The sequence below is a fragment of the Pseudomonas sp. GW458-11-26-14-LB4 genome (genome assembly GCF_059423925.1).
The window spans coordinates 223165-279874 of sequence record NZ_JBWKYU010000008.1; the positions used below are offsets into that span (position 1 = coordinate 223165).

Here is a 56710-nt window from a genome sequence, read left to right on the forward strand (position 1 = left end):
CCGACGTACGCACCACTCCACCAGACGCCGTACCCGCTGGTAGAACGGCGTTCCGTAAGGATCCGTCTGGCCGTCAGCCGTACCGTGTTTGGCTGCGTGAATCTTCGCCAGATCCGGCAGGAGCTTTTCCCCCAGATACGGCACAAACACCACGGCCGCTACCCAGGATGCGAGCAAGGCGATGGTCACCACCTGGAAGATCGAGCGGGTGTATTCGCCTGTGCCCGACTGCGCCGTGGCAATCGGCAGGAAGCCTGCCGCGGTGATCAGCGTACCGGTGAGCATCGGGAACGCGGTGCTGGTCCAGGCATAACTGGCAGCCTTGATCCGGTCGAAACCCTGCTCCATTTTGATCGCCATCATTTCTACGGCGATTATCGCGTCGTCCACCAGCAAACCCAGCGCCAGTACCAGCGCACCGAGGGAAATCTTGTGCAGGCCGATGCCGAGGTAATACATGCAGGCGAACGTCATCGCCAGCACCAGCGGAATGGTCAGCGCCACCACCATGCCGGTGCGCACGCCGAGCGAAAAGAAGCTCACCAGCAACACGATGGCCAGCGCTTCGACCAGCACCTGGACGAACTCGCCGACGCCGGTTTTCACAGCTGCGGGCTGATCGGAGACCTTGCGCAACTGCATGCCGGCCGGGAGGTTTTTCTGGATCCGGGCGAATTCGATTTCCAGGGCCTTGCCCAGCACCAGAATGTCGCCGCCGTCCTTCATCGCCACCGCAAGGCCGATGGCGTCTTCGCCCATGAAGCGCATGCGCGGTGCCGGAGGATCGTTGAAACCACGCCGCACGTCAGCGACATCGGAGATGCGGAACGTACGATCCCCGACCCGGATCGGGAAGTTCTTGATCTCGTCGACTGTCTGAAAATTCCCCGACACCCGCAGCTGCAAACGCTCGCTACCGGTTTCGAAAAACCCTGCGGTGGACACAGCGTTCTGTTCCTCCAGCGCCTGCTGCACGGCTGCCAGCGGCAAGCCGAGTGTGGCGAGTTTGACGTTGGACAATTCGACCCAGACCTTCTCGTCCTGCAAACCGAGCAGATCAACCTTGCCCACGTCCTTGACCCGTTGCAGCTGGATCTGGATGCGGTCGGCGTAATCCTTGAGCACCGCGTAGTCGAAACCGTCGCCGGTCAGCGCATAGATATTGCCGAAGGTGGTGCCGAACTCATCGTTGAAAAACGGCCCCTGAATGCCCGGCGGCAGGGTCTGGCGAATGTCGCTGACTTTCTTGCGCACCTGATACCAGAGATCCGGGATCTCCACCGAATGCATCGAGTCGCGGGCAATGAACGTGACCTGGGATTCACCGGGGCGGGAGAACGAAACGATGCGCTCGTACTCGCCGGTTTCCATCAGTTTCTTTTCGATGCGTTCGGTAACCTGACGCGAGACTTCCTGAGCCGTGGCGCCGGGCCAACGGGTCTGAATAACCATCGCCTTGAAGGTGAACGGCGGGTCTTCACTCTGGCCGAGCTTGGTGTAGGACAAGGCGCCGACGATCGCCAGCAAAAGCATCAGGAACAGTACGATCTGGCGATTGCGCAGCGCCCAGGCGGAAAGATTGAAACCCATCGGGGATTACTCCTTGTCCGCCAGATTGACCACGCGATTGGAGCGATCCACCGGACGCACCTGCTGCCCTTCCAGCAGCACATGCACGCCAGCGGCGACCACCCAGTCGCTGGCGTTCAGGCCTTCGAGCACCGGCACGGTTTTCTCACCGAAAGGGCCGGTGCGCACCGGGGTCTTTTTCAGGGTGTTGTTGGCGCTGACGACCCAGACGTAGGTCGCGCCGTTTTCGGCCGTCAGCGCCGAGAGCGGCACCGACAGCGGGATGACATCTGCGGTCTGCACGAAGACCCGCGCGCTCTGGCCCAGTTCTGCCGGAACCTTGCCGGAGGTGAACGAAATGCGTGCAGCGAAGGTGCGGGATTTCGGATCGGCGGCCGGCGACAGCTCGCGGATCTGCCCGGCGAAGCGCTGATTCTGTTGCGTCCACAGCTCCACCGAGACAGGCTGGCCGACCTTGAAGCGGCCGAAGCTCTGCTCCGGCAGGCTGATCAGCACTTCCCGCTCGCCATCAGTGGCGAGGGTAAAAACGGTCTGCCCGGCGGCGACCACTTGCCCGACTTCCACCGAACGCTTGGCCACCACGCCATCCTGGGGCGCACGCAGCACGGCGTAACTGGCCTGATTGGTCGAGACGTTGAATTCGGCTTTGATCTGTTTGAGGCGGGCTTCGCCGGAGCGGTAGAGGTTCTCGGCATTGTCGTAGGCCGAGCGGCTGACCATCTGCCGTTCCATCAAGGTCTTGTAGCGGTCACGCTCGGCGCGCACCAGGTTCAGGTTGGCTTCGGCGGCCGCGACCTGAGCCCGGGTGGCTTCCAGTTGCAGGCGTACATCCTGCGGATCGAGTTCGGCGAGTGGTTGGTCGGCCTTCACGCGCTGGCCTTCCTCGACCAGTCGTCGGCTGACTTTGCCGCCGATGCGGAACGCCAGATCGGGTTCGTAGCGGGCGCGAACCTCGCCCGGATAACTTTCCATCGCCTGCGCCGAAGGCTCTGGCTGCACCACCATGGCCGGTCGCACGCTGACTTGCGTCACCTCTTCCTTGCCACATGCCGACAATAAAAACGCCAGACTGACTGGCACCGCAAAGGACAACGCATGGCGGAACATGGTGAAGGACCTTTCGCTAAGGAGGCTTGGAATAATTATACTGGCCGGTATGTTATTAATAGCAAACTCACCAGTCCAGTATTAAAAGCGAAGAATGTCGAACAATCTTTCAGCTCCAAACGGCCCCGGCCGCCCGAAGGATCCGGCCAAGCGCCAGGCGATTCTCGAGGCGGCGAAAATCCTGTTTCTGAGTCATGGCTATGCCAACACCAGCATGGACGCGGTGGCCGCCGAGGCTGGCGTGTCGAAGCTGACGGTCTACAGCCATTTCAACGACAAGGAGACGCTGTTCTCCGCCGCCGTGGTGGCCAAATGCGAGGAGCAATTGCCGCCACTGTTTTTCGAATTGCCGGACGGCATCGCGGTGGAAAATGTGTTGCTGAACATTGCGCGAGGCTTTCACCACCTGATCAACAGCGATGAATCGGTGAACCTGCATCGTCTGATCATGGCCTTGGGCAGTCAGGATCCCAACCTGTCACTGATCTTCTTCGAGGCCGGCCCTCAGCGCATGGTGCAGGGCATGGAACGTTTGCTGCGGCGGATTCACGAAACCGGCGTGCTGAGCATCGACAACCCGCACAACGCCGCCGAGCACTTCTTTTGCCTGATCAAGGGCGCCGGGAATTTCCGTCTGTTGTACGGCTGCGGTGAGCCACTGACCGGCGAGGCGGCAGAAAGTCATGTGCAGGAAGTGGTCGGGCTGTTCATGCGGGCCTATCGACCCTGAAAACAAAAATCCCACGCCATGCGTGGGATTTTCTTATGCGACAGCTCAGGCCTTGAGCGCTTTCTTCGGGTAGATGTCGTAACGGCTGGATTTGCCATCCAGCGCATGGCTCGGCTTCGGCCCTTCGATGCAAGGTGCCTTGCGCGGGCGCTTGACCACCACACGGTGTGTGGCCAGCGCCAACGCCGCTTCCAGCAAGGCCGGTGCATCCGGATCATCGCCTACCAGCGGGCGGAACAGGCGCATTTCCTTCTTCACCAGCGCGGTTTTCTCACGGTGCGGGAACATCGGGTCGAGGTAGATCACCTGCGGCGGCTCGCCCTCCCAATTGCGCATCACCTCGATGGAGTTGCCCTTGAGCAGCTTCATCCGCGCCACGATCGGCGCCACCTCGAAGTCTTCCGCCGCACGGGCCAGACCATCCTCCAGCAAGGCGCCGATCAATGGCTGGCGCTCGATCAGGCTCATCTCGCAACCGAGACTGGCCAGCACGAACGCATCCTTGCCCAACCCTGCCGTGGCATCCAGTACCCGAGGGCGTACGCCCTGGGCGATGCCTACCGCCTTGGCGATCATCTGTCCGCTGCCACCGCCGTACAACCGGCGATGGGCCGCGCCACCCTCGACGAAGTCGACCCGTACCGGGCCCGGCGCATCCGGTCCCAGTTGTTGCAGCTGCAAACCCTGCTCGCCGACCTGCAGGGCAAACTCACCGTCAGCCACCTGCAACGGCAGATCCAGGCGCTGCGCCCACTGTTCGGCCTGCGCTTCGAACGTCGGGCCGAGGGCCTCGACATGGATGCGGCAGGCCGCGGGTTGCTCAATCATGGAAAACACGCTCAAAAAAGTTAAGGATCGGCAAAAACCGCCGATAACCCAATCAACGCGCATTTTGCCAGAGCTGAGCGTCAACCGAAAAAAATGTCAGGCATTCTTCCCACATCGATTGGCTACCTTTCGCCCACAGGCGACTTCAGCCGTCATAACACTCAAGCATTGGGCGGCGTCAGCCACCTGTGGCAGGATTTCTTTGCCCAGGCACTGGCCGAACAATCGAGTGATGTGGTGCCGGCCTGCGGCACTTTCCCGCCGGTTGATCTGGAAAGCCCTGAAGAACCGACCGTCGGCAGCGAACTGCACGCGCACATCGTCAGCCAGCGTGAATGCGATGTGGTTGAAACCGAGGTGCGTCCGCCGGAGCCGCTGTTCCTGCCGATCGCCGAAATCGACATGACACTGGCCGAGCCGTACCCTCCGTTCCCGCCAGAAGAAATCAAGACTCAGCAAAAGCAGCAGGATTTCGACAGCAGCTGGGTTCGTCCGGTCGTGATCAACAACGGTCAGCCGATTCCGGAGCCGGGCCCTGCCCCGCAGAAAAAACCGCTGTACCTGCCGATTGCCGAATTCGATCTGGATCTGCTGCAGCCGTACCCGCCGTTCCCGCCGGAAGAAATCGTCGAGCAGCAGAAAGCCCTGGACTTCGATAACGGCTGGGTGCGCCCGATCGTTCAGCAGAACCTGCGCATCGCCGCCTGATCCCTCAGCGACACACGCTCCAGCGCCCGACATCGACATGAAAGTGATTGCGATGGGCGGCGTTGTAATCCGGACTCAACACCACACTGAACGCCTCGCAGGCACCGTCGCGCACCTGCCGTAGAAACTGCGCGTCCTGATTTTGCTTCGGCCAGTCCTTGAGCACGCTGATCGCGCGACCATCCGCAAGACGGAAGCCAGCGATGTCCAGCGCATCGGCGCTGGCATGGCGACTCAGGGCGCCGTTCTCGCGGTTGTAGACGTTGCGGCAGGCGAAACTGCCGAGGTGATCGACCCGAGCCACCGATTGACCGTAGACCTGCTGCGCCGCCGGTTGCAGCGTATGGCGCTCGAACATCGCAAACGCCACGGCCAACGGGCAACTGGCGAGAAAGCTGCTGCTGAGCCCCACCCCGCCGCCCTGCACGCGCAAGGCGCCGATCAGCGGGCATTTGGCATCGGGGCTGTCGGCCTGTGGCGAAACCCGCAGGCCGGAGCTACCCAATGCCTGCTCGCACAAGGCCGGATCGCTGCGCAGGCGCATCAACTTGTAGCCCGTGAGCCAGTTGGGCATCGCCTGCACGTCCAGCGGCGCCCACGGGTTCCACTGCGGCGGCACATCGAGCCAGCCGCGCCAGACGCCAATCAGGCTGCCACCGATGATCAGCAGCCCTGCCAACAGCAGCCAGCGCCCCATGCTCATCCCTTGAAGAATTGATTGGCCTTGGCGTACGGCATCGAACGGGAGGTGAAGGTGAACGTGCCGGACTGCTGGATCTCTTCCGCCGCGCGGAAAGACTCACCCAATGCCGCCAGTGCCAGCGCCGAACCGGTGCTGATGCGCTTCACGCCCATTTCTTCCAGCTGCTGCACGGTCAGTTTCAAGCCGCCGGACATCAACACATTGACCGGTTTCGGCGCCACCGCGCGCACAACCGCCAGAATTTCTTCGGCGGTGTGCAGGCCCGGCGCGTACAGCACGTCGGCGCCGGCTTCGGCAAAGGCCTGCAAACGGCGGATGGTGTCGTTGATATCGGGATTGCCGTGCAGGTAGTTTTCCGCACGGGCCGTCAGGGTGAAGGGAAACGGCAAGGTGCGCACCGCAGCGACGGCGGCTTCGATCCGCGCCACCGCGTGTTCGAAGCAGTAGATTGGCGAGTCTTCCCGGCCGGTGGCATCTTCGATCGAACCACCCACGGCGCCTGCCTCGGCTGCGCGGATCAGACTTTGCGCCGATTCGGCCGGGGCGTCGGCGAAGCCGTTTTCCAGATCCACCGCCACCGGCAAATCCGTGGCCGCGACAATCGCCCGGACATTGGCCAGCGTATCGTCGAGACTCAGGCCGCCATCGGGCTTGCCCTGGGAGAACGCATAACCGGCGCTGGTGGTCGCCAGCGCCTGATAGCCGAGACTGGCGAGCATCTTCGCGGAACCGGCATCCCACGGATTGGGAATCACGAATATCCCGGGGCGCTCGTGCAGGGCTTTGAAGGCTTCGGCTTTACGGGCTTGTTGTTGACGGGCTTGAGCGTCCATCGGCAGGCTCCTGGGCAGGAAAAGAATCCGCCTCAGAGCAGGCCAAGTTGCTCGGCGGCGGGTTCTCTGTATAGCTCAGGCAAAGGTCGCAGGCCAGGCAAACGTTGCATCAGTTGTGCGTGAAAACGTTGCGCCAGCTTCGCCGCGAGGAGGTTGTCGGCGGTGTGCAGGAAGATGTACGGCGTGCGGCCTTCTTCGATCCACTCGGCGATCTTCGCCACCCACGGCACCAGGAACGAGTCGTTGGCCTCAAGCTCCGGATGGCCGATGAAGCGCACCTGCGGGAACTGGGTGAACGCCGCCGGCCGCGTGGGTACGCGGGGCTTTTTCGATTGGGCGTGGATCACCGACGACTCGGTGGACAGGCAACTGAACAAGGCACGGGGATCGAGGCAGATGCGCTCCACACCGCGATCCAGTAACAGTCGATTGAGCAATCGCTCACTCTCACCCTTGGCGAAGAACTGTTCGTGGCGCACTTCCACCGCCAGCGGACAATCCAGCGCATCGATGAACGCGGCGAGCTCCGGCAAGCGATGCGGTGTGAAGCTTTTCGACAGTTGCAGCCACATTGGCGAAACGCGCTCGCCGAGCGGCTTGAGTAGCTGGAGGAAGGTTTCAGCGGCGGTCAGTTGATCGCGCAAGTCGCCGCTGTGGCTGATGTCACCGGGAAACTTGGCAGTGAAGCGAAAGTGCTCCGGCATCACCTCGGCCCAGCGCTGCACGGTGGCGGGCGACGGGCTGGCGTAGAAGGTCGTATTGCCTTCAACAGCGTTGAACACTTGCGAATAGAGTCCGAGGAAATCGGAGGTCTTGGCGTCTACCGGATACAGGTACTCGCGCCAGGCGTTTTCGCTCCAGGACGGGCAACCGAGGTAGTAAGGCAGATCCATCAGATGTACAGATCGAGGCCCAGCACGTCTGCATCCCAATCGACAAAACCGGCGGTGCTCAGGTAGCTGGCCAGGGCCATGGCCACGCTTTTCTTCATCGCGCGGTGATAAATCATGTCTTGTTGACGGGCGGGCAGATTGCTCAGGCGTTGGGCGGTGGCTTTGGCGGCACGGGCAGCCAGTTGCTCTTCGGTCGGGAATTCCAGCTCGCCGTCGATATCGTCGACGGACTCATCCAGCGCCGGATTGCCTTTGCGAGGCTTGCGCTTGATGGGGTAGGAATGAGTGGAAACGCCGTCTATACGCATAAATTCATGCTCGGTATCGATGATGGCAATTTAGCGGCACCTGACCGACTTAGCAAATCGCCGAGTGATAACTAGAACACATAAAAGACAAAAGGTTTAAAGCGCGGGGTTAGAAACGGACGATTGGCAGGAACGGGAGAACCCTGTGGCGAATGCCACAGGGTGAATGGCCTCAGCGGGCTTTCGGGGTGGCCACTTTGTCGCGCAGGTAAACCGGCTGGGCGTCGTCTGCCGGAATCGCTTCGCCGCGCTCCCAGGCAAATCGTGCCAGGGTCAGCAGGTCTTCGGCGTGGGGCAGCATGCCAGCGTCGGACCCGCTCAGGTTTACAGCGATGCGTTCGCCATAACCCCAGCCAGTCCCGGCACCGAACCAGTCACCCGAAGCATCGTCCGGCAGCGCGGCGACTTCCGGCGGCAGCACCGCCTCGGTGCCGACCAGACGCATCTCCCCGGCCGTCTCGCGGTAGCAGCCCCAATACACCTCATCCATGCGCGCATCGATGGCGGCCGCGACCTGGCTCACGCCGTGCTCGCGATAAGCCCGTTGCGCCAGCACGGCCAGGTTCGACACCGGCAACACCGGGCGATCCAGCGCGAACGCCAGGCCCTGCACCACACCGATGGCAATCCGCACGCCGGTGAAAGCGCCCGGGCCACGGCCGAAGGCGATGGCGTCCACCGCTTGCAGGGTGGTGCCGGCGTCGGCCAGCAGTTGCTGGATCATCGGCAGCAGTTTCTGCGCATGCAGGCGCGGGATCACCTCGTAATGGCTCGTGACCTTGCCGTCATGCAGCAAGGCAACGGAGCAAGCTTCAGTCGCGGTGTCCAGGGCCAGCAAGGTGCTCATCGATGTGTCCGTAAATCAGGTGGGGAAAAAGTGCGCCAGTATAAACAACTACGGCCCGCAAGCGGGCCGTGGATGATGCAGCGGATCAGGTTTTTCAGCTCAGCGCTTCAAGCACCTTGGCGGTGATCGCTTCAACCGAACCGACGCCAGGGATGTGGCTGTACTTCGGCTTGCCACCGTTCCTGGCGGACAGGTTCTGGTAGAACTCCACCAGCGGCTTGGTCTGCGAGTGGTAGACCGACAGGCGATGACGCACGGTTTCTTCGGTGTCGTCCTTGCGCTGTACCAGCTCTTCGCCGGTGATGTCGTCTTTGCCGGCCAGTTTCGGCGGGTTGTAGACGATGTGGTAAACGCGGCCGCTGGCCTCGTGAACGCGACGACCGGCGATACGCTGAACGATTTCTTCGTCTTCAACGGCGATTTCGACCACGGCGTCCAGCTCGACACCGGCAGTCACCAGCGCTTCAGCCTGAGGAATGGTGCGCGGGAAGCCATCGAACAGGAAACCCTTGGCGCAATCGGCTTGAGCGATACGGTCCTTGACCAGCGCGATGATCAGGTCATCCGACACCAGGCCGCCGGCATCCATGATGCTCTTGGCCTTGATGCCCAGCTCGGTGCCGGCCTTGACCGCAGCACGCAGCATGTCGCCGGTGGAGATTTGCGGAATGCCGAATTTCTCGGTGATGAACTTAGCCTGAGTACCTTTACCGGCCCCGGGAGCTCCCAGCAGAATGACGCGCATCGATGTGCTCCTCAATTTTTTATATAAAAAACAACGGATTCGCCTCGTGGGGCCAATCTCATAAAACGGGTCGTGGCCGCCCAAACGGCCAAAGGCTGATCAAGATACACAGCAGGCTGCGCCCACACAAGACGCCAAAAGTCGGAGAAACCGGCGCCCGCCGCGACCTTGCGACGCGGTTCCCCAAGTCGCAACCCCATCATTAACTGTCGCCTGACCGCATTTTTCCCACGGCCAATAAACGGCACCCGAGGTTCGCCCCGGGTGCCCCGCCCCACGCAGAAAACCTTAGCCGGTATTTCGCAAACCGGCGGCAATCCCCGCCACAGACACCAGCAACGCCTGTTCCACCGGGCTGCCCTGCTCGACATTCTGCTGCCGAGAGCGCGCCAGCAACTCGGCCTGCAATAGATGCAGCGGGTCGAGGTAGGTGTTGCGCAGACGGATGAATTCCAGGGTGTCCGGGCTATGTGCCAGTAGCTGCGACTGACCGGTCAGGCCGAGGACGACGGAACACGCCTGCGACAATAGGTCGCGTAAGTGCACACCCAAAGGCAGCAAGTCCGACTCCACCAGACGCTCGTCGTAGGACTGCGCAATGTCGGCGTCGGCCTTGGCCAGCACCATCTCCAGCATGTCGATGCGAGTGCGGAAGAACGGCCACTGCTCGCGCATCTGCCCGAGCAATTCGCCTTCGCCGCGCTCCAGCGCCTTGCTCAATGCGGTTTCCCAGCCGAGCCAGGCCGGCAGCATCAGGCGGGTCTGGGTCCAGCCGAAGATCCACGGAATCGCCCGCAGACTTTCGATCCCGCCGGCGCGGCGCTTGGCCGGACGGCTGCCCAATGGCAAGCGCCCCAACTCCTGCTCCGGGGTCGACTGGCGGAAATACTCGACGAACTGTGGATTCTCCCGCACCACTGCGCGGTAGGCGGCGACACCGTCAGCGGCCAGTTCGTCCATCAAATGCCGCCATTCAGGCGTCGGTGGTGGCGGTGGCAAAAGGGTCGCTTCGAGCACCGCCGCCAGATAGAGATTGAGGTTTTGCTCGGCGATGTCCGGCAGGCCGAATTTGAATCTAATCATTTCCCCCTGCTCGGTGGTGCGGAAACGTCCGGCCACCGAACCCGGCGGCTGCGACAGAATCGCCGCGTGCGCCGGGCCGCCGCCACGTCCCACGGTACCACCGCGACCGTGAAACAGCAGCAGTTCGACTTGCTGCTCACGGCAGATTTCCACCAGCCGTTCCTGCGCCCGGTATTGCGCCCACGCTGCCGCAGTCGTGCCGGCGTCCTTGGCCGAGTCGGAATAGCCGATCATCACTTCCTGCGGGCCTTGCAGCCGCGCGCGGTAACCCGGCAGCAGCAACAGACGTTCGATCACAGGGCCGGCGTTGTCGAGGTCGGCGAGGGTTTCGAACAGCGGCACCACGCGCATCGGCCGCAGTACGCCGGACTCCTTGAGCAGCAGTTGCACCGCCAGCACATCGGAAGCGGCGCCGGCCATGGAGATCACGTAGGAGCCCAGCGAAGCCCCCGGCGCGGCGGCGATTTCCTTGCAGGTGGCGAGCACTTCGGCGGTATCGGCCGAGGGTTTGAAATGCGACGGCAGCAACGGCCGACGGTTTTGCAGTTCGCGAGTCAGGAAGCTGATGCGCTGTTCTTCGTCCCACTCCTCGTATTTGCCGAGGCCGAGGTAATCGGTGATTTCGGTCATGGCCGCGCTGTGGCGGGACGAATCCTGACGCACATCGAGGCGCACCAGGAACAGGCCGAAAGTCACGGCCCGACGCAGGCAATCGAGCAACGGCCCGTCGGCGATCACGCCCATGCCGCATTCGTGCAGCGAGTTGAAACACAGCTCCAGCGGATCGAGCAGGTCGCGATTGTTGTGCAGCACATCCGCCGGGGCCGGCGTGGTTGCGGTCAGCGATGCATGAGCCCAGTTGCGCGTGGCGCGCAGCCGTTCACGCAATTGCTTGAGCACCGCCCGATACGGCTCGGCACTGTCGCCGGCCCGGGCCTTGAGCGCTTCGCTGGCTTGCTGCATCGACAGTTCGGCCGCCAGGTGATCGACGTCGCGCAGGTACAGATCAGCCGCCATCCAGCGCGCCAGCAACAACACTTCGCGGGTCACGGCAGCGGTCACGTTCGGGTTACCGTCACGGTCGCCGCCCATCCACGAAGCGAAGCGGATCGGCGCGGCTTCCAGTGGCAAACGCAAACCGGTGGCCGCAAACAGCGCCTGGTCGGCCTTGCGCATATGGTGGGGAATCGCCTGCCACAGCGAATGTTCGATCACCGCAAAGCCCCACTTGGCTTCGTCCACCGGAGTCGGGCGGGTGCGGCGGATTTCTTCGGTGTGCCATGCCTCGGCGATCAGGCGTTGCAGGGTGTTGTGGATCTGCTCGCGTTCGGCGGTGGTCAGGTCACGGTGATCCTGAGCCGCCAGTTGCGCGGCAATCGCGTCGTACTTCTGGATCAGCGTGCGGCGGGCCACTTCGGTCGGGTGCGCGGTGAGCACCAGTTCGATTTCCAGCCGCGCCAGTTGCCGGGCCAGTGATTCGGCGCTGTGCCCTTCGTTGCGCAGGCGGGCGAGCAGTTCCGGCAACACGCGGGATTCGAACGGCGCGGCCTGGGTCTCTTCGCGGCGATGGATAAGCTGGTACTGCTCGGCGATGTTCGCCAGGTTGAGAAACTGGTTGAAGGCCCGCGCCACTGGCAATAGTTCGTCTTCGCTCAATTGATTGAGGCTGGCGCTGAGTTCGGCGTCCATCGAGCCGCGCCGGTCGGCCTTGGCGCCCTTGCGAATCTGCTCGATCTTGTCGAGAAACGCCTCGCCGTACTGGTCCCGAATGGTGTTGCCCAACAGCTCACCGAGCAGGTGAACGTCTTCGCGCAAGCGTGCATCAATATCGGTCATCAGCATCTCTCCAGCAGTAATCGGTGACGGATCGCAAGTGAGTGGATGAACAGAGAGTGCCGCTCTGGAACGCTTCTTACAAGCAGACGACGAAGGGACTTTAAACCTTGAGGGTTGAAGCTAGTCTCAACAGTAAGCCGCACAACGGCTTGCCGCCGGCTGACGCCGGACACTCACCAAGACCTGCCATGAGCAGGTGCGACATGAGGTTTTTATGAAAATCCGTGAACTCGCCCAGCATTGGGAAGAAACCGCCAAGGGTCGCCTGACCGATACCGGCTACACGATTCATCTGGATGTGGAAGCTGCCGCACGCCTGGCGGCAATCGCCGAGATGTACCCCAAACGCCACGCCGAAGAACTGCTCGGCGAGCTGATCGGCGCCGCCCTCGAAGAGTTCGAAGCGAGCCTGCCGTATGTGAAAGGTTCGACCGTGGTCGCCACTGACGAGGAAGGCGATCCGCTGTATGAAGATGTCGGCCCGACCCCGCGTTTTCTCGCGTTGTCGCGGCGTCATCTGCACGACTTGTCGGCGGCTGCCGGCAAGCAAAAACACTGATCCCTGACCCTTCAAAACGGTGGGAATGGTTTGCCCTCGATGGCGTCAGTTCAGCCGCAAACGGGTTGAATTTGATGGCCTCATCGCTGGCAAGCCAGCTCCCACAGGGACTGTATTTCCCCTCCGCTTTTACGCCATTTTTCGCCCGCGCGTACCATTCTCCCCCGCCAAAGTTCCCGGTTTAGAGCCCTGTCCGTTTGGTCAAAGTTTTTTTTGGCGATGGGCCATCTTTTCTGAACTTTTGAAAAATGCCTTCGGTCGGAACAGGTAACCACGCCTGGAACGAGCGTTTCAAAACGCACTTGCACATGAAGGTTGCGGCTCCGCTACCAGGATGGATTTCGAAGCTTTCAAGGAGTTAACCAATGGAGTTGAAGACCATGAAGACCCAAACCTCGTTTTCCCACCTGCGCGGTCTGAAACTGGCCGCTCTCGCCATCGGCACCAGCTTCGTGCTGGCCGGTTGCGCTGGCAATCCACCGACCGAGCAGTACGCCGTGACTCAATCGGCGGTCAACAGCGCGGTCAGCGCCGGCGGTACCGAGTTCGCCGCCGTGGAGATGAAGCAAGCTCAGGACAAGCTGAAGCAAGCCGAAATCGCCATGCACGACAAGAAATATGATGAGGCCCGCACCCTCGCCGAACAGGCCGAGTGGGACGCCCGCGTCGCTGAACGCAAGGCTCAGGCGATGAAAGCCGAACAAGCTGTGAAGGATTCCCAGAAAGGTGTTCAGGAACTGCGTCAGGAAAGTCAGCGCACCGTGCAGTAAGCGCGCATCCCGACCGCAAGGCTGAAACTCTTATCGATAGAAAGGACGAACGATTATGCGTAAACAACTGATGATCCCCGCTCTCCTGGCCGCAAGCGTTGCCCTGGCTGCCTGCTCGACGCCGCCGAACCCGAACCTGGAACAGGCGCGCACCAACTACGCCGGGCTGCAGGCCAACCCGCAGGCCAGCAAAGTCGCGGCGCTGGAAACCAAGGATGCCAGTGATTACCTGGACAAGGCCGACAAGGCTTATCTGGACAAGGAAGACCAGCACAAGGTCGACCAACTGGCCTATCTGACCAACCAGCGCGTGGAAGTGGCCAAGCAGACCATCGCTCTGCGTACCGCTGAAGCCAATTTGAAGAACGCCGCCGCCCAACGTGCCCAGGCCCGCCTGGACGCTCGCGATCAGCAGATCAAACAGCTGCAGGACAGCCTCAACGCCAAGCAGACCGATCGCGGTACTTTGGTGACCTTCGGTGACGTGCTGTTTGCCACCAACAAGGCCGACCTGAAATCCAGCGGTCTGGTGAACATCAACAAACTGGCGCAATTCCTTCAGGAAAACCCTGATCGCAAAGTGATCGTCGAGGGCTACACCGACAGCACCGGTACTGCGAGCTACAACCAGTCGCTGTCCGAGCGTCGCGCGACTTCGGTGCAGGTTGCGCTGATCAAGATGGGTGTAGACCCTTCGCGTATCGTCGTACAGGGTTATGGCAAGGAATACCCGGTGGCGGACAACACCTCGGTCTCGGGCCGTGCGATGAACCGTCGCGTGGAAGTGACCATTTCCAACGACAACCAGCCAGTGATGCCGCGTTCGGCCGTGAGCTCGACCGCGCACTGATTCGCTGAGCGGTAAATGAAAAGCCCCGCCTGATTTGATCAGGCGGGGCTTTTTTGTCCGTCGCACATTTACTCTTCGAGCTTCTGCGGCGTCTCTTGGCCCATGCAGCGCACAGCCTTTTTCTGACTGTTGACCAGCACCCCGGTCAGGCCTTTCTGTTCGGTGTCGAACAGCACCAGCACGCCATCGATGCACTGCGCCACTTGCGGCGCCGGGGTCAGGGAAACTTTGTAGTCTTCGCCGGGAACGGTCTTGAGCATGGTGAATTCGTTGAGCAGCAACGCATCCTCGGGTTTGGCGAAGTGCAGGTAGCCGTAGTACCACAGGGCACCGACGGTGCCGAGGATGCTGCAGATGCCGGTGATGATCAGCGGGATGGCGTTACGTTCTTCACTCATTGCGGACTCTCTGGTGGTTCGTCTTCAGAATTCGGGGGTGTCGGATAATTCGGGATCTCGCCGAGGCGGCGCAGGCCGTTGAAGTGTTCGGGGTCGTCAAGGTAACGCAGCATCACCTGACGCCAGACCGGATCGCCGAAGGTCTGCACATGGCCGCCACGAGTCAGTTGCAGCACGCGCGGTGGCGGCGCAGCTTGATACAGACGGATGCCGTTGGAAAGGGGCACCAGCGGATCGTCGAGGCTGTGGAAGATCAGTTTCGGCACGCCGTTGAGCTGCGGCATCGCGTTGATCGCACTGTCGCCGTCCGGCACCAGCCACGACAACGGCACCTGAAACGGCCACGTCAGCCATGAGGTGCTGAGGGCGTATTGGCCGACGCTGCGGTAACTGGCGGGCACGCCGTCGAGCACCAGCGCCTTGAGCTGTTTTTGTCTTTCCGGATGTTGCACCAGCCAATGCACCGCCATCGCGCCGCCGAGACTCTGGCCCAGCAGCACCAGCGGTTTGCCTTTGACCTCAGGCGCCTTGTCCAGCCAGGCGAAGGCGGCATCGATGTCCTGATAGATCGCCGGCAGGCTCGGTTCGCCCTCGGACAAGCCGTAACCGCGATAGTCCACCAGCAGCACTTGATAGCCGTTTTTCGGCAACCACCAGCTTCCGCCCAGGTGCATCGGCAGATTCCCGCCGTTGCCGTGCAGGTGCAGGACCGTACCCTTGACCTCGACCCCGGGTTTGGCCGGCAGCCACCAGGCATTCAGCTTGAGGCCGTCGGCGGTGGTCAGGGTGACGGTGCGGTATTCGAGTTTGGCCTTTTCCGGGGTGAAGATCTGCCCCGGTTCGGGGTAGAACAGCAAGGAGCTGCAACCGCCGAGGGTCAGGAGCAGGCAAAGGATGCCGAGGATTCTCATCCGGTGAAACCTCGCAGGGTTCGGATTCCCGCGCGCAGCGCGGGAATGATCAATGGGCCTACAGGATGTTGGAGTAATCGGCCTCGATCCGGTCCAGGCTCAAGTGGTTGAGGAAGTTGGAGAAGCACATCCACGCCGACAACGCGTTCATGTCGCGGAACTGGTCCGGCAGGTACTTGGGCGGCACCACCAGGCCTTCGTCCACCAGCTGACGCAGGGTTCGCATGTCCTCAAGCGTGGTCTTGCCGCAGAACAGCAACGGGATCTGCTCGAGCTTGCCCTTGCGCACGGCCAACTGAATGTAGTTGTAAACCATGATGAAGCCCTTGAGGTAGGACAAGTCTTTGGTGAATGGCAGACCGGTCGGCGTCGATCCACGGAAAACCCGACTGGCGTTGCCGTAGCTTTCCGCCATCTCGAAGCCCTGCTCGCGGAAGAACTCGAAAATCTGCAGGAAGTCTGCGCCCTCCTCGACCATGTGAATGGCGCGGGTGCGGTTGGTCAGTTTGCGCAGGCGGCTCGGGTAGGAGGCGAAGGTGATGATTTCCATCAGGATCGCCAGGCCTTCCTGGGTCACCGTCGACGAGGGCGGGCCCTTGGACAGGAAGGTGCAGATCGGCTGGTTCAAGCCGTTGAGCGTGGTGCCGACGTGCACCAGGCCTTCGTGGACTTCCAGCGCACGCACGTCGCGGTCGTTGAACATCGCGTCGGTGCGGATCTTGATGTAGTCGGCACCCGCCGCCGCGTCGGCGACGATACCGTCGGACTCAAACACGCGGATGGTTTCTTCAGCCTCGCCGAACACCTTGTTCAGGCGGGTTTGCAACAGGTGAACGGCGTCCTTGGCGGTAAGGGTCTTCGGTTCGTCCTTCAGATCGCCACGACCGTCGATGTTGTTCAGATAGTCCGACATCATCAGGCCAAGGTCGGCCAGGGTCGGGTCACCGGCGTGGAACGCATCGGACGCGGCGCCGTACAGTTCCTGGGAAATCAGGCCGAAATCCTCGGTGCCGCGCGCTTCGAGCATGCGCACCACCATCCGGTATTCCTTGCACATGCGACGCATGATCTGGCCGACCGGGTTGAACTGGCCGAGCTGGCGGGTGATGTCCCGCTCGATGTTCTGGAATTCCAGCTTGACCTTGCTCGAATCAAAGGACAGCGGCCGGTTGAGGTAGTAGTCACGATCCACCGCCGGCAATTCCTTGCCCTTGGCCTTGAGGAAGCCCTTGCGGATGTTCTCGTCCCACTTGACCGCGTCGAGCACGCGGATCGGCGTCTGCGCCAGCACTATGCGATCGGACAGAATGCGTATCGTCTGCTGGTAATCGTCCACCCGAAACTCCTGTAGAAAACGTGACGAACTGAATTATTTGGCTTTGGCCTGATGCTGATAGCGCGCCGCTTCGACGAAAACGTCGGAATTGGCCGGGTCGTCGAGGTAAGCAAAGACCTTTTCAAGCGGGCTGTCGACCTGCACGCCCTCGCCGTCATCGGTCTGGAAGCCCTGGCCGTCGAGGGCTTTCTGGGCGATGGCCTGGTTGATCTGTTCGAGGTCGAGGTTGTAGATCACCAGCTCGCGCTTGTCGGTGATCTCGAAGCCGGCGATGGTGAAGTGCCCGCCGTATTGCGCCGGCACCTTCGCCGACAGGTACCAGCGGTTGCCGTGGCGCGACACCGTGAACGGATAGGCTTCACGCTCCCGGGGTTTGGCTTTGAAATACGCAACAGCCTGATAGCGGTCGTTGCCCAGGCGCGTCAGCTCCAGATTCATCGGCTCGCCCCACGCATTGGTGCTCGACCATTTGCCGAGCAGGCCCTTGGGCGCCGGTTCACTGGCGGGCAGCGGCTCCTTAAAGGTCACCAGACATCCGCTGAGCAGCAGGAACGACAAGGCGATCAGCACGCCACGCCAGGCTTTCATTCGACACTCCCTAGAACACCCGTTTCTTCTGATCGTTCCTACGCTCCGCGTGGGAATGCATACAGTGACGCTCTGCGTCACAGTGGACGCTTTGCGTCCATGGCGGCATTCCCACGCAGAGCGAGGGAACGATCAGGGTCGAGAATTACACCGACGCGAGTACCAGGTGCATATAGCGCGTCAGAATGCCGAGCATGTCCTCTTCAGCCAAAGGCTCGGCGTCGTTGAGCAGGCCCTGATATTCCATCCGTCCGATAATCGCCGTCAACACCTTGGCATCCTGCTGCGGCTCGCGCGAGCCCAATACCTGGAACAACTGGCAGGTGCCCTGCAACAGAATCTGCTGATGGGAACGCACCAATTCCGCCAGACGCGGGTTGAGCAGCGCCTCCTGACGGAACGCCTGCTCGGCCATCAAATGCTCGCGACGGTTGACCAGTTGCCGATGCACGTAATCAGCCATCAACCGCGCGATATCGTCGGCCAGTTGTGAGCGCGACTCCGGGCTGCCGTCACCGCTGACCACCATTTCGCGCAGCAGGCCTTCGTTGTTGATCCACAGCTTGGCCATGTAGGCCGCACTGCGTTCGACGTACTGGGCGAAGGTATCGGTGAGCAGGTCATCGATGTCCTTGAAGTAATACGTGGTGGCCGACAGCGGCACACCGGCCTCGGCCGCCACCGCCCGGTGACGCACGGCGCGTACGCCGTCGCGTACGACAATGCGCATCGCCGCATCGAGAATGTCCTGTCGACGCTGTTCACTGCCCTGCCGGCTGGCCTTGCGGCCCTGGTACTGAACACTTTCAGCGACCGCAGTGGCGATTCCCGCTGCACCCTCTTGAGCCATTGCACCGATCACGACAGGCATACCTCTGTTGTTTTCTTCAAAATTAACCATTTGATACGTTTGTACCAGACAGGCAATAAAAAGCCGCCCATTTCAGGCGGCTTTTTTATTGAAACACTTACGCTTGTGGCCGCATGTGCGGGAACAGGATCACGTCGCGGATCGACGGGGAGTTGGTCAGCAGCATCACCAGACGGTCGATGCCGATACCTTCGCCGGCCGTTGGCGGCATGCCGTACTCCAGCGCACGAACGAAGTCGGCGTCGTAGTGCATGGCTTCGTCGTCGCCGGCGTCCTTGTCGGCCACCTGCGCCATGAAGCGCTCGGCCTGGTCTTCCGCGTCGTTCAGCTCGGAGTAGGCGTTGGCGATTTCACGGCCGCCGATGAACAGCTCGAAGCGGTCGGTGACGTTCGGGTTGTCGTCGTTGCGACGGGCCAGCGGCGACACTTCGAACGGATACTGGGTAATGAAGTGCGGCTGTTCCAGCTTGTGCTCGACCAGCTCTTCGAAAATCATCACCTGCAGCTTGCCCAGACCTTCGAAACCCAGCACCTTGGCGCCGGCCTTCTTGGCGATGGCGCGCGCCTTGTCGATGTCGTTCAGGTCATCGGCGGTCAGCTCGGGGTTGTACTTGAGGATCGAGTCGAACACCGACAGGCGTACGAACGGCTCGCCGAAGTGGAACACCTTGTCGCCGTACGGCACGTCAGTGCTGCCCAGAACCAACTGCGCCAGTTCACGGAACAGTTCTTCGGTCAGGTCCATGTTGTCTTCGTAGTCGGCGTAAGCCTGGTAGAACTCCAACATGGTGAATTCAGGGTTGTGACGAGTCGAAACGCCTTCGTTACGGAAGTTGCGGTTGATCTCGAACACTTTTTCGAAGCCACCAACCACCAGACGCTTGAGGTACAGCTCTGGCGCGATACGCAGGAACATTTCCATGTCCAGCGCGTTGTGGTGGGTTTCGAACGGCTTGGCCGCGGCGCCGCCAGGAATGGTCTGCAGCATCGGCGTTTCGACTTCGAGGAAGTCGCGCTTCATCAGGAAGCTGCGAATGTGTGCGATCACTTGCGAACGGACGCGGAAGGTCTGACGCACGTCTTCGTTGACGATCAGGTCAACGTAGCGCTGACGGTAGCGCTGTTCGGTGTCGGTCAGGCCGTGGTGCTTGTCCGGCAGCGGGCGCAGGGATTTGGTCAGCAGGCGCACGCTGGTCATCTCGACGTACAGGTCGCCCTTGCCGGAACGGGCCAGGGTGCCTTCGGCGGCGATGATGTCACCCATGTCCCAGGTTTTCACCGCGGCCAGGGTTTCTTCGGACAGGGTCTTGCGGTTGACGTAGACCTGGATGCGACCGGTCATGTCCTGGATCACCATGAACGAGCCACGGTTGAGCATGATGCGACCTGCAACCTTGACCGGGATCGCAGCCTCTGCCAGCTCTTCCTTGGTCTTGTCCGCGTACTGTTTCTGCAGTGCTTCGCAGTAGTTTTCGCGGCGGAAGTCGTTCGGGAAGGCATTGCCCTTGGCGCGCTCGGCAGCAAGCTTTTCCTTGCGCAGGGCGATCAGGGAGTTTTCTTCCTGTTGCAGGGCTTGCGGATCGAGTTGTAGGTCGCTCATGTCTTTAAATTTTCCATCACAGGTTCGTTGCCCCCGGGCCTTTCGGCCCGGGGATCGCCAGCAGGCTGGCTCCTACAGAGATCGAGTTGAATCAGCCGATCCTGTATTGCGTTTCTTACAGGCCCGATTTCAGGCTGGCTTCCAGGTATTCGTCGATGTCGCCGTCGAGCACCTTGTCGCAGTCACTGCGTTCGATGTTGGTGCGCAGATCCTTGATCCGCGACGCATCGAGCACGTACGAACGGATCTGGTGACCCCAGCCGATATCCGACTTGGTGTCTTCCAGCGCCTGGGACGCCGCGTTGCGCTTCTGCATTTCCTGCTCGTACAACTTGGCCCGCAGCATTTTCATGGCGGTGTCCTTGTTGGCGTGCTGGGAACGTTCGTTCTGGCAGCTCACCACGGTGTTGGTCGGTACGTGGGTGATACGTACGGCCGAGTCGGTGGTGTTTACGTGCTGACCACCGGCACCGGAGGAACGATAGGTGTCGATCCGCAGGTCTGCCGGGTTGATTTCGATTTCCACCTTGTCGTCGATCTCTGGCGAGACGAAAACTGCGGAGAACGAGGTATGGCGACGGTTGCCGGAGTCGAACGGGCTCTTGCGCACCAGACGGTGCACGCCGATCTCGGTACGCAGCCAGCCAAAGGCGTATTCGCCCTTGATGTGCACGGTCGCACCCTTGATCCCGGCGACTTCACCGGCCGACAGCTCCATGATGGTCGCGTCGAAACCGCGTTTGTCGGCCCAGCGCAGGTACATGCGCAGCAGGATGTTGGCCCAGTCCTGTGCTTCGGTGCCGCCGGAACCGGCCTGGATGTCCAGGTAGGCGTTGTTCGGGTCCATCTCGTGGCTGAACATACGGCGGAATTCGAGCTTGGACAGGGACTCTTCGAGACCTTGAAGGACTTCGACGACGTCGTTGACCGCGCCCTCGTCGTTCTCTTCAACGGCCATGTCCAGCAGCTCGCGGCAATCGGCCAGGCCACCGTTCAGTTCGTCGAGGGTATCGACGATCTGCGCCAGCGCAGCGCGCTCGCGGCCCAGTTCCTGGGCGTATTCAGGTTTGTTCCAGACTGCAGGATCTTCAAGCTCGCGATTGACTTCGATCAGACGCTCATGCTTTTGATCGTAGTCAAAGATACCCCCGAATAGTTTCGGAGCGCTCGGACAGGTCCTTGATGGTGTTCAGGATCGGGTTGATTTCCATGACGGGCAGCACTCGTTGGCGAACTTTTGAAAGCCGGCGAGTATAACGTAATCAAGCTGTCACGGCAGCCCGTCTGGCGGCTCTTGAGGCGAATGAACCCGATGGTTCATTCGATCCCCACCTGATTGCGCCCGTTGTTCTTGGCCAGGTACAGGCCACGGTCCGCCGCCGAGATCAGCAACCGGCAGTCGCTGCCCGACTCCGGCACCATGGTCGCCAGGCCGATGCTGATGGTCAGGCTCGAGCCTTCGGCTGGGGCATTGTGCGGAATCTTCAGCGCCGCGACCGTCTGGCGCAGCTTTTCCGCCACCAGTCGGGCCCCGCCAGGCGAAGTGTTCGGCAGCACCAGCGCAAATTCTTCGCCGCCATAACGCGCCGGCAGATCGGACGGCCGGGCACTGGCCTCGCGGATTGCCGTGGCGACCTTGCGCAAGGCCTCGTCACCTTCAACGTGGCCGAAGGTGTCGTTGTAGGACTTGAAGTAATCGACGTCGATCATCAGCAACGACAACTGGCTCTGGTCGCGCAACGAACGACGCCATTCCAGTTCCAGGTATTCGTCGAAGTGCCGGCGGTTGGACAGCCCGGTCAGGCCGTCGGAGTTCATCAGCCGTTGCAGGACGAGGTTGGTGTCGAGCAATTGCTGCTGGCTGACCCGCAACGCGCGATAGGCCGCGTCCCGTTGCAGCAACGTCATGTAGGAGCGCGAGTGATAGCGGATGCGCGCCACCAGCTCGATGTTGTCCGGCAGTTTCACCAGGTAATCGTTGGCCCCGGCGGAGAACGCCGCGCTCTTGATCAGCGGGTCTTCCTTGGTCGACAGAACGATGATCGGAATGTCCTTGGTCGCCGGGTGATTGCGGTATTCGCGCACCAGACTCAGGCCGTCGAGGCCGGGCATCACCAGATCCTGCAGGATCACGGTCGGCTTGATCCGCACCGCATGTGCCACGGCAAGATGCGGGTCGGAGCAGAAGTGGAAGTCGATGTTCTCCTCATTCGACAGCCCACGGCGCACGGCTTCGCCGATCATCGCCTGATCGTCCACCAACAACACCATGGCGGCGTTCTCGTCGGTTTTGATGTCATCGATCTGTAAGTCATTCATGGGCGGTCACCTGAGTGCTGCGGGGGCCAGGATTGCGGATGGATGTGTTCATTTGGGGAAAATCTCCAGCAATCGTGGCGCTATCTTTTCCAGTGGACGGATTTCTACGGCCGCGTCGATGGCTGCGGCAGCCTTGGGCATGCCGTACACCGCACTGCTCTGCTGATCCTGCGCGATGGTCAGGTAACCCTGTTGGCGCATGAGCTTAAGCCCTTGCGCCCCGTCGCGTCCCATCCCTGTCAATAAAACCCCTACTGCGTCACCGTTCCAGTAACTGGCGACGCTTTCGAAAAATACATCGATCGAAGGGCGGTAGATCTCGTTGACCGGCTCGGCGGTGTAGGCCAGCGTGCCGTTCTTGAGCAAACGAATATGGTGGTTGGTGCCGGCCAGCAGCACCGCGCCGGCCTGCGGCGGTTCGCCTTCGCGGGCCAGACGCACGTCGAGGCCGCTGGCGCTGGCCAGCCATTCGGCCATGCCGGCGGCAAACACCTGATCGACATGCTGCACCAGCACGATGGCCGCCGAAAAGTGGCGCGGCAGACCTTTGAGCAAGACTTCCAGCGCGGCCGGGCCACCGGCCGAAGAGCCGATCGCCACCAGCCGCTGGCGCGAGGCGGTACTGCGCGGTGTCGCAGGTGCCGGGCGTGAGCGGGCGGTTTTCTCGCCGATCAGCCAGCCGATATTGAGGATTTTGCGCAGCAGCGGCGCCGCCGCTTCCTGAGGATTGCCGCCGCCGATGGCCGGGGTATCTACCACGTCCAGCGCGCCGTGGCCCATGGCTTCGAACACCCGGTGCACGTTCTGCTGACGGTCCACGGTGACGATGACAATCGCGCACGGGCTCTCGGCCATGATCCGGCGGGTGGCCTCGACGCCATCCATCACTGGCATGATCAGGTCCATCAGGATCAGGTCCGGGGTGTTCTCCGCGCACAGGCGCACCGCTTCGGCGCCGTTGTTGGCGACCCACACCACCTGATGCGCCGGCTCGAAGGCCAGCGCGCGACGCAGGGCCTCCACCGCCAGGGGCATGTCGTTGACGATTGCGATCTTCATGCCCGCGCTCCTCCGATGAGCTCAACCACCGCGTCGAGCAGGGCGTCGTCATGAAAACTGGCCTTGGCCAGATAATAGTCGGCGCCGGCGTCCAGTCCACGGCGGCGGTCTTCCTCGCGATCCTTGTACGACACCACCATCACCGGCAGCGATTGCAGACGGTTGTCGCGGCGCAACAACGAGACCAGTTCGATGCCGTCCATGCGCGGCATGTCAATGTCGGTGATCAACAGATCAAAATCCTCCGAACGCAAGGCGTTCCAGCCGTCCATGCCATCCACCGCGACGGCCACGTCGTAGCCGCGATTGAGCAGCAGCTTGCGTTGCAGTTCGCGCACGGTCAGCGAATCGTCGACCACCAGAATCCGTTTGCGCGCGGCTTCCGCGGCCTGATTACCGTGGCGGGCAATGCGCTCCAGACGCCCGGTATTGAGCAGTTTGTCCACCGAACGCAGCATGTCTTCAACATCGACGATCAGCACCACCGAGCCATCGTCGAGCAAGGCCCCGGCGGAAATGTCCTGCACCTTGCCCAGCCGTTCGTCCAGTGGCAGCACCACCAGCGTGCGCTCGCCAATGAAACGCTCGACCGCCACGCCGTAGATCGCATCGCGCTCGCGGATCACCACGACTTTCAGGGTCTCGCCGCTGTTCTGGCTGGCCGGACGTTGCAATAACTGACTGGCCGCGACTAGCCCGACATGCCGGCCTTCGTGCCAGAAATGCTGGCGCCCTTCGACCTGCACGATGTCCTCCGGCGCCAGATCGCACATGCGCTCGATGTGCGCCAGCGGGAAGGCGTAGGCCTCGTCGCCGACTTCCACCACCAGGCTGCGCACCACCGACAGGGTCAGCGGCACTTCGAGATAGAAACGACTGCCCTCGCCCGCCGTCTGCTCCAGCACCACCGCACCGCGCAACTGGCGGACCATGTGCTGAACAGCATCGAGACCGACGCCACGACCCGACACTTCGGTGACCTTGTCGCGCAGGCTGAAACCCGGCAGAAACAGAAAGGTCAGCAGTTCCTCTTCACTCAACTGGGCGGCGGTTTCCGCGGGCGACAACTGACGTTCGACGATGCTGCGGCGGACCTTTTCCAGATCCACACCATTGCCGTCGTCGCTCAGTTCCAGCACCAGCAGACCGGCCTGATGCGAGGCGCGCAGACGGATCAGGCCTTCCTCGGACTTGCCCTTGAGCAGGCGTTCCTGTGGGGTTTCGATGCCGTGATCGACCGCGTTGCGCAGCAGGTGCGTGAGCGGTGCTTCGAGTTTTTCCAGTACATCGCGGTCGACCTGAGTCTTCTCGCCCTCGATCTCCAGCCGCACCTGTTTGCCGAGACTGCGACCGAGGTCGCGCACCATCCGCACCTGACCCGACAGCACATCGGCGAACGGCCGCATGCGGCAGGCCAGCGCGGTGTCATAGAGCACTTGCGCACGCTGACTCGCCTGCCAGGCAAACTCGTCGAGTTCGGCGTTTTTCTCTGCCAGCAACTGCTGGGATTCGGCGAGCAAACGGCGCGCGTCTTCCAGCGCCTCTTGAGCTTCAAGGCTCAGGGCGTGTTCCTTGAGATGAACGTTAAGACTTTCCAGCGCCCGCAGGCCGTTGTTCTGCATGCGTTTGAGGCGCTGCATCGTGGCCAGGTGCGGCTTGAGGCGCTGGGTTTCCACCAGGGATTTGCTCGACAGATCGAGCAGGCTGTTCAGGCGTTCGGCGGTGACCCGCAGCACCCGCTCGCCACCTTCGGTGGTGCGTTTGCTCTTGCGAGGCGCGGGTTCCGGCTCGGCAACCTCGACCGGAATTTCAACCGGCGCCGACTCAACCACCGGCGGTGGCTGAAGCTGCAACTCGGCCATCGGTGGCGCACTCGGAGCGGCGGGCACCACGGCCGGTGCCGCCGGGTCGAGCAAACCGCCCATCAACGCCACGTAAGCCTCGATGTCCGCCGGTTGCGGGCCATTGGCCGGGGTGGCGATGCGCATCAACAGATCGGTGCCCTGCAACAGCGCGTCGATATGCTCGGGGCGCAGGAACAACCGCCCTTCCTGGGCGCTGACCAGACAGTCCTCCATCACGTGGGAAACGCTGACGCCGCTGTCGATGCCGACAATCCGCGCCGCGCCTTTCAGCGAGTGCGCCGCACGCATGCACGATTCGAGCTGATCGGCCTGGGTCGGGTTGCGCTCCAGCGCCAGCAGCCCGGCGCTGAGCACCTGGGTCTGGGCTTCGGCTTCGAGGCTGAACAGCTCGAGCAAGGAGGCGTCGCGCATTTGCTCGGGGGTCATGTGAGGCTCCGGGACACGGCGGACAACAGCTGCTCTTCATCCAGCCAACGCAGGCTGCGACCTTTGAAAGGCAGCACGCCTCGGGTGTATTTGGCGCTGGCCTGTGCGCCGGACCGCGATGCGGCATCGAGAATTCGCTCGTCGATGGCGTGAATCCCGTCGACCTCGTCCACCGGTACCACCACCGGCCCGCCCTGGGCCGAGATGATCAGCATGCGCGGCATGATTCGAGCGCCGGTCGCCGGGGCCGCATTGTTGTCGAGGTCCAGCAGTTCAACCAGCGACAGGCACGCCACCAGCGCACCGCGCACGTTCGCCACCCCGAGCAAGGCCCGGGAGCGCTGGTGCGGCAGCGAGTGAATCGCCTGCAACGGCGCGACCTCCACCAGACTGCGCGTGGCCAGGCCGAGCCATTCTTCGCCGAGGCGGAACATCAGCAGCGACCGGGTTTTCAGCTCGGTTTCGACCTGGGTCGCCACCGGATCACGCTCATCCTGCTGCAACGCATAGCGGTCGAGCAAACGCGTGGCCGCGGCGGAATACACCGAGCAATTGCGGCAATGGATGTGCTCGTCCAGCAGCGGACAGGACTTGTCGCCGTGGATGCCGATGCGGTTCCAGCAATCGTCGATGGCCCGGGCGTCTTCGTGGGTGACGTTCAAGGTGTCGGACGGGATCATCGTTTACGCTCACTGTCGGCGGTGCGGTCGCTGCGGGCGGCGCGCTCCTGCAATCGCCTGGCGCCGGCCGTGTCGCCCTGGGCTTGCAGCAGCGCGGCGAGGTGCATCAAGGCTTCGGGGTGTTGCGGTTCGAGGTACAGCGCCTTGCGGTAAAAGCCCTGGGCTTCGAGGGCGCTGCCGGCGACATCGCTCAGCAGGCCGAGCCAGTAGAACACCTGGGCCACCGGCTCATGGCTGCGCAAATACTGTTGGCACGCGGCCCGGGCCTCGGCACTTCTGCCTTCGTTGGCCAGGGCGGCGATGTTGGCCAGCAAAGTCGCGGCGTCGGGGTTGGTGCTTTTAGCCGTCGCGGGCAACGGCGTCACGCCAGCAAACGGACGGTTGCGCACCGGCGGTGGTGGCGTGCTGCGCAGCGGTTGGCGCACAGGTAACGGCAGCGGAATCGCGGTCGGCGCCGGCAACGGTTCGGGTTGTGGATCGCTGTGACGGCTGAAAGCAAAGGACTGTGGAATCCCGATCGAGCGCATGCCCAACCGCCCAAGCAGACTACCCTCGGCCGGGCCGATAAACAGCACGCCATCGACATGGGTCAGGCGCTTCAGCACCGCGAATACCTGCTGCTGGGTCGGCTGATCGAAATAGATCAGCAGGTTGCGGCAGAACACGAAATCGAACGGCGGCTCGTTGACCAGCAATGACGGATCGAGCACGTTGCCGACATGCAAGCGAACCTGCTCGCGGACGATTTCATTTACTCGATAACCCTCGTTCTCGGCGAAAAAATGCCGCTCACGAAAGTCCAGCTCCTGGCCACGAAACGAGTTCTTGCCGTACAGCGCCCGCCGCGCCTTGTCCACCGACAACGGGCTGACGTCCATGCCATCGACCTTGAACTGATGGGGCTTGAGGCCCGCATCGAGCAAGGCCATGGCAATCGAATAGGGTTCTTCACCGGTGGAACACGGCAGGCTGAGGATGCGCAACGCGCGCATGTTGTTCAGCTCGCCCAGGCGTTTGCGCGCCAGTTTGCCCAAGGTGGCGAAGGATTCCGGGTAACGGAAAAACCAGGTTTCGGGGACGATCACCGCTTCGATCAGCGCCTGCTGTTCATCCCGCGAGCCTTGCAGGGTCTGCCAGTACTCATTGGCATTCACCGTTTGCGACAGGGTGATGCGCTGGCGCACAGCCCGTTCGATGATCGCCGGCCCGACCGAGGCGACATCGAGGCCGATGCGTTCCTTGAGAAAATCGAAGAAGCGCTGGTCGCTGCTCATGGCTGCTCCTCAAGCCGCGCCGGATCCAGCGGTGGCGTCGGGAACAGCAGCGTACGCACCGACTCGTCCAGCAAGTCGTTGACCCGCACCCACTGCACCAGCCCTTGGGCGTCTTCACGCACCGGGCCGAGGTACGGCGCCTGACGATTGTCGAGGCCGTACGGCCGGAAATCCTCCGGTTTGCAGCGCAGGGTGTCGGTGGCCTGCTCAAGGATCAGACCCAGCCATTGCGAGGCTTGCGAGTCATCCGCGCGGTAATGCACCAGCACCAGCCGTGTGCTGGTGCGCGCTTCGGCAGCGTGGCCGAAGGTCAGGGCACTGAGGTCGATCACCGGCACCACCGTGCCGCGATAGGCAAACACCCCCGCCACCCAGTGCGGCGCCCGGGCAATCGGCTTCAACGGCAGGCGCGGCAGCACTTCGGCCACTTCCGTGGCGCGCAAGGCGTAGCGTTCGCTGCCGATGCGAAACAGCAGGAACAGCGCCTGCTTCGCCACCGGTGCAGCGCTGCGTTTGGCGGTGATTTCGCTCATCAGACTTTGAATCGCGAAACGCCGCTGCGCAGGCCCACGGCCACCTGGCTCAGTTCGTCGATGGCGAAACTGGCCTGACGCAACGACTCGACCGTCTGGCTGCTGGCATCACCCAGCTGCACCAGCGCGTGGTTGATCTGCTCGGCACCGGTGGCCTGGGCCTGCATGCCCTCGTTGACCATCAACACCCGCGGCGCCAGCGCCTGCACTTGATGGATGATCTGCGACAGCTGCTCGCCGACCTGCTGCACTTCGGCCATGCCGCGACGCACTTCCTCGGAGAACTTGTCCATGCCCATCACCCCGGCAGACACCGCCGACTGGATCTCGCGGACCATCTGCTCGATGTCATACGTGGCGACAGCCGTCTGATCCGCCAGACGCCGCACTTCAGTGGCGACCACCGCGAAACCACGGCCATATTCACCAGCCTTCTCCGCTTCAATCGCGGCGTTCAGGGACAGCAGGTTGGTCTGGTCGGCGACCTTGACGATGGTCACCACCACCTGATTGATATTGCCGGCCTTCTCGTTGAGGATCGCCAGTTTGGCGTTCACCAGATCCGCCGCGCCCATCACCGAGTGCATGGTGTCCTCCATGCGCGCCAGGCCTTGCTGCCCGGAACCGGCCAGCACCGAGGCCTGATCGGCGGCGGTGGAGACTTCGGTCATCGTGCGTACGAGGTCGCGGGAGGTCGCGGCGATCTCGCGGGACGTAGCGCCGATTTCAGTCGTGGTCGCAGCGGTTTCGGTGGCGGTGGCTTGCTGTTGTTTGGAAGTGGCCGCAATCTCGGTCACCGAGGTGGTGACCTGCACCGACGAGCGCTGGGCCTGGGACACCAGCGAAGTGAGCTCGGTCATCATGTCGTTGAAGCCGGTTTCCACGGCGCCGAACTCGTCCTTGCGGTCGAGGTTCAAGCGGCTGCTCAGATCGCCGGTGCGCATGATGTCGAGGATCTGCACGATGCGGTTCATCGGCGCCATGATCGCGCGCATCAGCAGCAGACCACAGAACCCGGCGGCCAGCACGGCCACCAGCAGCGAGACGAACATGCTGACCTTGGCCGCCGCCACGGCCTCATCAATGTTGGCCATGGCCTTGTCAGCGACTTTCTTGTTCTCGCCAATGATGTCGTTGAGCTTCATCCGGCCCGAGTACCAGGTCGGAGTCAGTTGTTCGTGGAACAGCTTGACGGCGTCGGCTTCCAGATTGCGTTTGTGCAGATCGAGCACCGCATCCTGAATTTTCAGATAGGCGTCGTGATATTTCTCGAACGCCGCGAATTCGAGCTTGTCCTCGTCCGTCACCACCGTGCCACGGTAATTGGCCATCTGTTCCTGAAGCCGGGATTCGAAAGCCTTGTAATCGGCCGCATCTTCACTGCTGACGCCCTGCCCCTCCTTGAGGCCCAGCAGTTCCTGGGTCTGCAGGTAACTGTCGACCCACGCGCCACGAATCATCGAGCTGTAATAGACGCCGGGAATCGCGTCGTCACGGACGCTGTTTTCACTGGCCTCGATCTTCAGCAGCCGCGAATACGAGACGACCACCATCAGCAACATGATGGCGATAATCACCGCAAAGCTCGCCAAAATGCGTTGGCGCAACGTCCAGTTCTTCACAGTCAGTCCTCGGGCGGGTCGAAATGCGGGGGAGTATAGCTGAGGGCGGTGTTTCATTTATAAGACGGTTTGCCGCGCTCTGGCCTTCCGGCATTAAACGGGGTGGGCTCTGGACAGGGACTTTCAAGGAATCGGAGGGTGGCGTGCCAGTGACGCAATGGCAAAAAGGGGCGATGGATTGGCCATTTCGGGTTTAGATGATCTGCAGGCACGGTAGCCATGTGCCATGGTGCGCAACTTCTTGCGCACTTGTTTCGCGAAATCGCCGCCTGACTTCGCTACAGCCCCCGGTTACCGTCGCCTGTAGCCGAGTGCGCAACTTCTTGCGCAGTACTGCGCAAGAAGTTGCGCACTTTTGCTTTCATTGCTGTTCAAAAAACGCTCAAACCCGCGGGCCAGAGCGGCGAAGTCCCCGGCTACCGGGGACGTGGCAAAAGCTGGCACGCTCCTTGATAACAGTCAGCCACCCACCGGGCGATTTCGCCTCCCGGGCACCCTAACTTTATCCGCAAGGAGCACCTCCCATGGCAACACCAGCGTACATGTCGGTTACCGGCGAAAAACAAGGCCTGATCACTGCCGGCGCCTTCACCGCCGACTCCGTTGGCAACACCTACCAGGAAGGTCACGAAGACCAGGTCATGGTTCAGGCGTTCAGCCACGACGTGATCATCCCGCGTGACCCGCAATCCGGTCAGCCAACCGGTCAGCGCGTTCACAAGCCAGTGATCATCACCAAGGTCTACGACAAGGCTTCGCCTCTGCTGCAAGCGGCTCTGACCTCCGGCGAGCGCATGAGCGAAATCGTTATCCAGTGGTACCGCACTTCGGCTCAAGGTACCCAAGAGCACTACTACACCACCAAACTGGAAGACGCGATCATCGTCGCCATCAACAACAAAATGCACAACTGCCAGGATCCATCGAACGCCCACTTCACCCACCTGGAAGAAGTGCAGTTCACCTACCGCAAAATCACCTGGACCCACGAAGTATCCGGTACTTCGGGTTCCGATGACTGGCGTGCTCCAGTCGTTTAATTACGGCTGATCGTTTCAAGCATCGGCCAGCTCTGCTGGTCGATGTTGTTTACGCCCCTCCAGAATTTCGCGTGCGTTGAACCGCTTGACGGTCATCGACGAACGCCGCTGTACAGCACGAGGAACAAGGGATGTTCGCGCCGGCCAATGAAACCCACTTTGCCCTGACCATCGAAGGTCTTTCCGCCGATTTTCAGGTATTCACCCTGACCGGCCGGGAAGCCATCAGCCAGCCTTTCGTATTCGAGGTGGAGCTGGTCAGTGAGCAGCCGTCGCTGGACCTCGAAACCCTGCTGCACAAACCGGCCTTCCTGCAGCTGTCGCCCGACGGCAGCGGCATCCACGGCCTGATCTACCGCGCCGCGCAAGGCGATTCCGGCAAGCGCCTGACGCGCTACTCCGTGACCCTGCGCCCGCAACTGGCGTATCTCGCGCACCGGATCAACCAGCGGATCTTCCAGAACCTCAGCGTGCCGAAAATCATCGGCAAGGTCCTCGAAGATCATGGCATCCAGGGCAACGCCTACGCCTTCCAGACCGGCTCGATCTACCCGGAGCGCATCTACTGCGTGCAGTACGACGAATCGGACCTGCATTTCATCCAGCGCCTGTGCGAAGAAGAAGGCATTCACTACCACTTCCAGCACAGCGCCACGGGCCACAAACTGGTGTTCGGCGATGACCAGACGGTGTTCAAGAAACTGGCGCCGGTGGCCTATCAGCAGGACTCCGGCATGGTCGCCAGCAACCCGGTGATCAAGCGCTTCGACCTGCGTCTGGAAACCCGCACCAGCCGCACCACCCGCCGCGACTACGACTTCGAAAAACCGCGCCTGACGCTGGAAAGCGAAAACCGCGGCGACGCCCTGCCCGACCTCGAGGACTACGATTACCCGGGCCGTTTCGTCGACCGCGAACGCGGCAAACACCTGGCCAAACGCGCCCTCGAACGCCACCGCAGCGACTTCCAGCTCGCGGAAGGCAAGAGCGACCAACCTCTGCTGGTCAGCGGCCATTTCCTCGCGCTGAAAGAACACCCGAAGGCCAAGTGGAATGACCTGTGGCTGCTCACCGAAGTCCACCACGAAGGCAAGCAGCCGCAGGTGCTGGAAGAGTCGGTGACCAGTGACACCACCGCGCTGAAAGACGATTTCCATCAGGGTTACCGCAACCGCTTCCAGGCCACCCCGTGGGACGTGCCGAACCGCCCGCCCCTGCGCCACCCGAAACCACGCATCCTCGGCAGCCAGAGCGCCGTGGTCACCGGCCCTAAAGGTGAAGAAATCCACTGCGACGAATACGGCCGCGTGAAAGTCCAGTTCCACTGGGATCGTGAAGGCCAGGCCGACGACAAGACCAGCTGCTGGCTGCGCGTGTCTTCCGCCTGGGCCGGCGCCCAATACGGCGGCATCGCCATCCCGCGCATCGGCATGGAAGTGCTGGTCACCTTCCTCGAAGGCGACCCCGACCAGCCGCTGATCAGCGGCTGCCTGTACCACAAGGAAAACACCGTCCCGTACGCCCTGCCGGCGAACAAGACCCGCACCACCTTCAAGACCCTGAGCTCGATGGGTGGCGGCGGCTTCAACGAACTGCGCATCGAAGACAAGAAAGGCCAGGAACAGATCTTCCTCCACGCCCAGCGCGACTGGGACGAGAACATCGAACACGACCAGAAAATCCGCGTCGGCAACGAACGCCACGACGTCGTGGAAAAGAACAGCTACACGGAATTCAAGGCCGAAGAACACCACACCGTCTACGAAGACCGCAAAGTCGAAGCCCGCGCCAACGATCACCTGACCGTGGGCGTGAACCAGCACATCAAGATCGGCACCGGGCAATTCATCGACGCCGGCCAGGAAATTCACCTGAGCAGCGGCATGAAAGTGGTGCTGGAGGCTGGGGCTGAACTGACATTGGTCGGCGGTGGCAGCTTCATCAAGATCGATGGCGGCGGCGTGACCATGAGCGGGCCGGCGATCAACATCAACTCGGGTGGTGGACCGGGGAGTGGCACGGGGGCCGCCCCACTGCTGCCGGGCGTGTTGAAGCAGGCGGATGCCGACAAGGCTGGCCAAGTCGTCAAACCCTCCCTCGGCGCCTTCAAGGCACAGTCAAAGGCAGGCGTGCTGTTGCCGACGCCGTCATGTCATCTCGACGCGACCGGGTGCTGTCCGGTTCACCAGACGGGAGCGTCAGCATGATTAACTCCATCCAGTCGCCTTTCGAGCAGCCTGCGACAACCGAGGCAATGTGCCTGATTCTGGATCGCAGTTTTGATCCGGACCTGCTGAGCCACCTGTTTCGAGGTGAAGAACAATCCAGGCCCAGCTGTATTCCATTGTTTACAAACACGCTTTACGCCGAGCTCCAGCCTGCTGGCCCCTACGTCGTCATGTACCCGGAAAAGCATTCGGCTGCGAGTTACGCCAGCGAACTGCTGGAGCAATCCGATGCAGGGTGTGTCGCCTGGTTGAGTGATCCGGCCTTGCTGGATCAGGGCATTGAACACTGGCGCAGTCTGCTGACCGTGAAAACCGATGAAGACCCTCAGCAAATGATGCGTTTCTATGAACCGCGCTGGCTGGAGCCTCTGCTACTCAGCCTCAGCGAAGCTGAAAAAGCTCAATTCATCGGCCCCTTCAGTGGCATAGCCTGGCGCAACGAGATCGGCTGGAGGTATTACGCCAAGTCGCCTCAAAGCGCTTCAACGGAAACTCAGGCTCCGGGCTGGCTGTATTTGAGCCAAGAGCGCCAGGCGCTGATCGAGCAGGGCCGGCTGAAGGTGATAGCGACTCGTTTTGCCGACGATTATCACGAAGTCTTGCCCACGGAGGACGCCGTCGAATTCGTCCACCGCCAATTGCTCGCCGGCCAGGACATGGGCTACGAGCAAATGGCCGACCAGGAGCGATGGCTTCGAGTCGCCATCCAGCGTGGGGACAGTTTCTGGGATCACTCACCGGCCGCCGAATTACTGGCGCGTGACGACGTCGCGCTGGGCGACAAGCTGATGCAATTGGAAAGCCTGTGAATCACAAGGACGATGCGCAATGAGCAACACCTACACCGTTAAGAGCGGCGACACTCTTGGCAGCATTGCCGCCGCCAACAAATGCTCCGTGGCGGATCTTCGGGGACTGAACCCGATCATCACAGATCCCAATCACATCAAGGTCGGCTGGGTACTGAAATTACCTGCGGCCAAAGCCCTGCCACCATCCAAACACGCCGACAACCAAAGCACGACGGCTGTCAAAGGTGCCGTCGAGTGCAAGGACGAACTGGTCGATGTCGTACACATCACCGGAGATGAACACTTTTACGTACTGACTGAAAAAGAGTCGAAAGACCTCAAGCAGCAGAGCGACCTCGTCAAAAAACTCATGGACGAGCTGCATCAGAATCTGGCCAAGGCGACCGAAGCCAGCAAATGCGCCAAGACCAAGGATCCGCAGGCTGGCTGCTCCTGCTCGCGTTGTGTCAAAGATGACTGGAACGCCAAGGCCGAGGAAGCAGGCCTGCTGCAACGTTCCCCTCCCCCAGTGGAAAAACCGAAAACTGTCATCGAGCGCAAGGAGGATCTGCAAGGCCAACTGGCGACCGTGCAAAAGGCCCGTGACTGGTATCAGCGCTACAAGCCGCAGCCCGCGTTCGAAGGCAACTATCTGGAGACCAACTGGGAAGGCCTGCAAGCCAAAAAAGTTGCCGAGCTCAACGCGGAGATTCAGTCACTGCGCAACCGGATTGCCGCACAAGGCAAAGCTGAAGCCGGCGACAGCTCCACCAGTGCCAACGGTGCAGCACCAGACATCAAACATGGCAAAGGGAAAGCCTCGGACACCCAGAAAGGCAAGCAGGTCAAAACCGGGATTACGGTGGTCGAATACATTTCCTTCCGTGACCCGTCTCGCCGCCACTACATCCCGGTGCGCACCCGAGAACAACTCACCTGGAGTGTCAAAGTCCCTACCAGGGTGATGCAAGGCAAACCACTGGACAAGAATCTGGCCAAGGATCTGATCAAGGACATTCGTACGGCGGTCAATGATGGTCGCAAGACCAGCCCTCTGGGCAGCCTGGAAGCCAAATTCACATCGTGGACGAGCAAGGACGACAACCTGCTCAACGCTCTGCACAAAGAATGCTCCTGGACCTCCAACGAAGCGGACTCCGCGATGTACGCGGTGTCGGCCGAAGCCCACGCGTTCCGTTTCGCTGCCACGGCCAGTGCCGGTATCAACAGTTGGGAACCCGGCAAAGGCAACATCGAACTCGGCGTCAAAGGCAGCGCAGCAATCTCTCTGGCTGAAGGCTCCGTTGCACTCAAGAGCTACTTTCCCGACCAGGGTGGCTACGTGGTGCGCATGCCGTACCGCAATGCCGAAGGCAAGGAAGTGGTCAGCGACATCGGCATCTTCCGGCTCGACGGCAAGGTGGAATTGTCTTGCTTCCTTGGCGCCACCGCGCAAGGCCAGGCAGGTGCCAAAGCCCAATACAAACCCAAGGAAGCAGAAGCCTCCGGTGTGACCGCGCTGTTGAGTACGCCCGACCTGGCCGTCGACAAGAAACGCGGCGGCAGCCTCGGCCTGAAGGGCAACGCATTCGCGGGCGTTCAAGGTGGCGGAACCATAACCGGAACGTTGAAGTGGCTTGATTCCACCAAACAAGGCGTGGGCAAGATCACGCCCGGACAGGCGAATGACAGTGGGAGTACGGACTGGTCGAGTCTGGTGGAAATCAAGGCGGAGGGGAATGTCGCACTCGGAATCGGAGCGAGTTTTGATTTTGGTATCGAAATTCGCGCCGACCGGTTGGCAATTAATTGCAAGGCAAGCTTAGTTTTCGGACCGGGTGCAGGTGGTGGCTTTGGTACGTCGATAGACTTAGAAAAAATTGGTGATTTGATCTATGTCTTTTGCAACGCGCTATCAAAAGCAGACTTCCACTATCAGTTGGCGGTGAGTAAGGATGCCTTCAACTATATGGCAAGAGGAATGTTCAGAATAGCTACGCAGCCAGGCGAAGCATTTGATGAGGGCTTTCGGAAGATTGGACTTTGGTGGGACGATCGACAGGCAACTAAGGTAGAAGCCCAAAACCTCGCAAAATATCTAATCAACAACCAGGCCATTAAAATAAAAAACAAGAAAATACCACTTGAAATTTTACCACCTGAAACCATTGGCCCGATGCTTCATTTATTAACCGAAAGCTTTGTGGAAAGCTGGGCTGAAGACCAGGAAAAAGCTGCTGTATTATTACTTTCCCATCTACGCAGCTGGAGACACTTCATTGAGGTATTAGAATGCTGCTCAAAAGATGGCAGCAAGGTTAATGCAATGAAAAGCCTGAATCGACTAAACTCCTTACTTGATGGGAAGGAGCAGCAACAATTTAACCGTTTCATTGGAACGTTAGCAGTAAATACCGACAGCAGGGCGCAGGAATATGGAATGCTTGCGTGGAGCCCCGGCCAGCCTTGGCGTAAAGAAAAGACGTTGATAGCAGCAAGACGGAGCAGCCACTTTGACAATTTGGCTTAATTAAAGGCGCTTTCAGCGCCTTAACTTCTATACTAATTTAATGATACTGACTGAACAGCACATCGAAAACCTGCGTCACCCGTATGATATTTTTGCATTGGGCTCACAGCCCAGCGACGGACCATTGGCGCGGCAGATAATGGAGCTTCCAAGACCGTTGAGCCGCGCCTGATTTTTTGAGTACCAAATTCTGGTCCTTGCGGATTTTCAAGAGGAGAGACTTTGTAATAGTCTTTACCGTACCAGTCACTAACCCAATCAGTCGAGTTACCAGAAAAACCATATATCCCCAATGGATTAGGTGCGAAGCGATCCACTGGAAAGTTATTCTCCTCGTCTTCGACTGGAAAATTCCTCCCAAAGTCCAGACTTCCACTGTCCGTAGGAAACAAAAACTTTTTCCCACGACTGCGCGCAGCGTATTCCCATTGAGCTTCAGTCGGCAGCCCCACCGCATAGCCACTTAGGTCCCCCAGCCACTGGCAATAATCTCTGGCCTCCTGCCAAGTTTGAGTTGGCGCAGGTAAATTAGGCTGATATCTAAATTTTAAATCTTCACGCTCTCGGTACTCCTGATCGAATAGAGACTTTTTGTTTACAAAAAAATACAAATCAAAATCACCCAGAACCACTTGAAACTTAGAAATGTAATACCCACTCAGCACTACCGAATGCACAAAATCATCATCACTATCAGGACTTATACTGCAAAGCTGATCCGAATCTTGCCCGCATGGCCAAGCACATACATTTCTTTCGTCATACTCACACGCCCAGCCAAAGTCACCCATATCAAACTGGCCTCCCTCGACAAAAATCATATTATCAATCGACTGAACTACCATATTGAGTACTTTCCCCCGCAGTTCAGTGGAGAGATTCGGGTAATTAGTCTTTATAGTTTCCGCGATCGATGCGACCTTTTCCGAACTGAGGCTCTTACTGACTGGCAGCGAATCATGTTCTGCTTTGCAGCCGAAAATTATAAAAAACACTGCAAAGACGAATACCCACCGACACAAAACTGACAACATCCTTATCATCCTAAAACATCTAAGAGCATCGCTACCGCCAGACCAACATTGTCATCTTCACCAATGCAAAAAACGCTTGAAAAAGCAGTCATTGCAGACGTCCCTCTGACTGAATAGCGCAGCGAAAACCAGTACCAGGATAATAGGCTTCCTGTTCTGGTTTATCCGGCCAGCGTCTAACTATAGATGCGGCGGACATTGGGCCTTCTGGATAGTAGGAGCCTCGCTTAACCTTATATGTACCTTTGTCCGGTCCTTGAGGATTTTCCACTGGTGACTGTCGGTAGTATTCCTCATCGTACCAATCATTAACCCAGTCAGTCGCGTTACCTGCAAGACTGTAAATACCCAGTGGACTGGGTGGAAATTTAGCAATTGAAAACGTTCTACCCCCTCCTTCCACAGGATAGTTTTTCCCAAAATTCAAACTACCTGTATCAGTAGGAAAAAGAATATGTTGGCCGCGATTACGGGCAGCAAACTCCCACTGCGCCTCGGTAGGCAAATCCACCGAATAACCGCTAAGACTGGCAATCCAGTGACAATAATCCTTGGACTCTTGCCAAGTTTTGGTAAATGCAGGCAAATCACGTTGATAGCGAAACTTCAAATCCTCACGTTCGCGTTTTTCAGCATCAAACAGAGGTTTTCCGTTTGCAACAAAGAACAAATCGAAATCACCCAGCGAGACTTGAAACTTTGAAAAATAATAGGAACTCAATTTGACCGGATGAACAAAGTCATCATCGCCAGTACTGCTGATATTACAAAGCTGGTCCGGATCCTGTCCGCAAGGCCAAGTACAAACATCCGTTTCGTCGTATTCGCAAGCCCAGCCAAAGTCGCCCATATCAAACTGGCCACCTTCGACAAACACCATATTGTCAATCGACTGCACTACGGTGTTGAGGACCTTTTCACGCAGATCGGTGGAGAGGTTGGGATACTTGGTTTTGATGGTTGCCGCAATCGACGCGACCTTTTCCGGTGTCAGACTTTTGCTGACTGGCAATGGGCCGGATTCGGCCTCGCAGCCGGCCAGAAAAAACAGGGTCGGGAGGGCAAGCACAAACTGACGTAGCACGGGCAATTTCCTTATAGGGTGCGTCAAAGGCCAAACCTTAACATCCCCTGCCGTATCTCACAAAAACCTGAATACCTCTGCTTACAACAAAGCCAATCCTTCCCTGCCTCTCCAACTCAACCTTCAACCCCGGCCCCAGCTCAAATGCCGAGCCAGCTCATCCAGATACCACCTCTCCATTCCTATCATCACGCTCTGCACATACACCTCCCCTGCAATCTCCGACGTGTTCGCCATGCGCAACGTCGGCAGGCTCAAGGGGTGATTGGGTTTGGTGTGATGCCAGGGTGTGAGTTGCTGATCATTGTCGAGTTTGGTGAATTCGTCGATCAGTTGACGTGCGTGATCATTGATGAGGCTGTCGGCTTAGTCAGCGGCCACAAGGACTTCGACGATAAAAAAGATGACTGATTGACACATTTAAAATAAACCTTCGCCTTTTGTTGTTTAAAGCGGCTTATCTGTTTGAATTGCACAGCGAAAACTCGTGCCCGGATAATACGCTTCCTCATTTGGATTCTCAGGCCAGCGCCTAACAACAGCAGCGGCCGACAATGGCGCCTCCGGGTAATTTGAGCCGCGCTTTACTTTCTGCTTCCCGATTTCTGGACCTTGCGGATTATCGACTGGAGAGTTTTCATAGTAGTCCTTACCATACCAATCATTTACCCAATCGGTTGCATTGCCGGACATATTATAAAGACCTAGCGAATTGGGAAGAAACCTATCAACGAAGAACGTCTCCCCCACCCCTTCAATCGGAAAATTCTTACCGCAATCCAGACTTCCACTATTAGTTGTAAACAATATATGCGCACCCCGACTCCTGGCAGCAAATTCCCATTGCGCTTCGGTTGGAAGATCTACTGTATAACCACTAATACCACCTATCCACAGACAGTAGTCCTTTGCTTCTTGCCATGTTTTGGGCGGCGCAGGAAGCCTGGGAGAATACATACTCTTTAAATCTTCTCTCTCTCGAAATTTAACATCAAACACCTCCTTGCCCTGCGCTATAAAAAACACATCAAAATCACGCACAGTAGTTTGATATTTAGAGAGATAGTAAGAGCTCAAATTTACCGAATAAACAAAGTCATCATCGCCATTACTGCTGATATGACAAAGCTGCTCCGGCTCTTGCCCGCAAGGCCAGGTGCAAACATCCGTTTCGTCGTATTCACAAGCCCAGCCAAAGTCGCCCATATCAAACTGGCCACCTTCGACAAACACCATATTGTCAATCGACTGAACTACGGTGTCGAGTACCTTTTCGCGCATCTCGCTGGACAGGTTCGGATACTTGGTTTTAATAGTTTCCGCAATCGACGCGACTTTTTCCGGTGTCAGGCTCTTGCTGACGGGCAATGAGCCGGACTCGGCCCGCAACCGGCCAGAAAAAACATGGCCGGAAGGGCGAGTAAAAACTGACGTAACACGGGCAATATCCTTATAAGGTGCGTCAAGGGCCAAACCTTAACATCCCCTGCCCTGTCTCATAAAAACCTGAATACCTCCGCTTACACCAAAGCCACCCTCACCTGCCTCTCCAACTCCACCTTCAACCCCGGCTCCAGCTTCAGCTGCCGCGCCAGTTCATCCAGATAGCTCTTCTCCATGAAGTTCTCCTCATCCACCATCATCACGCTCGCCACGTACATTTCGGCGGCCATCTCCGGCGTGCTAGCCGCGCGGGCGACGTCGGTGGGGTCGAGGGGTTTGTTGAGTTCGGCGTGGAGCCAGTGTTTGAGTTCCTGATCGTTGTCGAGTTTGGTGAATTCACCTTCGATCAGTTGGCGTTCGCGGTCGTCGATGTGGCCGTCGGCCTTGGCGGCGGCGACCAGGGCTTTGAGGATGGCCTGGCTGTGTTGTTCGACTTGCGCCGGTGGCAGGCGATCGACCGTTTGCGGTTCGCTCTGCGGGGCGGTGCCTTTCTGGGCGTTCCAGTTGCCGTACGCTTTGTAGGCGATCACGCCGAGGGCGGCGAGGCCACCGTAGAGGGCGACTTTACCGCCAACCTTGCGGGCCTTTTTGCTGCCCAGCAGCAGGCCCATGGCGCCGGCCGCCAGAGCACCGCCGCCTGCGCCTGACAGCAAACCGCCGAGTGCGCCATTACTGGAAGATCCGCCCAGCAAGCCGCCCAAACCACCGGCGGCCGGTTTGTTCTGCGCTCCGCCCGCCTTGTTCTGCAGTAGATCCTGGCCGGACTTGAGGAGTTGATCGAGCAATCCACGGGTGTTCATGTTCCGTCTCCAAACAGGGGTTATCCGGATCAATAAGGCCCTCAGCCTAGTTCGAAAGTGCCCGTCACTTGGGTGCGAGTGTGCTTCCAGATGTTGCCTGGCCCACCGCAGCCCTTCGCGAAAATAGATATACACTCGAGGCAATCTATAAAAACTGCCCACCGGGTAATCCTTCCATGATGACCTTGCGTCAGATCCGCCATTTCATCGCCGTGGCCGAGACCGGCTCAATCTCCGCCGCCGCGCAAACCGCGTTCATTTCCCAATCGACCCTGACCCTGGCCATCCAGCAACTGGAGGAAGAAATCGGCGTCAGCCTGTTCAATCGCCACGCCAAGGGCATGACCCTTACCCATCAGGGCCACCAGTTCCTGCGCCAGGCGCACCTGATTCTGGCAACCGTGGACAACGCCAAACGCAGCCTGCAACAGAGTACCGATCAGATCGCCGGGCAGTTGATCGTCGGCGTGACCAGTCTGGTGGCCGGTTATTACCTGGCGGATTTGCTGACCCGATTCCAGCGCGCCTACCCCAATGTCGAGATCCGGGTGATGGAGGACGAACGGCCGTACATCGAGCATTTGCTGGTCAGTGGCGAGATCGATGTCGGTGTGCTGATCCTCTCCAACCTCGAAGACCGCCACGCCCTGCAGACCGAAGTATTGACCCACTCGCCGCACCGTTTGTGGCTGCCGGCCCAGCATCCGCTGCTGGAACACGACAGCATCAACCTCGCCGATGTCGCCCGGGAGCCGTTGATTCAGCTGAACGTCGACGAGATGGATCGCAACGCCCAACGTCTATGGCGCGGCGCCGGACTGCAACCGAAGATCACCCTCAGAACCGCGTCCACCGAAGCAGTACGAAGTCTGGTGGCGGCGGGCCTCGGCGTTTCGATCCAGCCAGACATGACTTATCGCCCATGGTCACTGGAAGGCGACATCATCGAGGCCCGGCCAATCGCCGACCTCAACCAGACCCTCGATGTCGGTCTGGCCTGGCGTCGCGGCACCGCCCGCCCCGCGCTGGTCGATCCTTTCCTGACCGTGGCCCGCGAGCAGCCTCACGGCGGACGAAAGCCATCTATTTAATCGAATGCCACCTTCAGTATTTAGAATTTGTCGACCCCGGAGCCGCGCACTAGTCTTGCTGCATCTATAAGACGGTCGGCTCCCGGAACAGGGAGCAACATGGCCATACAAGAAAAGAGATCACGGAAAATGGCTGGCGCGCAGACCCACATGCACACCGCGTTGCTGATCGACGGCGAACTGGTCGCAGGACAGGGTTTTGTCGAACCGATCCTCAACCCGGCCACCGGCGAAGTCCTGACCCAGATCGCCGAAGCCAGCACCGAGCAAGTCGAAGCCGCCATCCTCGCCGCCCACCGCGCCTTTGCCGAGTGGTCGCGCACCACCCCGCAACAACGCTCGAATTTCCTGCTGGAAATCGCCAACGCCGTCGAAAAACACGCTGACCACCTCGCCCGCCTCGAAGCCCTGAACTGCGGCAAGCCGCTACATCTGGCACGGCAGGATGATTTGACCGCGACCGTCGATGTGTTTCGCTTTTTCGCCGGCGCCGTGCGCTGCCAGACCGGCCAGCTCAGCGGCGAATACTTACCTGGCTACACCAGCATGGTGCGCCGCGATCCGATTGGCGTCGTCGCGTCGATTGCGCCGTGGAACTACCCGATCATGATGGCCGCGTGGAAGATCGCCCCGGCCCTCGCCGCCGGCAATACGCTGGTGTTCAAGCCTTCCGAGCACACGCCGCTGTCGATTCTGGCGCTGGCCCCGGCGCTGGCCGAGATCCTGCCGCGCGGGGTGATCAACATCGTCTGCGGTGGCGGCGAAGGCGTTGGTAGTCACTTGGTCGGGCATCCGAAAGTACGGATGGTGTCGCTGACCGGCGATATCGTCACCGGCCAGAAAATCCTTCAGGCCGCCGCCAAAACCCTCAAACGCACGCACCTCGAACTCGGTGGCAAGGCTCCGGTGATCGTCTGCAACGATGCGGATCTTAAAGCCGTGGTCGAAGGTGTGCGCACTTATGGCTATTACAACGCCGGGCAGGATTGCACGGCGGCTTGCCGGATCTACGCCCAGGCCGGGATTCACGACAAATTGGTCGCTGAGCTTGGCGCGGCAGTCAGCAGCCTGCGCTTCGCCGGAAAACGCGACGCCGACAACGAAATCGGGCCGCTGATCAGTACCCGCCAGCGCGACCGCGTGGCCAGTTTCGTCGAGCGCGCCCTCGGTCAGCCGCACATCGAACGGGTGACCGGCGCAGCGGTGCATTCCGGCGCAGGGTTCTTCTATCAGCCGACGCTGCTGGCCGGTTGCAAACAGAGCGATGAAATCGTCCAGCGCGAAGTGTTCGGCCCAGTGGTGACCGTGACCCGCTTCGATGAACTGGCGCAAGCGGTGGACTGGGCCAACGACTCGGAATACGGCCTCGCCTCGTCGGTCTGGACCCAGAACCTGGACAAGGCGATGCAGGTTGCCGCACGGCTGCAATACGGCTGCACCTGGATCAACAGCCATTTCATGCTGGTCAGCGAAATGCCCCACGGCGGGTTGAAACGCTCCGGTTACGGCAAAGACTTATCCAGCGATTCGCTACAGGACTACAGCGTGGTGCGGCACATCATGGCCCGCCACGGCCAGCATCTCTGACTACGCTAATAACAAGCCGACCACGGCATGCTTCATCGCGTTCACAACTGCCCCGACCATAATTTGAAGAAGAGGGTTCACCATGTTCGTGCACAAGACCGCACTGCTCAGTGCAATCACCATGGCCCTGCTGGCCAGCGCCAGCCTGCAGGCCGCCGAGCCGCTGAAAGCCGTCGGCGCCGGCGAAGGCCAGCTGGATATCATCGCTTGGCCGGGCTACATCGAACGCGGTGAAAGCGACAAGGCCTACGACTGGGTGACCGGTTTCGAGAAGGAAACCGGCTGCAAGGTCAATGTGAAAACCGCCGCCACCTCTGACGAAATGGTCAGCCTGATGGCCAAGGGCGGTTACGACCTGGTGACGGCGTCGGGCGATGCGTCGTTGCGGTTGATCGTCGGCAAGCGTGTGCAGCCGATCAACACCGCGTTGATCCCGAACTGGAAGTCCCTCGACCCTCGCCTGAAAGACGCGCCGTGGTATGTGGTCAACAAGGAAACCTACGGCACCCCGTACCAGTGGGGCCCGAACGTGCTGATGTACAACACCAACGTGTTCAAGAACGCGCCGACCAGCTGGAACGTGGTGTTCGCCGAACAGAATCTGCCTGACGGCAAGTCGAACAAGGGCCGTGTGCAAGCCTACGACGGCCCGATCTACATCGCCGACGCGGCGCTCTACCTGAAATCCACCAAGCCTGAGCTGGGGATCAAGGATCCTTACCAGCTCACCGAAGATCAGTACAAGGCTGTGCTGGAATTGTTGCGTGCCCAGCAGAAGCTGATCCACCGCTACTGGCACGACACCACGGTGCAGATGAGCGACTTCAAGAACGAAGGCGTGGTCGCGTCCAGCGCCTGGCCGTATCAGGTCAACGGCCTGATCAACGAGAAACAGCCGATCGCGTCGACCGTGCCGAAAGAAGGCGCCACCGGCTGGGCCGACACCACGATGCTGCACGCCGAGGCCAAGCACCCGAACTGCGCCTACAAGTGGATGGATTGGTCACTGCAGCCGAAAGTCCAGGGTGATGTGGCGGCATGGTTCGGTTCGTTGCCGGCGGTTCCGGCGGCGTGTCAGGGCAGTGAGTTGCTTGGCGCTGAAGGCTGCAAGACCAACGGGTTCGATCAGTTCGACAAGATCGCGTTCTGGAAAACCCCGCAGGCTGAGGGTGGGAAGTTTGTGCCGTATAGCCGGTGGACGCAGGACTACATTGCGATTATGGGCGGTAGATAAAACTTGGAACAACGCGGTCTGCTCCCTTTCCCCCTCGCCCCCCTGGGGGAGAGGGCTGGGCGGGCGGCGTGCCGATGAGGGGGTGGCTTTTGACTTTGCTTTTGAAATTGGAGCAATGGCTGAAATAGCTGCCCTCACCCCCCGCCCTCTCCCGGAGGGAGAGGGAGCTAAAAGCAGATCGCGGCGTATCGACCAGATGAGTTAGCCAAAAACCATCGCATACACCGCCAAACGATCCAGTTTTTTCAGAAGTCCAGGCAGGGCCGCTGCGACGGCCCTCGCCTTTTCGGAGCACCGCACCATGACGCTTGCAGTCCAGTTCACCAACGTTTCCCGGCAGTTCGGCGAGGTGAAGGCCGTTGACCGGGTTTCCATCGATATCCAGGACGGCGAGTTCTTTTCCATGCTCGGCCCCTCCGGTTCGGGCAAGACCACGTGCCTGCGCCTGATCGCCGGGTTCGAACAACCGAGCGCCGGCTCGATCCGCATTCACGGCGCCGAAGCCGCCGGACTGCCGCCCTATCAACGCGACGTCAACACGGTGTTTCAGGATTACGCGCTGTTCCCGCACATGAACGTGCTGGACAACGTCGCCTACGGTTTGAAAGTCAAAGGCGTGAACAAGAACGAGCGCCACAAACGCGCCGAAGAAGCGTTGGACATGGTCGCCCTCGGCGGCTACGGCGTCCGCAAACCGGTGCAGTTGTCCGGCGGTCAGCGCCAGCGTGTCGCCCTCGCCCGCGCCCTGGTCAATCGCCCGCGAGTGCTGTTGCTCGACGAACCTCTGGGCGCCCTCGACCTGAAGCTGCGGGAACAGATGCAGAGCGAACTGAAGAAGCTGCAACGCCAGCTCGGCATCACTTTCATCTTCGTCACCCACGACCAGACCGAAGCGCTGTCGATGTCCGACCGCGTGGCCGTGTTCAACAAGGGTCGCATCGAGCAGGTCGATACGCCGCGCAATCTGTACATGAAACCCACCACGACTTTCGTCGCCGAATTCGTCGGCACCTCGAACGTGATTCGTGGCGATCTGGCGCGCCAGCTCAGTGGTCATCCGCAGCCGTTTTCGATCCGCCCGGAACACGTGCGGTTCGCCGAAGGCCCGCTGGCCAGTCACGAGATCGAAGTCAGCGGCCTGCTTCACGACATTCAATATCAGGGCAGCGCCACGCGCTATGAACTGACCCTGGAAAACGGCCAGACCCTGAGCATCAGCCAGGCCAACAATCAATGGATCGACAGCAGCGCGCAGCACCAGACCGGTCAGCGAATCAGCGCACGCTGGGCGCGGGAAGCGATGATTCCGCTGCACGACACCGTTGCGAGCGGGGTGTGACATGACCGCCCTCGCCCTCCCTCAATCGGCGCCGTTGCGCAGGTTTTCCAACCTGCTCTATCGCAAGCCGAATCTGTACCTTTCGATGCTGCTGGTGCCGCCGCTGCTGTGGTTCGGCGCGATCTATCTGGGCTCGCTGCTGGTGCTGTTGTGGCAAGGTTTCTACACCTTCGACGACTTCACCATGGCGGTCACGCCCGACCTGACCCTGGCCAATTTCGCCGCACTGTTTCAGCCGTCGAACTTCGACATCATCCTGCGCACACTGAGCATGGCCGTCGTGGTGTCGATCGCCAGCGCCATCGTCGCGTTCCCGATTGCCTACTACATGGCGCGCTACACCACCGGCAAGACCAAGGCGTTTTTCTACATCGCGGTGATGATGCCGATGTGGGCCAGTTACATCGTCAAGGCCTACGCCTGGACGCTGCTGCTGGCCAAGGGCGGCGTGGCGCAGTGGTTCGTTCAGCACCTGGGACTGGAGCCGGTTCTGCAGTTCATTCTGGGGATTCCCGGGGTCGGCGGCAGCACCTTGTCGACCTCGCATCTGGGGCGCTTCATGGTGTTCGTCTATATCTGGCTGCCGTTCATGATCCTGCCGATCCAGGCCTCGCTGGAACGCCTGCCGCCATCCTTGCTGCAAGCCTCCGCCGACCTCGGGGCCAAGCCGCGCCAGACCTTCATGCAAGTGATTCTGCCGCTGTCGGTGCCGGGCATCGCAGCCGGTTCGATCTTCACCTTTTCGCTGACCCTGGGCGACTTCATCGTGCCGCAACTGGTGGGCCCACCGGGCTACTTCGTCGGCAGCATGGTGTACGCGCAGCAAGGCGCGATCGGCAACATACCGATGGCTGCGGCATTCACGCTGGTGCCCATCGTGCTGATCGCCATCTACCTGTCCATCGTCAAACGACTGGGGGCCTTCGATGCACTCTGAGCGCGCGTCATTAGGTTTGCGCATTGCAGCCTGGGGCGGGCTGGTGTTCCTGCACTTCCCGATCCTGATCATCTTCCTCTACGCCTTCAACACCGAAGACGCGGCGTTCAGCTTTCCACCGAAAGGCTTCACGCTGCACTGGTTCAGCGTGGCGTTTTCGCGGCCGGATGTGCTGGAAGCGATCAAGCTGTCTTTACAGATCGCGGCCATCGCCACGCTGATCGCGATGGTGCTCGGCACCCTCGCTTCGGCGGCGTTGTACCGCCGGGACTTCTTCGGCAAACAGGGCATTTCGCTGATGCTGATCCTGCCCATCGCACTGCCGGGGATCATCACCGGGATCGCGCTGCTGGCGACCTTCAAGACGTTGGGCATCGAGCCTGGGATGTTCACCATCATCGTCGGCCACGCGACCTTCTGCGTGGTGATCGTCTACAACAACGTCATCGCTCGTCTACGCCGTACCTCGCACAGCCTGATCGAAGCGTCGATGGATCTCGGCGCCGACGGCTGGCAGACCTTCCGCTACATCATCCTGCCGAATCTCGGCTCGGCGCTGCTCGCCGGCGGCATGCTGGCGTTTGCGCTGTCGTTCGACGAAATCATCGTCACCACCTTCACCGCCGGCCATGAACGCACCTTGCCGCTGTGGCTGCTCAACCAGTTGAGCCGCCCACGGGACGTACCCGTGACCAACGTCGTGGCGATGCTGGTGATGCTGGTGACCATGCTGCCGATCCTCGGCGCCTACTACCTGACCCGGGGTGGCGAGAGCGTGGCCGGCAGCGGCGGCAAATGATTTCCCTGACCTTTCCCACCCTGAATTTGCAGTAGAAAGAGGACAACAACATGCAAACCAAACTCTTGATCAACGGCCAACTGGTCAACGGAGAAGGCCCGGCGCAACCGGTGCTCAACCCGGCGCGCGGCGAAGTGCTGGTGGAAATCAACGAGGCCACCGAGGCCCAGGTCGATGCCGCCGTGCGCGCCGCCGACAGTGCCTTCGCAGACTGGTCGCAGACCACGCCGAAGGACCGTTCGCTGTTGCTGCTCAAACTCGCCGACGCCATCGAAGCCCACGGCGAAGAGCTGGCGAAACTGGAATCGGACAACTGCGGCAAACCCTACAGCGCCGCGCTGAACGACGAGATTCCGGCGATTGCCGACGTGTTCCGTTTCTTCGCCGGCGCCAGCCGTTGCATGAGCGGTTCGGCCGGCGGCGAATACCTGCCCGGCCACACTTCGATGATCCGCCGCGACCCTGTGGGTGTGATCGCCTCCATCGCGCCGTGGAACTACCCGCTGATGATGGTCGCCTGGAAAATCGCCCCGGCTCTCGCCGCCGGTAATACCGTGGTGCTCAAGCCGTCGGAACAAACCCCGCTGACTGCGTTGCGTCTGGCCGAACTGGCGTCGGATATTTTCCCGGCCGGTGTACTCAATCTGGTGTTCGGGCGTGGGCCGAGCGTAGGCAGCCCGCTGGTGACCCATACGAAAGTGCGCATGGTCTCGCTGACCGGCTCCATCGCCACTGGTTCGAACATCATTTCCAGCACCGCCGACAGCGTCAAACGCATGCACATGGAACTGGGCGGCAAAGCTCCGGTGATCATCTTCGACGACGCCGACATCGATGCGGCGGTCGAAGGCATTCGCACGTTCGGCTTCTACAACGCCGGCCAGGATTGCACCGCCGCGTGCCGGATCTATGCCCAGCAAGGCATCTACGACAAGTTCGTCGAGAAGCTCGGCGCGGCGGTCAGCAGCATCAAGTACGGCTTGCAGGATGATCCGTCCACCGAACTCGGGCCGTTGATCACCGCCCAGCATCGCGACCGCGTGGCCGGGTTTGTCGAACGCGCCGTGGCGCAACCGCACATTCGTTTGATCACTGGCGGCAAGGCTGTCGAAGGCAACGGCTTCTTCTTCGAACCGACGGTGCTGGCCGATGCGCAGCAGGACGACGAAATCGTCCGCCGTGAAGTGTTCGGGCCGGTGGTGTCGGTGACCAAATTCACCGATGAAGCCCAGGCACTGGAATGGGCCAACGATTCGGACTACGGCCTGGCGTCCTCGGTGTGGACCGCGGATGTAGGACGCGCCCATCGCCTGTCCGCGCGGTTGCAATACGGCTGCACCTGGGTGAATACGCACTTCATGCTCGTCAGCGAAATGCCGCACGGCGGTCAGAAACTGTCCGGCTACGGCAAGGACATGTCCATGTACGGGCTGGAGGACTACACCACGGTTCGGCATGTGATGTTCAAGCACTAAAAGCATCGCTGGCAAGCCAGCTCCCACAGGGTTCAGTGCAGCTCTTGTGGGAGCTGGCTTGCCAGCGATGGCGTCACTCCGGTTTCAGGAAGAAAACCGGCATTACGCATCACCAGGCATTCAAAACAATAACTACCGATCCGGGCGGCGCTTACCAAGCCCCGCCACGGTTTCGGCCATCCGAAATCTGCCGATTTCACGGAGCAAACACACATGAGTGCATCACCCGATCTCTCAGCCGCCGTTGCCGACAGCGATGCCGAACAACTGCGCCAGCTGGGCTACACCTCCAACTTCAACCGCAGCATGAGCCTGTGGGAAAACTTCGCGCTGGGCTTCACTTATCTGTCACCGGTCGTAGGGGTTTATACCTTGTTCGGCCTGTGCCTGGCCGCTGGCGGGCCGCCGATGTTCTGGGCCTATTTGCTGGTCGGTTGCGGTCAATTGCTGGTGTGCCTGGTCTTCGGCGAAGTGGTGTCGCAGTTCCCGATTTCCGGCGGTGTCTATCCTTGGGCGCGTCGCTTGGTGGGTAAGAAATGGGCATGGATGGTCGGCTGGATCTACTCCATCGCCCTGTGCGTGACCATCGCCGCCGTTGCGGTCGGCGCCGGCCCGTACCTCGCGGCCATGCTGGGTTTTGAGCCGAGCAACAACACCAACATCGTGATCGCCCTGGTGCTGACCCTGTTCGCCACCCTAGTGAATCTCAGCGGCACCAAAATGCTGGCGCGGATCGCCATGTTCGGCTTTCTCTGCGAACTGGTGGGCGCGGTGATCGTCGGCGTGTACCTGTTGATTTTCGAGCGCCACCAGCCGATCAGCGTGCTGTTCAACACCTTCGACATCAGCGTCGACGGCTCCTACCTACCGGCCTTCCTCACTGCCTCGCTGGCCGGGATGTTTCTCTACTACGGCTTCGAAGCCTGCGGCGACGTGGCCGAAGAAACCCCGAATCCGAGCGCAAAAATCCCGGTGGCCATGCGCATGACCATCTACATCGGCGGCATCGCGGCGATGTTCGCTTGCCTGGCGCTGATCCTCGCCGTGCCGGACATGCAGGCGGTGATCAACGGCACCGACAAGGACCCGGTCACCACCATCCTCAACAACGCCTTCGGCCCGGTCGGCTCGAAAGTGGTGATGGGTGTGGTAATGATTTCCTTCATCTCCTGCGTCATCAGCCTGCAAGCGGCGGCGAGTCGTCTGCTGTATTCCTACGCTCGCGATGAAATGGTCATCGGCAGCCGACTGCTGAAAAAGATTTCTCCTACGACCCAGGTGCCGGTTGCCGCACTGTTCGTGTCCGGCGTCCTGCCCGGCCTGATCATCGCCCTCGGCTTCTTCCTGCAAGACGCCGTGGCGACCATCGTCAGCTTCGCCGCCATCGGCATCTACCTCGCGTTCCAGATGATCGTCCTCGCCGCCCTGTACGCCCGCAGCAAAGGCTGGAAACCGAGCGGCAAATTCACCCTCGGCGCCTGGGGCTGGCCGGTGAGCATCGGCGCGCTGGTGTACGGCGTCGGCGCAATCATCAACATGGCCTGGCCGCGCACGCCGGATGCGGCGTGGTACATCAACTACGCGATGGTGCTGAGCACGGCGATCGTGATTGGGCTGGGGTTGATTTATATGTGGATTGGCAAGCCGTATGACCATGGGAAGGCGCCGGCTGGGGATGCCTGGAAAGTTAGTCGCTAAGAAAAACAGCCCCGGATTTATCACAATTTCGGGGCTGATTTCTTTCAGCGTCAGTTACTCGCTTCCTACAGACCGAACCCTCAGCATTCAGTCCCCTTTCCTACAAATGGCGTCAGCAGAGTAGACTTGGCGCCGCTAGCGCCTGACCGATAGGCTTTGTCCCGTTGCAGCCCAATTATTAGCTGAGGTCGAAGCCGGAAATCTGTCAACACGGTGTTTGCCCTTCATTGAACTGTGGTTATTCCGAACCTCAGTTCTGCGTTATGGCGGGCCGCGTGGCGCGGGCCTTCCGGGTTTGCCGTGTTGACGGGAAGTAACCCGACTTCGAACGCCACTCGGTTCGCCACCCAACTTGTCGAAGGGGTGGATGCAACCGCAGTATCCCCGGTAAGTCTCAAGAATGAAAAAGGGGCGAACTTCACAGTCCACCCCTTTGGTTTTTCACTTCAAAACCGCGAAACACTCCTCATCGCATCCACCAGATACCGCATCGCAATCCGGTCGCTCTCCGACAACTCCCGGTAACGCTCCACCAGTTTCAGTTCGTCAGGACTGAGCCGGCGTCTTCGCCGGACGTTGGTGAGGCAGGGAAAGATGCCCAACATTTCGGTGATGCCTTGTCCTTTTGTCATGGACGATGTCCTTTTCCAGTACGTCAGAAATTTTCGAAAACCGCATCGCCCTGCTCCTTTAAGCAGCGATTTGAGCCCTGCCGGTCGGATGAGTCGTGACCGGCGATGCCCATAGAATAGAAATTAAATCGGCGCTGAAAAGCTGTTTTTAGAGTAATTAGTCGAAAAAAGCAGATATGCCCTATAAATCAGAAAAGTCTGTGAGATAAATAACCGTAACGTCTTGTTTCATTGAGACGCTGTCGCCGTGCTATCAATGAATTTTGCAAAATCGGCGAACCGATTAAGCTAGCGGGCATCTGTTACTAGTCCGTAGCGTTTGGCCGAAGGCTTGTCCGAACCGTAATTTCTGATCCAGTACGTGCCAGGAACGGCGCGGGATTGTCCACGACAGGTTGTATTTATGCACCGCAGGAATTTGCTCAAAGCGTCCATGGCCATTGCGGCTTACACCGGCCTTTCCGCCTCCGGCCTGCTCGCCGCACGCGCCTGGGCCGCCTCTGGCGGTGCCGCCGACGGTGAGGCCTTGGCCTTCGACTTCGAAACGCTGAAGCGCCAGGCCAAGCAACTGGCCGGCAGCGCGTATCAGGACACCAAACAGGTGCTGCCGCCGACCCTGGCGACCATGACCCCGCAAAACTTCAACGCGATCCGCTACGACGGCGAGCATTCGCTGTGGAAGGAGAACAAGGGTCAGCTCGATGTGCAGTTCTTCCACGTCGGCATGGGTTTTCGCCAGCCGGTGCGCATGTATAGCGTCGATCCGAAGACTCGCACGGCCCGCGAGGTGCATTTCCGCCCTCAGCTGTTCAACTATGAGAACACCTCGGTCGACACCCAGCAGCTCAAGGGCGATCTGGGGTTTGCCGGTTTCAAGCTGTTCAAGGCACCGGAGCTGGATCGGCATGACGTGGTGTCGTTCCTCGGCGCCAGCTACTTCCGCGCGGTGGACGCCACTGGCCAATATGGCCTCTCCGCCCGTGGCCTGGCGGTCGACACCTACGCCAAGAAACGCGAAGAATTCCCTGACTTCACCAAATTCTGGTTCGAAACTCCGGATCAGAACGCGACCCGCTTTGTGGTCTACGCCCTGCTTGACTCGCCGAGCGCGACCGGCGCCTATCGCTTCGACATCGACTGCCAGGCCGAGCGCGTGGTGATGGAAGTCGACGCCCACATCAATGCCCGTACCGCCATCGAGCAACTGGGCATCGCCCCGATGACCAGCATGTTCAGCTGCGGCACCCACGAGCGCCGGATGTGCGACACCATTCACCCGCAGATTCATGACTCGGATCGTCTGGCCATGTGGCGCGGCAACGGCGAGTGGATCTGCCGACCGCTGAACAACCCGGCGACCCTGCAATTCAACGCCTTCGCCGACACCGATCCGAAAGGTTTCGGTCTGGTGCAGACCGACCATGAGTTCGCCAACTATCAGGACACCGTCGACTGGTACAGCAAGCGTCCGAGCCTGTGGGTAGAACCTACAACCGCATGGGGCGAAGGCTCCATCGATCTGCTGGAAATTCCTACAACCGGCGAAACCCTCGACAACATCGTTGCGTTCTGGACGCCGAAGAAACCGGTAGCGGCCGGCGACTCGCTGAACTATGGCTACAAGCTCTACTGGAGCACCCTGCCGCCGGTCGGCACGCCGCTGGCGCGGGTGCATGCGACCCGTTCGGGCATGGGTGGATTTGTCGAGGGTTGGGCACCGGGTGAGCATTACCCGCCGGTCTGGGCCCGTCGCTTTGCTGTGGACTTCACCGGTGGCGGCCTGGATCGCCTGCCGCAGGGCACCGGGATCGAACCGGTGGTGACTTGCTCCAACGGTAAGGTGCAGGACTTCAGCGTGCTGGTGCTGGATGACATCAAGGGTTACCGGATCCTGTTCGACTGGTACCCGACCAACGACAGCGTGGAGCCGGTTGAGCTGCGACTGTTCATCCGCACCAACGATCGCACGCTGAGCGAAACCTGGTTGTACCAGTACTTCCCGCCGGCACCGGACAAGCGCAAGTATCCTTAATGATTCTCTGGCGTCAGATCGGGCCTCATCGCTGGCAAGCCAGCTCCCACATGGATATCGATTGATCACAGCGTTTGTGTACAACCGAAACCTGTGGGAGCGAGCTTGCTCGCGATGGCGTCAGTCCAGGCGACAGTAAAAGTGGATATCGTGAGGTTCGAGTGCAAACAACTCGGGATCCGGTTGTGCCAGCAACCGGCAGCCCTGGCGCTGGTAGAACTCCACGGTATTGCGCGACTCGGTCGCCGACACGTACAACGCCGCTGCACCGACCTCCCGACCATGCTCGCAGGCCAGGGCAAACAATCGCCCGCCAAGCCCCTGCCCACGCCAGGCACGGCTGATGTGCAGAAACTTCAACTGCCGCATGTTCAGACCCTGATTGTGAATAACCCGGTTATCCACAACCACCGCCGCCACCAGTGTCTCTCCATCGAAAATCCCGTGTAGCCACCCGCCGCTGCGCCAGCACTTTTCCAATACCCGCGCATTTTCCGCCGCCTCCCCTTCGGGCCAGCCGCGCATGTCGAAACGCGCCGGATACAGAATCAGCTCACCGTTTTCCACGCGATAGCACTCTTCGACCAGTTCACTGCGGTCGATCAACGCAAGCAGCGGCAAGTCCGATTCAGTCAGCTCTCGTTCGATCAACATTGCGATCCATTCCTTCGCGATTCCAAACGACAGGCAAGAAAAAACCCGCCGGTTCAATGGCGGGTTTTATAGGCTTTGCGACCAGTCGGAATCAATCCCGCAGATCAGACTCGTGAATCGGCTGATCCCGATGAGTCGCACGTTGATACTGCGCCGGCCACACCGCTTTGCGTCCGCCCAGGTCATCGTCGGCATGCAGCGGCCAGTAAGGATCACGCAGCAACTCACGGGCGAGGAAGATGATGTCGGCCTGACAGGTTCGCAGGATGTGCTCGGCTTGGGCCGGCTCGGTAATCATTCCCACGGTGCCGGTGGCGATGCCTGACTCCTTGCGTACACGTTCGGCGAAGCGCGTCTGATAACCCGGCCCCACGGGGATTTCGGCATTGACCGCCGTGCCACCCGATGACACATCGATCAGATCAGCCCCCAAGGCTTTCAGGCGTCGCGCCAGCTCCACGGTTTCATCCGGATTCCAGCCGTCCTCCACCCAGTCGGTGGCCGACAGGCGCACAAACACCGGCAGTTCTTCCGGCCACACCGCGCGTACCGCCTCGGTCACTTGCAGCACCAGACGAATGCGATTTTCGAACGAACCGCCGTACTGGTCGCGGCGCTGGTTGCTGAGCGGCGACAGAAACTGGTGCAGCAGATAACCGTGCGCCGCATGCACCTCGACCACACTGAAACCGGCGGTCAGCGCACGTTTGGCTGCGGCCACGAAGTCCTGAATGACCTGGGCGATCTGCCCTTCATCCAGTTGTTTCGGCTGGGTGTGTTGCGGGTCAAAGGCAATCGGCGAAGGCCCGACCGGCGTCCAGCCACCGTCCTCCGGTTTGACGCTGCCGTGCTTGCCGATCCACGGCCGGTGGGTGCTGGCCTTGCGCCCGGCGTGGGCCAGTTGAATGCCGGCCACTGCGCCCTGCGCATTGATGAAACGGGTGATGCGTTGCAGCGGTGCGATCTGTTCGTCGTTCCACAGGCCCAGGTCTTCGGCGGTAATCCGCCCGTCGGCCGTGATCGCCGTGGCTTCGGTGAATACCAGGCCAGCGCCCCCCACGGCACGGCTGCCGAGGTGCACCAGATGCCAGTCGTTGGCCAGGCCATCGACGCTGGAGTACTGGCACATGGGCGACACGGCGATGCGGTTGGACAGGGTCAGTTGGCGAAGGGTAAAGGGTTCAAGCAGCAGACTCATGGGGCACCTCTCAAATCAGTGGGCAGGCTCCAGGGTTCTGTTTGAAAAGTCGACGAGTGACAGGAAAAAGGTGCAGCACCCGCCCCCGCGGGCAAAAAATTCGACAAGACGTCACAAGGCCAATCAAGCAGTGCTTAGAGCCTAGTCGACATCCGGGGATGAGGGAGGGTTCAGAAATGAAACAGCACAATTGAAGCTTCCTGCGCCCCTTCAGTTAAGGGGCGCAAAGTCCTTTAGCGCGGTTCGATGTGGGCGATCATCAACTGCACGGTCTCATTGCCGCGAAACTCGTTGAGATCGAGCTTGTAGGCCAGTTCGACCCATTTGATCGTCGGGTTCGGCCAGATATCGCGATCGATGCCGAAGGCGATGCCATCGAGCTTCACCGAACCGCATTCGGTCTTCAGTACCACTTTCAGGTGCCGCTCGCCGACCACTCGCTGCTCGACCAACTGGAACACCCCGTGAAACAGCGGCTCCGGGAAATGCTGGCCCCACGGCCCGGCGTGGCGCAGGGCGCGAGCCAGTTCCAGATGAAATTCCTCGACCGCCAGCGTGCCGTCCGATAGCAGACGCCCTGTCAGATCTTCCTCGCGAAGTTGCCTACGCACTTCGGCGTCAAAGGCCTCGGCGAACAACGGAAAATTCTCCTGCGGCAAGGTCAGACCGGCCGCCATCGCGTGGCCACCGTACTTACTGATCAGATCCGGATGTTGTGCCGCGACCACGCTCAGCGCGTCACGAATATGGAAACCCTGCACCGAACGCCCCGAGCCCTTGAGCAGGCCGTCACCGGCATCGGCGAAGGCGATGGTCGGGCGGAAATACCGCTCCTTCATCCGCGAAGCCAGGATACCGATGACGCCCTGGTGCCATTCCGGATCGAACAGGCAAAGACCGAACGGCATCGACTCAACCGGCAAGTCCTTGAGCTGGGCCAGCGCTTCACGCTGCATGCCTTGCTCAATGGATTTGCGGTCCTGATTCATGCCGTCCAGTTGTGCGGCCATTTCCCGGGCCAGCGCAGGGTCGTGGGTCAGCAGGCATTCAATGCCCAGGCTCATGTCATCCAGACGCCCCGCCGCGTTCAGACGCGGGCCGACGATAAAACCGAGGTCGGTAGACGTAATGCGCGAAGCCTCACGCTTGGCCACTTCCAGGATCGCCTTGATCCCCGGCCGCGCACGTCCGGCGCGAATTCGTTCCAGGCCC

At 60.3% G+C, this 56710-nt stretch carries 51 protein-coding genes (2 of these 51 running past the window's edge); 19 read left to right on the top strand and 32 right to left on the bottom strand.

Going from position 1 to position 56710, the window contains the following annotated elements; genetic code table 11:
* Positions 1–1590 carry the 5' portion of an efflux RND transporter permease subunit gene (locus tag AC07XZ_RS13310; protein WP_102686544.1) on the bottom strand. 1479 nt of this gene lie to the left of the window's left edge, so 1590 of the gene's 3069 nt are visible here — the first part of the coding sequence; it begins with the start codon at positions 1588–1590; the stop codon falls past the left edge of the window.
* 6 nt (positions 1591–1596) lie between these two features.
* Complete coding sequence (locus tag AC07XZ_RS13315; RefSeq protein ID WP_007954740.1) at positions 1597–2697, bottom strand: efflux RND transporter periplasmic adaptor subunit; 1101 nt, start codon at positions 2695–2697, stop codon at positions 1597–1599.
* A gap of 94 nt (positions 2698–2791) precedes the next feature.
* Between AC07XZ_RS13315 and AC07XZ_RS13320 the strand changes: the two genes are divergently transcribed.
* On the top strand, positions 2792–3427 hold the full coding sequence (locus AC07XZ_RS13320; protein ID WP_102686543.1) for a TetR/AcrR family transcriptional regulator: 636 nt from the start codon (positions 2792–2794) through the stop codon (positions 3425–3427).
* Positions 3428–3472: 45 nt separating this feature from the next.
* Here the strand turns inward: AC07XZ_RS13320 and AC07XZ_RS13325 are convergent, their stop codons facing one another.
* The gene (locus tag AC07XZ_RS13325) at positions 3473–4255 is read right to left on the bottom strand and encodes a class I SAM-dependent methyltransferase (protein WP_102686542.1); all 783 of its coding nucleotides are present in this window, start codon (positions 4253–4255) and stop codon (positions 3473–3475) included.
* Between the two features lie 93 nt (positions 4256–4348).
* On the opposite strand from AC07XZ_RS13325, the gene AC07XZ_RS13330 reads away from it, so the two are divergent.
* Positions 4349–4963 carry an energy transducer TonB gene (locus AC07XZ_RS13330; RefSeq protein WP_102686541.1) on the top strand — a complete coding sequence of 205 codons (615 nt, stop codon included), beginning with the start codon at positions 4349–4351 and terminating at the stop codon, positions 4961–4963.
* A 4-nt stretch (positions 4964–4967) separates the two neighbouring features.
* Here the strand turns inward: AC07XZ_RS13330 and AC07XZ_RS13335 are convergent, their stop codons facing one another.
* From AC07XZ_RS13335 to ppc, 7 genes are all read right to left on the bottom strand, one after another.
* On the bottom strand, positions 4968–5660 hold the full coding sequence (locus AC07XZ_RS13335; RefSeq protein ID WP_102686540.1) for an extensin-like domain-containing protein: 693 nt from the start codon (positions 5658–5660) through the stop codon (positions 4968–4970).
* Positions 5661–5662: 2 nt separating this feature from the next.
* Positions 5663–6499, bottom strand: a complete 837-nt coding sequence (locus AC07XZ_RS13340; protein ID WP_102686539.1) for an isocitrate lyase/PEP mutase family protein — start codon at positions 6497–6499, stop codon at positions 5663–5665.
* Positions 6500–6531: 32 nt separating this feature from the next.
* Positions 6532–7392, bottom strand: coding sequence for a DUF72 domain-containing protein (locus AC07XZ_RS13345; protein ID WP_102686538.1), 861 nt, complete (start codon positions 7390–7392; stop codon positions 6532–6534).
* A complete protein-coding gene (locus tag AC07XZ_RS13350) occupies positions 7392–7700 on the bottom strand; it encodes a hypothetical protein (protein WP_007954720.1) in 309 nt (102 codons plus the stop codon). Before AC07XZ_RS13350 ends, AC07XZ_RS13345 begins: the two co-directional genes overlap by 1 nt.
* Before the next feature lie 172 nt (positions 7701–7872).
* Complete coding sequence (gene tsaB, locus AC07XZ_RS13355; RefSeq protein WP_085748087.1) at positions 7873–8547, bottom strand: tRNA (adenosine(37)-N6)-threonylcarbamoyltransferase complex dimerization subunit type 1 TsaB; 675 nt, start codon at positions 8545–8547, stop codon at positions 7873–7875.
* A gap of 94 nt (positions 8548–8641) precedes the next feature.
* Positions 8642–9292, bottom strand: a complete 651-nt coding sequence (adk, locus tag AC07XZ_RS13360) for an adenylate kinase (protein ID WP_064378963.1) — start codon at positions 9290–9292, stop codon at positions 8642–8644.
* A gap of 288 nt (positions 9293–9580) precedes the next feature.
* Positions 9581–12211 carry a phosphoenolpyruvate carboxylase gene (gene ppc, locus AC07XZ_RS13365; RefSeq protein WP_102686631.1) on the bottom strand — a complete coding sequence of 877 codons (2631 nt, stop codon included), beginning with the start codon at positions 12209–12211 and terminating at the stop codon, positions 9581–9583.
* 214 nt (positions 12212–12425) lie between these two features.
* Here ppc and AC07XZ_RS13370 point away from each other — a divergent pair, with 214 nt between their 5' ends.
* The 3 genes from AC07XZ_RS13370 (at position 12426) to lptF (ending at position 14390) form a co-directional block, all read left to right on the top strand.
* Entirely contained in the window at positions 12426–12770 is a 345-nt protein-coding gene (locus tag AC07XZ_RS13370; protein WP_011332654.1) for a hypothetical protein, read from the top strand.
* A gap of 365 nt (positions 12771–13135) precedes the next feature.
* On the top strand, positions 13136–13540 hold the full coding sequence (locus tag AC07XZ_RS13375) for a DUF4398 domain-containing protein (RefSeq protein ID WP_085697302.1): 405 nt from the start codon (positions 13136–13138) through the stop codon (positions 13538–13540).
* A 55-nt stretch (positions 13541–13595) separates the two neighbouring features.
* Positions 13596–14390, top strand: coding sequence for a lipotoxin F family OmpA-related lipoprotein LptF (gene lptF, locus AC07XZ_RS13380; protein WP_102686537.1), 795 nt, complete (start codon positions 13596–13598; stop codon positions 14388–14390).
* A gap of 68 nt (positions 14391–14458) precedes the next feature.
* On the opposite strand, the gene AC07XZ_RS13385 is transcribed toward lptF, so the two are convergent.
* The 14 genes from AC07XZ_RS13385 to AC07XZ_RS13450 all read right to left on the bottom strand — a co-directional run bounded on the left by AC07XZ_RS13385 (position 14459) and on the right by AC07XZ_RS13450 (position 29872).
* Positions 14459–14788, bottom strand: a complete 330-nt coding sequence (locus tag AC07XZ_RS13385; RefSeq protein ID WP_085748084.1) for a PA3694 family proteiin — start codon at positions 14786–14788, stop codon at positions 14459–14461.
* Positions 14785–15699 (bottom strand): alpha/beta hydrolase, encoded by a 915-nt coding sequence (locus AC07XZ_RS13390; protein ID WP_085748083.1) that lies wholly within the window; start codon positions 15697–15699, stop codon positions 14785–14787. Before AC07XZ_RS13390 ends, AC07XZ_RS13385 begins: the two co-directional genes overlap by 4 nt.
* A 58-nt stretch (positions 15700–15757) precedes the next feature.
* Complete coding sequence (locus tag AC07XZ_RS13395; protein WP_011332649.1) at positions 15758–17035, bottom strand: flavohemoglobin expression-modulating QEGLA motif protein; 1278 nt, start codon at positions 17033–17035, stop codon at positions 15758–15760.
* A 33-nt stretch (positions 17036–17068) separates the two neighbouring features.
* Positions 17069–17623 carry a hypothetical protein gene (locus AC07XZ_RS13400; protein WP_102686536.1) on the bottom strand — a complete coding sequence of 185 codons (555 nt, stop codon included), beginning with the start codon at positions 17621–17623 and terminating at the stop codon, positions 17069–17071.
* Positions 17624–17768: 145 nt separating this feature from the next.
* On the bottom strand, positions 17769–18473 hold the full coding sequence (locus tag AC07XZ_RS13405; protein WP_011332647.1) for a TetR/AcrR family transcriptional regulator: 705 nt from the start codon (positions 18471–18473) through the stop codon (positions 17769–17771).
* Between the two features lie 118 nt (positions 18474–18591).
* Positions 18592–20094 (bottom strand): lysine--tRNA ligase, encoded by a 1503-nt coding sequence (lysS, locus tag AC07XZ_RS13410; RefSeq protein ID WP_102686535.1) that lies wholly within the window; start codon positions 20092–20094, stop codon positions 18592–18594.
* A gap of 115 nt (positions 20095–20209) precedes the next feature.
* Positions 20210–21305, bottom strand: a protein-coding gene (gene prfB, locus AC07XZ_RS13415; RefSeq protein ID WP_102621447.1) for a peptide chain release factor 2 whose coding sequence is annotated in 2 segments (ribosomal slippage) — positions 20210–21232 and positions 21234–21305 — 1095 coding nt in all. Because the reading frame shifts where the segments join, the coding sequence is not laid out codon by codon here.
* A gap of 106 nt (positions 21306–21411) precedes the next feature.
* Positions 21412–22413 carry a response regulator gene (locus AC07XZ_RS13420; protein ID WP_011332645.1) on the bottom strand — a complete coding sequence of 334 codons (1002 nt, stop codon included), beginning with the start codon at positions 22411–22413 and terminating at the stop codon, positions 21412–21414.
* Between the two features lie 48 nt (positions 22414–22461).
* Complete coding sequence (locus tag AC07XZ_RS13425) at positions 22462–23472, bottom strand: chemotaxis response regulator protein-glutamate methylesterase (RefSeq protein WP_102686534.1); 1011 nt, start codon at positions 23470–23472, stop codon at positions 22462–22464.
* Positions 23469–25763, bottom strand: a complete 2295-nt coding sequence (locus AC07XZ_RS13430; RefSeq protein ID WP_102686533.1) for a hybrid sensor histidine kinase/response regulator — start codon at positions 25761–25763, stop codon at positions 23469–23471. Before AC07XZ_RS13430 ends, AC07XZ_RS13425 begins: the two co-directional genes overlap by 4 nt.
* Positions 25760–26443 (bottom strand): chemotaxis protein CheW, encoded by a 684-nt coding sequence (locus AC07XZ_RS13435; protein ID WP_102686532.1) that lies wholly within the window; start codon positions 26441–26443, stop codon positions 25760–25762. Before AC07XZ_RS13435 ends, AC07XZ_RS13430 begins: the two co-directional genes overlap by 4 nt.
* Entirely contained in the window at positions 26440–27717 is a 1278-nt protein-coding gene (locus AC07XZ_RS13440; protein WP_102686531.1) for a CheR family methyltransferase, read from the bottom strand. The genes AC07XZ_RS13435 and AC07XZ_RS13440 overlap by 4 nt, the downstream gene beginning before the upstream one ends.
* Positions 27714–28250: a chemotaxis protein CheW gene (locus AC07XZ_RS13445; RefSeq protein ID WP_102686530.1), complete on the bottom strand. Its 537-nt coding sequence runs from the start codon at positions 28248–28250 to the stop codon at positions 27714–27716. Before AC07XZ_RS13445 ends, AC07XZ_RS13440 begins: the two co-directional genes overlap by 4 nt.
* Positions 28250–29872 carry a methyl-accepting chemotaxis protein gene (locus tag AC07XZ_RS13450; protein ID WP_039769604.1) on the bottom strand — a complete coding sequence of 541 codons (1623 nt, stop codon included), beginning with the start codon at positions 29870–29872 and terminating at the stop codon, positions 28250–28252. Before AC07XZ_RS13450 ends, AC07XZ_RS13445 begins: the two co-directional genes overlap by 1 nt.
* A gap of 524 nt (positions 29873–30396) precedes the next feature.
* On the opposite strand from AC07XZ_RS13450, the gene AC07XZ_RS13455 reads away from it, so the two are divergent.
* The 4 genes from AC07XZ_RS13455 (at position 30397) to AC07XZ_RS13470 (ending at position 36461) form a co-directional block, all read left to right on the top strand.
* The gene (locus AC07XZ_RS13455; RefSeq protein WP_039767797.1) at positions 30397–30912 is read left to right on the top strand and encodes an Hcp family type VI secretion system effector; all 516 of its coding nucleotides are present in this window, start codon (positions 30397–30399) and stop codon (positions 30910–30912) included.
* Positions 30913–31043: 131 nt separating this feature from the next.
* Positions 31044–33119 (top strand): type VI secretion system Vgr family protein, encoded by a 2076-nt coding sequence (locus AC07XZ_RS13460; RefSeq protein WP_207252604.1) that lies wholly within the window; start codon positions 31044–31046, stop codon positions 33117–33119.
* A complete protein-coding gene (locus AC07XZ_RS13465) occupies positions 33062–33949 on the top strand; it encodes a DUF4123 domain-containing protein (RefSeq protein ID WP_102688595.1) in 888 nt (295 codons plus the stop codon). The genes AC07XZ_RS13460 and AC07XZ_RS13465 overlap by 58 nt, the downstream gene beginning before the upstream one ends.
* Positions 33950–33968: 19 nt before the next feature.
* Positions 33969–36461, top strand: a complete 2493-nt coding sequence (locus AC07XZ_RS13470; RefSeq protein WP_102688596.1) for a LysM peptidoglycan-binding domain-containing protein — start codon at positions 33969–33971, stop codon at positions 36459–36461.
* Positions 36462–36493: 32 nt separating this feature from the next.
* Here AC07XZ_RS13470 and AC07XZ_RS13475 read toward each other — a convergent pair whose 3' ends face one another.
* Entirely contained in the window at positions 36494–37495 is a 1002-nt protein-coding gene (locus AC07XZ_RS13475) for a formylglycine-generating enzyme family protein (RefSeq protein ID WP_102688597.1), read from the bottom strand.
* An 88-nt stretch (positions 37496–37583) separates the two neighbouring features.
* Complete coding sequence (locus AC07XZ_RS13480; protein WP_102688598.1) at positions 37584–38579, bottom strand: formylglycine-generating enzyme family protein; 996 nt, start codon at positions 38577–38579, stop codon at positions 37584–37586.
* Between the two features lie 144 nt (positions 38580–38723).
* On the opposite strand from AC07XZ_RS13480, the gene AC07XZ_RS13485 reads away from it, so the two are divergent.
* Positions 38724–38990 (top strand): hypothetical protein, encoded by a 267-nt coding sequence (locus tag AC07XZ_RS13485; RefSeq protein ID WP_146023265.1) that lies wholly within the window; start codon positions 38724–38726, stop codon positions 38988–38990.
* 36 nt (positions 38991–39026) lie between these two features.
* Here the strand turns inward: AC07XZ_RS13485 and AC07XZ_RS13490 are convergent, their stop codons facing one another.
* Complete coding sequence (locus tag AC07XZ_RS13490; RefSeq protein WP_256590597.1) at positions 39027–40052, bottom strand: formylglycine-generating enzyme family protein; 1026 nt, start codon at positions 40050–40052, stop codon at positions 39027–39029.
* Positions 40053–40099: 47 nt separating this feature from the next.
* Positions 40100–40822 carry a tellurite resistance TerB family protein gene (locus AC07XZ_RS13495; protein ID WP_102688599.1) on the bottom strand — a complete coding sequence of 241 codons (723 nt, stop codon included), beginning with the start codon at positions 40820–40822 and terminating at the stop codon, positions 40100–40102.
* 176 nt (positions 40823–40998) lie between these two features.
* On the opposite strand from AC07XZ_RS13495, the gene AC07XZ_RS13500 reads away from it, so the two are divergent.
* The 8 genes from AC07XZ_RS13500 (at position 40999) to AC07XZ_RS13535 (ending at position 50982) form a co-directional block, all read left to right on the top strand.
* Entirely contained in the window at positions 40999–41913 is a 915-nt protein-coding gene (locus AC07XZ_RS13500; RefSeq protein WP_102688600.1) for a LysR family transcriptional regulator, read from the top strand.
* A 99-nt stretch (positions 41914–42012) separates the two neighbouring features.
* A complete protein-coding gene (locus tag AC07XZ_RS13505; protein WP_102688601.1) occupies positions 42013–43500 on the top strand; it encodes a gamma-aminobutyraldehyde dehydrogenase in 1488 nt (495 codons plus the stop codon).
* A gap of 82 nt (positions 43501–43582) precedes the next feature.
* Positions 43583–44734 carry a putative ABC transporter substrate-binding protein YdcS gene (ydcS, locus tag AC07XZ_RS13510; protein ID WP_102688602.1) on the top strand — a complete coding sequence of 384 codons (1152 nt, stop codon included), beginning with the start codon at positions 43583–43585 and terminating at the stop codon, positions 44732–44734.
* 301 nt (positions 44735–45035) lie between these two features.
* Positions 45036–46073: an ABC transporter ATP-binding protein gene (locus AC07XZ_RS13515; protein ID WP_102688603.1), complete on the top strand. Its 1038-nt coding sequence runs from the start codon at positions 45036–45038 to the stop codon at positions 46071–46073.
* A 1-nt stretch (position 46074) separates the two neighbouring features.
* Entirely contained in the window at positions 46075–47010 is a 936-nt protein-coding gene (locus AC07XZ_RS13520; RefSeq protein ID WP_102688604.1) for an ABC transporter permease, read from the top strand.
* A complete protein-coding gene (locus tag AC07XZ_RS13525; RefSeq protein WP_102688605.1) occupies positions 47000–47809 on the top strand; it encodes an ABC transporter permease in 810 nt (269 codons plus the stop codon). The genes AC07XZ_RS13520 and AC07XZ_RS13525 overlap by 11 nt, the downstream gene beginning before the upstream one ends.
* A 50-nt stretch (positions 47810–47859) precedes the next feature.
* Positions 47860–49284: a gamma-aminobutyraldehyde dehydrogenase gene (locus AC07XZ_RS13530; protein WP_102688606.1), complete on the top strand. Its 1425-nt coding sequence runs from the start codon at positions 47860–47862 to the stop codon at positions 49282–49284.
* 213 nt (positions 49285–49497) lie between these two features.
* The gene (locus tag AC07XZ_RS13535; RefSeq protein WP_102688607.1) at positions 49498–50982 is read left to right on the top strand and encodes an APC family permease; all 1485 of its coding nucleotides are present in this window, start codon (positions 49498–49500) and stop codon (positions 50980–50982) included.
* A 446-nt stretch (positions 50983–51428) separates the two neighbouring features.
* Here AC07XZ_RS13535 and AC07XZ_RS13540 read toward each other — a convergent pair whose 3' ends face one another.
* Positions 51429–51614, bottom strand: coding sequence for a hypothetical protein (locus AC07XZ_RS13540; RefSeq protein WP_007954656.1), 186 nt, complete (start codon positions 51612–51614; stop codon positions 51429–51431).
* A 403-nt stretch (positions 51615–52017) separates the two neighbouring features.
* Between AC07XZ_RS13540 and AC07XZ_RS13545 the strand changes: the two genes are divergently transcribed.
* On the top strand, positions 52018–53646 hold the full coding sequence (locus tag AC07XZ_RS13545; protein WP_102688608.1) for a glucan biosynthesis protein D: 1629 nt from the start codon (positions 52018–52020) through the stop codon (positions 53644–53646).
* Between the two features lie 120 nt (positions 53647–53766).
* On the opposite strand, the gene AC07XZ_RS13550 is transcribed toward AC07XZ_RS13545, so the two are convergent.
* From AC07XZ_RS13550 to recJ, 3 genes are all read right to left on the bottom strand, one after another.
* Positions 53767–54300 (bottom strand): GNAT family N-acetyltransferase, encoded by a 534-nt coding sequence (locus AC07XZ_RS13550; protein ID WP_085747029.1) that lies wholly within the window; start codon positions 54298–54300, stop codon positions 53767–53769.
* A 91-nt stretch (positions 54301–54391) separates the two neighbouring features.
* On the bottom strand, positions 54392–55498 hold the full coding sequence (locus AC07XZ_RS13555) for an NADH:flavin oxidoreductase/NADH oxidase (protein WP_085747028.1): 1107 nt from the start codon (positions 55496–55498) through the stop codon (positions 54392–54394).
* Positions 55499–55731: 233 nt separating this feature from the next.
* On the bottom strand, positions 55732–56710 hold the 3' portion of the coding sequence (recJ, locus tag AC07XZ_RS13560; protein ID WP_102688609.1) for a single-stranded-DNA-specific exonuclease RecJ. 731 nt of this gene lie beyond the right edge of the window; only the last 979 of its 1710 coding nucleotides appear in the window; its start codon lies off the right edge, out of view — the gene reads right to left on this strand; the stop codon is at positions 55732–55734.

What these genes read in the sequence shown, in the direction of transcription:
- AC07XZ_RS13315 (WP_007954740.1), bottom strand. Translation starts at nt 2,697, where the DNA reads ATGTTCCGCCATGCGTTGTCCTTTGCGGTGCCAGTCAGTCTGGCGTTT.
- AC07XZ_RS13320 (WP_102686543.1), top strand. Translation starts at nt 2,792, where the DNA reads ATGTCGAACAATCTTTCAGCTCCAAACGGCCCCGGCCGCCCGAAGGAT.
- AC07XZ_RS13325 (WP_102686542.1), bottom strand. Translation starts at nt 4,255, where the DNA reads ATGATTGAGCAACCCGCGGCCTGCCGCATCCATGTCGAGGCCCTCGGC.
- AC07XZ_RS13330 (WP_102686541.1), top strand. Translation starts at nt 4,349, where the DNA reads ATGTCAGGCATTCTTCCCACATCGATTGGCTACCTTTCGCCCACAGGC.
- AC07XZ_RS13335 (WP_102686540.1), bottom strand. Translation starts at nt 5,660, where the DNA reads ATGGGGCGCTGGCTGCTGTTGGCAGGGCTGCTGATCATCGGTGGCAGC.
- AC07XZ_RS13340 (WP_102686539.1), bottom strand. Translation starts at nt 6,499, where the DNA reads ATGGACGCTCAAGCCCGTCAACAACAAGCCCGTAAAGCCGAAGCCTTC.
- AC07XZ_RS13345 (WP_102686538.1), bottom strand. Translation starts at nt 7,392, where the DNA reads ATGGATCTGCCTTACTACCTCGGTTGCCCGTCCTGGAGCGAAAACGCC.
- AC07XZ_RS13350 (WP_007954720.1), bottom strand. Translation starts at nt 7,700, where the DNA reads ATGCGTATAGACGGCGTTTCCACTCATTCCTACCCCATCAAGCGCAAG.
- tsaB (WP_085748087.1), bottom strand. Translation starts at nt 8,547, where the DNA reads ATGAGCACCTTGCTGGCCCTGGACACCGCGACTGAAGCTTGCTCCGTT.
- adk (WP_064378963.1), bottom strand. Translation starts at nt 9,292, where the DNA reads ATGCGCGTCATTCTGCTGGGAGCTCCCGGGGCCGGTAAAGGTACTCAG.
- ppc (WP_102686631.1), bottom strand. Translation starts at nt 12,211, where the DNA reads ATGACCGATATTGATGCACGCTTGCGCGAAGACGTTCACCTGCTCGGT.
- AC07XZ_RS13370 (WP_011332654.1), top strand. Translation starts at nt 12,426, where the DNA reads ATGAAAATCCGTGAACTCGCCCAGCATTGGGAAGAAACCGCCAAGGGT.
- AC07XZ_RS13375 (WP_085697302.1), top strand. Translation starts at nt 13,136, where the DNA reads ATGGAGTTGAAGACCATGAAGACCCAAACCTCGTTTTCCCACCTGCGC.
- lptF (WP_102686537.1), top strand. Translation starts at nt 13,596, where the DNA reads ATGCGTAAACAACTGATGATCCCCGCTCTCCTGGCCGCAAGCGTTGCC.
- AC07XZ_RS13385 (WP_085748084.1), bottom strand. Translation starts at nt 14,788, where the DNA reads ATGAGTGAAGAACGTAACGCCATCCCGCTGATCATCACCGGCATCTGC.
- AC07XZ_RS13390 (WP_085748083.1), bottom strand. Translation starts at nt 15,699, where the DNA reads ATGAGAATCCTCGGCATCCTTTGCCTGCTCCTGACCCTCGGCGGTTGC.
- AC07XZ_RS13400 (WP_102686536.1), bottom strand. Translation starts at nt 17,623, where the DNA reads ATGAAAGCCTGGCGTGGCGTGCTGATCGCCTTGTCGTTCCTGCTGCTC.
- AC07XZ_RS13405 (WP_011332647.1), bottom strand. Translation starts at nt 18,473, where the DNA reads ATGGCTCAAGAGGGTGCAGCGGGAATCGCCACTGCGGTCGCTGAAAGT.
- lysS (WP_102686535.1), bottom strand. Translation starts at nt 20,094, where the DNA reads ATGAGCGACCTACAACTCGATCCGCAAGCCCTGCAACAGGAAGAAAAC.
- AC07XZ_RS13420 (WP_011332645.1), bottom strand. Translation starts at nt 22,413, where the DNA reads ATGAATGACTTACAGATCGATGACATCAAAACCGACGAGAACGCCGCC.
- AC07XZ_RS13425 (WP_102686534.1), bottom strand. Translation starts at nt 23,472, where the DNA reads ATGAAGATCGCAATCGTCAACGACATGCCCCTGGCGGTGGAGGCCCTG.
- AC07XZ_RS13430 (WP_102686533.1), bottom strand. Translation starts at nt 25,763, where the DNA reads ATGACCCCCGAGCAAATGCGCGACGCCTCCTTGCTCGAGCTGTTCAGC.
- AC07XZ_RS13435 (WP_102686532.1), bottom strand. Translation starts at nt 26,443, where the DNA reads ATGATCCCGTCCGACACCTTGAACGTCACCCACGAAGACGCCCGGGCC.
- AC07XZ_RS13440 (WP_102686531.1), bottom strand. Translation starts at nt 27,717, where the DNA reads ATGAGCAGCGACCAGCGCTTCTTCGATTTTCTCAAGGAACGCATCGGC.
- AC07XZ_RS13445 (WP_102686530.1), bottom strand. Translation starts at nt 28,250, where the DNA reads ATGAGCGAAATCACCGCCAAACGCAGCGCTGCACCGGTGGCGAAGCAG.
- AC07XZ_RS13455 (WP_039767797.1), top strand. Translation starts at nt 30,397, where the DNA reads ATGGCAACACCAGCGTACATGTCGGTTACCGGCGAAAAACAAGGCCTG.
- AC07XZ_RS13460 (WP_207252604.1), top strand. Translation starts at nt 31,044, where the DNA reads ATGTTCGCGCCGGCCAATGAAACCCACTTTGCCCTGACCATCGAAGGT.
- AC07XZ_RS13465 (WP_102688595.1), top strand. Translation starts at nt 33,062, where the DNA reads ATGTCATCTCGACGCGACCGGGTGCTGTCCGGTTCACCAGACGGGAGC.
- AC07XZ_RS13470 (WP_102688596.1), top strand. Translation starts at nt 33,969, where the DNA reads ATGAGCAACACCTACACCGTTAAGAGCGGCGACACTCTTGGCAGCATT.
- AC07XZ_RS13475 (WP_102688597.1), bottom strand. Translation starts at nt 37,495, where the DNA reads ATGTTGTCAGTTTTGTGTCGGTGGGTATTCGTCTTTGCAGTGTTTTTT.
- AC07XZ_RS13485 (WP_146023265.1), top strand. Translation starts at nt 38,724, where the DNA reads ATGCCGAGCCAGCTCATCCAGATACCACCTCTCCATTCCTATCATCAC.
- AC07XZ_RS13495 (WP_102688599.1), bottom strand. Translation starts at nt 40,822, where the DNA reads ATGAACACCCGTGGATTGCTCGATCAACTCCTCAAGTCCGGCCAGGAT.
- AC07XZ_RS13500 (WP_102688600.1), top strand. Translation starts at nt 40,999, where the DNA reads ATGATGACCTTGCGTCAGATCCGCCATTTCATCGCCGTGGCCGAGACC.
- AC07XZ_RS13505 (WP_102688601.1), top strand. Translation starts at nt 42,013, where the DNA reads ATGGCCATACAAGAAAAGAGATCACGGAAAATGGCTGGCGCGCAGACC.
- ydcS (WP_102688602.1), top strand. Translation starts at nt 43,583, where the DNA reads ATGTTCGTGCACAAGACCGCACTGCTCAGTGCAATCACCATGGCCCTG.
- AC07XZ_RS13515 (WP_102688603.1), top strand. Translation starts at nt 45,036, where the DNA reads ATGACGCTTGCAGTCCAGTTCACCAACGTTTCCCGGCAGTTCGGCGAG.
- AC07XZ_RS13520 (WP_102688604.1), top strand. Translation starts at nt 46,075, where the DNA reads ATGACCGCCCTCGCCCTCCCTCAATCGGCGCCGTTGCGCAGGTTTTCC.
- AC07XZ_RS13525 (WP_102688605.1), top strand. Translation starts at nt 47,000, where the DNA reads ATGCACTCTGAGCGCGCGTCATTAGGTTTGCGCATTGCAGCCTGGGGC.
- AC07XZ_RS13530 (WP_102688606.1), top strand. Translation starts at nt 47,860, where the DNA reads ATGCAAACCAAACTCTTGATCAACGGCCAACTGGTCAACGGAGAAGGC.
- AC07XZ_RS13535 (WP_102688607.1), top strand. Translation starts at nt 49,498, where the DNA reads ATGAGTGCATCACCCGATCTCTCAGCCGCCGTTGCCGACAGCGATGCC.
- AC07XZ_RS13540 (WP_007954656.1), bottom strand. Translation starts at nt 51,614, where the DNA reads ATGACAAAAGGACAAGGCATCACCGAAATGTTGGGCATCTTTCCCTGC.
- AC07XZ_RS13545 (WP_102688608.1), top strand. Translation starts at nt 52,018, where the DNA reads ATGCACCGCAGGAATTTGCTCAAAGCGTCCATGGCCATTGCGGCTTAC.
- AC07XZ_RS13550 (WP_085747029.1), bottom strand. Translation starts at nt 54,300, where the DNA reads ATGTTGATCGAACGAGAGCTGACTGAATCGGACTTGCCGCTGCTTGCG.
- AC07XZ_RS13555 (WP_085747028.1), bottom strand. Translation starts at nt 55,498, where the DNA reads ATGAGTCTGCTGCTTGAACCCTTTACCCTTCGCCAACTGACCCTGTCC.